The organism is Sphingobium aromaticiconvertens, assembly GCF_037154075.1.
In the GTDB taxonomy this organism is placed as follows: domain Bacteria; phylum Pseudomonadota; class Alphaproteobacteria; order Sphingomonadales; family Sphingomonadaceae; genus Sphingobium; species Sphingobium aromaticiconvertens.
Genome location: NZ_JBANRJ010000005.1, coordinates 1 through 47,451, shown reverse-complemented (window position 1 = coordinate 47,451; position 47,451 = coordinate 1). Strand labels below are relative to the sequence as shown.

At 63.4% G+C, this 47,451-nt stretch carries 43 protein-coding genes and 5 pseudogenes; 27 read left to right on the top strand and 21 right to left on the bottom strand.

All coding sequences use genetic code 11. From position 1 onward, the window contains the following. Positions 1–494: 494 nt before the first annotated feature. Positions 495–1,130: a TetR/AcrR family transcriptional regulator gene (locus WFR25_RS26200; RefSeq protein ID WP_257558866.1), complete on the bottom strand. Its 636-nt coding sequence runs from the start codon at positions 1,128–1,130 to the stop codon at positions 495–497. 109 nt (positions 1,131–1,239) lie between these two features. On the opposite strand from WFR25_RS26200, the gene WFR25_RS26195 reads away from it, so the two are divergent. The 16 genes and pseudogenes from WFR25_RS26195 to WFR25_RS26120 all read left to right on the top strand — a co-directional run bounded on the left by WFR25_RS26195 (position 1,240) and on the right by WFR25_RS26120 (position 17,442). Then, complete coding sequence (locus WFR25_RS26195; protein WP_336975250.1) at positions 1,240–2,412, top strand: efflux RND transporter periplasmic adaptor subunit; 1,173 nt, start codon at positions 1,240–1,242, stop codon at positions 2,410–2,412. 7 nt (positions 2,413–2,419) lie between these two features. Beyond that, entirely contained in the window at positions 2,420–5,584 is a 3,165-nt protein-coding gene (locus tag WFR25_RS26190; RefSeq protein WP_257558910.1) for an efflux RND transporter permease subunit, read from the top strand. Position 5,585: 1 nt separating this feature from the next. Beyond that, positions 5,586–7,023 (top strand): annotated as a pseudogene (locus WFR25_RS26185) (efflux transporter outer membrane subunit). Positions 7,024–7,492: 469 nt separating this feature from the next. Next, positions 7,493–7,708 (top strand): hypothetical protein, encoded by a 216-nt coding sequence (locus WFR25_RS26180; RefSeq protein ID WP_257558908.1) that lies wholly within the window; start codon positions 7,493–7,495, stop codon positions 7,706–7,708. 185 nt (positions 7,709–7,893) lie between these two features. Continuing rightward, positions 7,894–8,553, top strand: coding sequence for a universal stress protein (locus tag WFR25_RS26175; RefSeq protein ID WP_336975249.1), 660 nt, complete (start codon positions 7,894–7,896; stop codon positions 8,551–8,553). Between the two features lie 425 nt (positions 8,554–8,978). Continuing rightward, entirely contained in the window at positions 8,979–9,419 is a 441-nt protein-coding gene (locus tag WFR25_RS26170; protein WP_257558906.1) for a hypothetical protein, read from the top strand. Between the two features lie 879 nt (positions 9,420–10,298). Continuing rightward, a complete protein-coding gene (locus tag WFR25_RS26165) occupies positions 10,299–10,679 on the top strand; it encodes a hypothetical protein (RefSeq protein ID WP_017183401.1) in 381 nt (126 codons plus the stop codon). 14 nt (positions 10,680–10,693) lie between these two features. Beyond that, positions 10,694–11,611, top strand: coding sequence for a MipA/OmpV family protein (locus WFR25_RS26160; protein WP_232037503.1), 918 nt, complete (start codon positions 10,694–10,696; stop codon positions 11,609–11,611). Between the two features lie 132 nt (positions 11,612–11,743). Further along, positions 11,744–12,985 carry a phospholipase A gene (locus WFR25_RS26155; protein ID WP_026002429.1) on the top strand — a complete coding sequence of 414 codons (1,242 nt, stop codon included), beginning with the start codon at positions 11,744–11,746 and terminating at the stop codon, positions 12,983–12,985. Next, positions 12,982–13,620, top strand: a complete 639-nt coding sequence (locus WFR25_RS26150; RefSeq protein WP_017183397.1) for an RNA polymerase sigma factor — start codon at positions 12,982–12,984, stop codon at positions 13,618–13,620. The genes WFR25_RS26155 and WFR25_RS26150 overlap by 4 nt, the downstream gene beginning before the upstream one ends. A 364-nt stretch (positions 13,621–13,984) precedes the next feature. Beyond that, positions 13,985–14,233 (top strand): type II toxin-antitoxin system VapB family antitoxin, encoded by a 249-nt coding sequence (locus WFR25_RS26145; RefSeq protein ID WP_007682496.1) that lies wholly within the window; start codon positions 13,985–13,987, stop codon positions 14,231–14,233. Further along, entirely contained in the window at positions 14,230–14,619 is a 390-nt protein-coding gene (locus WFR25_RS26140) for a type II toxin-antitoxin system VapC family toxin (protein WP_007682494.1), read from the top strand. The genes WFR25_RS26145 and WFR25_RS26140 overlap by 4 nt, the downstream gene beginning before the upstream one ends. After that, entirely contained in the window at positions 14,619–14,924 is a 306-nt protein-coding gene (locus WFR25_RS26135) for a hypothetical protein (protein ID WP_007682492.1), read from the top strand. Before WFR25_RS26140 ends, WFR25_RS26135 begins: the two co-directional genes overlap by 1 nt. Beyond that, positions 14,921–15,319, top strand: coding sequence for a hypothetical protein (locus WFR25_RS26130; protein ID WP_007682491.1), 399 nt, complete (start codon positions 14,921–14,923; stop codon positions 15,317–15,319). The genes WFR25_RS26135 and WFR25_RS26130 overlap by 4 nt, the downstream gene beginning before the upstream one ends. Further along, positions 15,319–16,281 carry a tyrosine-type recombinase/integrase gene (locus WFR25_RS26125; RefSeq protein WP_007682488.1) on the top strand — a complete coding sequence of 321 codons (963 nt, stop codon included), beginning with the start codon at positions 15,319–15,321 and terminating at the stop codon, positions 16,279–16,281. The genes WFR25_RS26130 and WFR25_RS26125 overlap by 1 nt, the downstream gene beginning before the upstream one ends. A 63-nt stretch (positions 16,282–16,344) precedes the next feature. Further along, entirely contained in the window at positions 16,345–17,442 is a 1,098-nt protein-coding gene (locus WFR25_RS26120; protein WP_007683624.1) for an IS630 family transposase, read from the top strand. A gap of 45 nt (positions 17,443–17,487) precedes the next feature. On the opposite strand, the pseudogene WFR25_RS26115 reads toward WFR25_RS26120, so the two are convergent. From WFR25_RS26115 to WFR25_RS26105, 3 genes and pseudogenes are all read right to left on the bottom strand, one after another. Continuing rightward, a pseudogene (locus tag WFR25_RS26115) lies at positions 17,488–18,785 on the bottom strand (IS701 family transposase). Between the two features lie 284 nt (positions 18,786–19,069). Next, the gene (locus WFR25_RS26110) at positions 19,070–19,741 is read right to left on the bottom strand and encodes a TetR/AcrR family transcriptional regulator (RefSeq protein ID WP_336975248.1); all 672 of its coding nucleotides are present in this window, start codon (positions 19,739–19,741) and stop codon (positions 19,070–19,072) included. After that, the gene (locus tag WFR25_RS26105; protein WP_059153619.1) at positions 19,689–20,249 is read right to left on the bottom strand and encodes a recombinase family protein; all 561 of its coding nucleotides are present in this window, start codon (positions 20,247–20,249) and stop codon (positions 19,689–19,691) included. The genes WFR25_RS26110 and WFR25_RS26105 overlap by 53 nt, the downstream gene beginning before the upstream one ends. A 131-nt stretch (positions 20,250–20,380) precedes the next feature. On the opposite strand from WFR25_RS26105, the gene WFR25_RS26100 reads away from it, so the two are divergent. Continuing rightward, positions 20,381–23,395: a Tn3 family transposase gene (locus WFR25_RS26100; RefSeq protein ID WP_059153620.1), complete on the top strand. Its 3,015-nt coding sequence runs from the start codon at positions 20,381–20,383 to the stop codon at positions 23,393–23,395. A gap of 227 nt (positions 23,396–23,622) precedes the next feature. On the opposite strand, the gene WFR25_RS26095 is transcribed toward WFR25_RS26100, so the two are convergent. From WFR25_RS26095 to WFR25_RS26085, 3 genes are read right to left on the bottom strand one after another with little or no spacing between them, the layout of a single operon-like run. Continuing rightward, positions 23,623–25,092, bottom strand: coding sequence for an efflux transporter outer membrane subunit (locus WFR25_RS26095; RefSeq protein ID WP_017183071.1), 1,470 nt, complete (start codon positions 25,090–25,092; stop codon positions 23,623–23,625). Positions 25,093–25,094: 2 nt separating this feature from the next. Further along, positions 25,095–28,277: an efflux RND transporter permease subunit gene (locus WFR25_RS26090; RefSeq protein WP_336975247.1), complete on the bottom strand. Its 3,183-nt coding sequence runs from the start codon at positions 28,275–28,277 to the stop codon at positions 25,095–25,097. Between the two features lie 6 nt (positions 28,278–28,283). Beyond that, positions 28,284–29,435, bottom strand: coding sequence for an efflux RND transporter periplasmic adaptor subunit (locus WFR25_RS26085; RefSeq protein ID WP_026002373.1), 1,152 nt, complete (start codon positions 29,433–29,435; stop codon positions 28,284–28,286). A gap of 98 nt (positions 29,436–29,533) precedes the next feature. On the opposite strand from WFR25_RS26085, the gene WFR25_RS26080 reads away from it, so the two are divergent. Both WFR25_RS26080 and WFR25_RS26075 read left to right on the top strand, forming a co-directional pair. Beyond that, positions 29,534–30,151, top strand: a complete 618-nt coding sequence (locus tag WFR25_RS26080; protein WP_013041473.1) for a TetR/AcrR family transcriptional regulator — start codon at positions 29,534–29,536, stop codon at positions 30,149–30,151. Positions 30,152–30,303: 152 nt separating this feature from the next. Beyond that, complete coding sequence (locus WFR25_RS26075; protein ID WP_007684562.1) at positions 30,304–30,567, top strand: hypothetical protein; 264 nt, start codon at positions 30,304–30,306, stop codon at positions 30,565–30,567. 37 nt (positions 30,568–30,604) lie between these two features. Here WFR25_RS26075 and WFR25_RS26070 read toward each other — a convergent pair. The 3 genes and pseudogenes from WFR25_RS26070 to WFR25_RS26060 form a co-directional block, all read right to left on the bottom strand. Further along, positions 30,605–30,827 (bottom strand): annotated as a pseudogene (locus tag WFR25_RS26070) (histidine phosphatase family protein); the annotation flags it as partial. A 104-nt stretch (positions 30,828–30,931) separates the two neighbouring features. Then, positions 30,932–31,252 (bottom strand): type II toxin-antitoxin system YafQ family toxin, encoded by a 321-nt coding sequence (locus WFR25_RS26065; protein ID WP_021246202.1) that lies wholly within the window; start codon positions 31,250–31,252, stop codon positions 30,932–30,934. Continuing rightward, positions 31,221–31,502 (bottom strand): type II toxin-antitoxin system RelB/DinJ family antitoxin, encoded by a 282-nt coding sequence (locus tag WFR25_RS26060; protein WP_007684554.1) that lies wholly within the window; start codon positions 31,500–31,502, stop codon positions 31,221–31,223. The genes WFR25_RS26065 and WFR25_RS26060 overlap by 32 nt, the downstream gene beginning before the upstream one ends. 416 nt (positions 31,503–31,918) lie before the next feature. Here WFR25_RS26060 and WFR25_RS26055 point away from each other — a divergent pair, with 416 nt between their 5' ends. From WFR25_RS26055 to WFR25_RS26045, 3 genes are all read left to right on the top strand, one after another. Beyond that, positions 31,919–32,563 (top strand): transcription elongation protein SprT, encoded by a 645-nt coding sequence (locus WFR25_RS26055; RefSeq protein ID WP_017183075.1) that lies wholly within the window; start codon positions 31,919–31,921, stop codon positions 32,561–32,563. A 69-nt stretch (positions 32,564–32,632) separates the two neighbouring features. Next, positions 32,633–33,268: an AAA family ATPase gene (locus WFR25_RS26050; protein ID WP_017183076.1), complete on the top strand. Its 636-nt coding sequence runs from the start codon at positions 32,633–32,635 to the stop codon at positions 33,266–33,268. 25 nt (positions 33,269–33,293) lie between these two features. Beyond that, complete coding sequence (locus WFR25_RS26045; protein ID WP_017183077.1) at positions 33,294–33,560, top strand: hypothetical protein; 267 nt, start codon at positions 33,294–33,296, stop codon at positions 33,558–33,560. Between the two features lie 52 nt (positions 33,561–33,612). Here WFR25_RS26045 and WFR25_RS26040 read toward each other — a convergent pair whose 3' ends face one another. From WFR25_RS26040 to WFR25_RS26030, 3 genes are all read right to left on the bottom strand, one after another. Next, positions 33,613–34,524, bottom strand: a complete 912-nt coding sequence (locus tag WFR25_RS26040; protein WP_026002374.1) for a replication initiation protein — start codon at positions 34,522–34,524, stop codon at positions 33,613–33,615. A 962-nt stretch (positions 34,525–35,486) separates the two neighbouring features. Further along, on the bottom strand, positions 35,487–35,813 hold the full coding sequence (locus tag WFR25_RS26035) for a hypothetical protein (RefSeq protein WP_145206919.1): 327 nt from the start codon (positions 35,811–35,813) through the stop codon (positions 35,487–35,489). A gap of 41 nt (positions 35,814–35,854) precedes the next feature. Continuing rightward, complete coding sequence (locus WFR25_RS26030; RefSeq protein WP_037466936.1) at positions 35,855–36,316, bottom strand: hypothetical protein; 462 nt, start codon at positions 36,314–36,316, stop codon at positions 35,855–35,857. A 55-nt stretch (positions 36,317–36,371) separates the two neighbouring features. Here WFR25_RS26030 and WFR25_RS26025 point away from each other — a divergent pair, with 55 nt between their 5' ends. Then, positions 36,372–37,064 carry a plasmid pRiA4b ORF-3 family protein gene (locus WFR25_RS26025; protein WP_066969391.1) on the top strand — a complete coding sequence of 231 codons (693 nt, stop codon included), beginning with the start codon at positions 36,372–36,374 and terminating at the stop codon, positions 37,062–37,064. Between the two features lie 3 nt (positions 37,065–37,067). On the opposite strand, the gene WFR25_RS26020 is transcribed toward WFR25_RS26025, so the two are convergent. Continuing rightward, complete coding sequence (locus WFR25_RS26020; RefSeq protein ID WP_061772305.1) at positions 37,068–37,664, bottom strand: recombinase family protein; 597 nt, start codon at positions 37,662–37,664, stop codon at positions 37,068–37,070. Positions 37,665–37,836: 172 nt separating this feature from the next. On the opposite strand from WFR25_RS26020, the gene WFR25_RS26015 reads away from it, so the two are divergent. Further along, positions 37,837–39,261: an ISKra4 family transposase gene (locus tag WFR25_RS26015; protein ID WP_066488601.1), complete on the top strand. Its 1,425-nt coding sequence runs from the start codon at positions 37,837–37,839 to the stop codon at positions 39,259–39,261. Between the two features lie 89 nt (positions 39,262–39,350). Here WFR25_RS26015 and WFR25_RS26010 read toward each other — a convergent pair. From WFR25_RS26010 to WFR25_RS25980, 7 genes and pseudogenes are all read right to left on the bottom strand, one after another. Next, a pseudogene (locus WFR25_RS26010) lies at positions 39,351–41,010 on the bottom strand (type IV secretory system conjugative DNA transfer family protein). Positions 41,011–41,012: 2 nt separating this feature from the next. Beyond that, entirely contained in the window at positions 41,013–41,297 is a 285-nt protein-coding gene (locus WFR25_RS26005) for an antitoxin VbhA family protein (protein WP_037466934.1), read from the bottom strand. Then, positions 41,290–41,568, bottom strand: a complete 279-nt coding sequence (locus WFR25_RS26000; protein WP_037466931.1) for a hypothetical protein — start codon at positions 41,566–41,568, stop codon at positions 41,290–41,292. The genes WFR25_RS26005 and WFR25_RS26000 overlap by 8 nt, the downstream gene beginning before the upstream one ends. Next, positions 41,561–42,115: an AAA family ATPase gene (locus WFR25_RS25995; protein WP_037466930.1), complete on the bottom strand. Its 555-nt coding sequence runs from the start codon at positions 42,113–42,115 to the stop codon at positions 41,561–41,563. Before WFR25_RS25995 ends, WFR25_RS26000 begins: the two co-directional genes overlap by 8 nt. Next, positions 42,108–42,344, bottom strand: coding sequence for a conjugal transfer protein TraD (locus tag WFR25_RS25990; protein WP_037466988.1), 237 nt, complete (start codon positions 42,342–42,344; stop codon positions 42,108–42,110). Before WFR25_RS25990 ends, WFR25_RS25995 begins: the two co-directional genes overlap by 8 nt. Before the next feature lie 37 nt (positions 42,345–42,381). Beyond that, positions 42,382–42,690 carry a conjugal transfer protein TraD gene (locus WFR25_RS25985; protein WP_145206882.1) on the bottom strand — a complete coding sequence of 103 codons (309 nt, stop codon included), beginning with the start codon at positions 42,688–42,690 and terminating at the stop codon, positions 42,382–42,384. Then, positions 42,683–42,934 carry a DUF5808 domain-containing protein gene (locus tag WFR25_RS25980; RefSeq protein WP_037466924.1) on the bottom strand — a complete coding sequence of 84 codons (252 nt, stop codon included), beginning with the start codon at positions 42,932–42,934 and terminating at the stop codon, positions 42,683–42,685. The genes WFR25_RS25985 and WFR25_RS25980 overlap by 8 nt, the downstream gene beginning before the upstream one ends. A 173-nt stretch (positions 42,935–43,107) precedes the next feature. On the opposite strand from WFR25_RS25980, the gene traA reads away from it, so the two are divergent. From traA to WFR25_RS25965, 3 genes and pseudogenes are all read left to right on the top strand, one after another. Next, complete coding sequence (traA, locus tag WFR25_RS25975) at positions 43,108–46,212, top strand: Ti-type conjugative transfer relaxase TraA (protein WP_257558870.1); 3,105 nt, start codon at positions 43,108–43,110, stop codon at positions 46,210–46,212. 7 nt (positions 46,213–46,219) lie between these two features. Continuing rightward, the gene (locus tag WFR25_RS25970; protein WP_373886405.1) at positions 46,220–46,942 is read left to right on the top strand and encodes a DUF6118 family protein; all 723 of its coding nucleotides are present in this window, start codon (positions 46,220–46,222) and stop codon (positions 46,940–46,942) included. Between the two features lie 236 nt (positions 46,943–47,178). Then, positions 47,179–47,451, top strand: a pseudogene (locus WFR25_RS25965) (hypothetical protein); the annotation flags it as partial.

Genomic DNA, 47,451 nt, shown 5'->3' with positions numbered 1-47,451 from the left:
CGGTATCGAGCCTGGAAGTGCTGGATGTCGAGCGCACGCTTGCCAGCGCGGAAGCGGCGCTCGCCGCATCGAACACCAAACTCGCGTCGGATCGTGTACGCATCTTTCTGGCGCTGGGAGGAGGTTGGGGGGCCAGTGCGCCTTGATTCTCAGCAAGCCGCCGCCTTGCGATCGCCAAGTCCTCAACAAATGATCTTGAAACTGCCCACGGAATTGCTGTTCCAAAATGTGAGTGTCACGCTTTTTGGCCACATGGTGCCATAATAAATGGTCAGTGTGAACGATACGGACGTTATTCCTCGGGCCGTGTGGAGGCCGCGTGGGGAGCCTGGTGATGGGGCGAGCGTGACGTGGCTGAATAGCCTGGCAAAAACGGCGTCACCTCAAGGTTTGTGCGCCAAACAACGATTTCGCCGACATAGTGTGAACATCGACATCAAGCGGCCGCTCGAAGATATCCTCCGCGACATTGCGGGGACTCAGCGCGGACCGGCCTAGCGCGCCGGCAGGTGCTGGATTCCTTGACCCCGGGGCGAGGCCGGCTGATCCGGTGCGCCCAAGGCGCGCATCAGCAGACATGCCGTTTCGTGGCTTATCTGATCGACATCCGTCGCCGGCCCGATCATCGTGCGATGACCAAGGCCAAAAAAGCACGCCATCATGATCTCGACATAGGCTTCCAGTTCACCCGGCGCTGCATCGGGTCGGGTGAGTGCGGCGAGTCGGCGAACGCCGTCGCGATAGCAGACGACAAGCGCATTCAGTCGGTCTGCGACCGAAGGATTGCGACAGGCTTCCGCAAGAATCTCGAAGGAGAGGCCGCCGTCGCTCTTGACGATCGAGTCGTTCGCAATCGCCTTGATCGCGTCGAATACCGAATGCCCGTCCTGTTCGACCGTGCTGAAAATCGCGTGCATCTTCGCGATGCGCGCCTGCGTATTCTCCTCGACCAGGGCGAGGATAACATCGTCCTTGCCTTCGAACAGCCGATAGATCTGGCCGATGCTGACCGCCGCCTCGGTAGCAAGTTCGGCGGTCGTCGTGGCGTGAAACCCCTTGGCGTCGAACAGCTTGCGGGCCGCCTTGATGATCCTCTGTCGTGGCAATTGCTCCTGCGTCTTCTCAGCCATCCCCAAACGCCTCTCCAAATATTTTGCTTGTTCTCATATCCAACCTGCTGCACGGCGACATGCCGGAATGAGCGCTCAGTCCCATGTTAATGTTCAGATAAGGTGGTCCATGCGCCGTCCAAAGACAACCGGGATCTGGGTGATGGCTTTTGCTTTCGGACTTACGGGCTGTGGCCAGGCCCCAGCGCCTCCCTCCTCGCCGCCCGAGGTAGGCGTCGTCACGCTGAGGACAGAGCCTGCGACGCTGACGAGCGAACTTCCCGGCCGGATCGCGGCCGTCGAGACTTCGGAGGTGCGGCCGCAGATCAGCGGTGTGGTGCGCCGGCGGCTTTTCGAGGAGGGCTCTCGGGTGCGCGCCGGTCAAATCCTCTACGAAATCGAGGATGCTCCCTACCGTGCCGCGCTCGGCAGTGCCCGCGGCGCGCTTGCCCGGGCGGAGGCGGCTATCAAGGCCACGCGCTTGCAAGCCGAGCGCTACCGCGATCTGGTGGGAATCAACGCGGTCAGCCATCAGGAAGCCGACAATGCCGAGGCAGCGGCGCAACAGGCGCGCGCTGATGTGACCGCGCAGCGCGCCGCCGTCCAGGCAGCTGAAGTCAATCTGGGCTTCACCCGCATCCAGGCGCCAATCGGGGGGCGGATCGGGCGTTCGCTGTTCACCGCGGGCGCACTCGTCCAGGCGGGGCAGCCCAATCCGCTCGCCACGATCCAGCGGACCGATACCGTCTATGTCGACGTCACCCAGTCGGCGGCCGATGTCCTCGACCTCAAGGAGGCGATGCGCGCCGGCGACATGACCCGCAATGGCGACAGCGCTCGAGTCGAGCTGCTGCTTCCCAACGGCAGAACCTACCCTGTACAGGGAAACCTCCAGTTCTCCGAGGTGACGGTCGATCCCACGACCGGCGCGGTGACGCTGCGCGCGGTCTTCCCCAATCCCGAAGGGCTGCTGCTGCCCGGCATGTATGTCCGTGCGCGGCTGGTCGATGGCGTACGGCAGCAGGCGATCCTTGCGCCGCAGCAGGGCATCACGCGCGACGAACGCGGGCGGGCGACCGCCCTGGTCGTGAACGCGCACAACAAAGTCGAGCAGAGGATCCTGACGACGGACCGCGCGATTGGGGATCGCTGGGTCGTGACCGCCGGCCTGCGGGCTGGGGATCGCCTGATCGTGGAGGGCCTTGTCGATCTGAAGGCCGGCATGACGGTCCGCCCGGCCGCACCCCAGCAGGTGACGAGATCAGCGGCCCCGCGGCCTCCTGCCCGCGCTATCGGGAACTGACCGCACCATGGCACGCTATTTCATCGATCGGCCGATCTTCGCATGGGTGATCGCGATCGTCCTCATGCTGGCCGGCATCCTTGCGATCCGAACCCTCCCTATCGCCCAGTTCCCGGCGATCGCGCCTCCTGCGGTTGCGATCAACGTCATCTACCCGGGCGCCGACGCCCAGACGCTCGAGAATACGACCACGCAGATCATCGAACAGCAGATGAAGGGCATCGACAATCTGCGCTATTTCTCGTCGACCAGCGATTCGGCCGGCAATCTCGCGATCACGCTGACCTTCGAGCAGGGCACTGATCCCGACATCGCCCAGGTACAGGTCCAGAACAAGCTGGCCCAGGCAACGCCGCTCCTGCCGCAGGAGGTGCAGCAGCAGGGCATTCGCGTCACCAAGGCCGTCAAGAACTTCCTCCTCGTTGTCGCGCTCTATTCCGAGGATGGGAGCCACGATCAGGTCGATATCGGCGACTATGTCGCTTCCCGGATCCAGGATCCGTTGAGCCGCATCAAGGGCGTCGGCGACACGCAGGTGCTGGGCGCGCAATATGCGATGCGCATCTGGCGCGATCCCTTCAAGATGACCACCTATAACCTGGCGATCAGCGACGTGAAGGCCGCGATCCTGGCGCAGAATGCGCAGGTGTCTGCCGGCCAGGTCGGCAGCCTGCCAAGCGTCACTGGGCAGGCGCTCAACGCGACGATCACCGCGCAATCCCGCCTGCGGACCCCGGAGCAGTTCCGCAACATCCTCCTGCGCACCAATCCGGATGGTTCGACGGTTCATCTCTCCGATGTCGCGCGCGTCGAGCTGGGGTCAGAGAATTACAGCTTCCAGGCGCGCTTTAATGGCAAGCAGGCGGCAGGCTTTGCAATCAAGCTGGCGCCGGGGGCCAACGCACTGGATACAGTGGCGGCGGTCAAGGCGCGGATAGCGGAACTGTCCAGAGAGTTTCCGCCCGACATCAAAGTGGCCTATCCGCTCGACACGTCTCCCTTCGTCGAGCTGTCGATAGAGCAGGTCGTCCACACGCTTGTCGAAGCAGTCGTGCTGGTGTTTCTCGTCATGTTCCTGTTCCTCCAGAACTGGCGCGCCACGCTTATCCCGACAATCGCGGTGCCGGTCGTGCTGCTGGGATCGTTCGCGGTTCTCCAGATAGCCGGATTCTCGATCAACACCCTGACCCTGTTCGGCATGGTGCTCGCCATCGGACTGCTCGTCGACGACGCCATCGTCGTGGTCGAGAATGTCGAACGCCTGATCCATGACGAGCGCCTTTCGCCCAAGGAGGCTGCGCGCAAGTCGATGGACGAGATCAGCGGCGCGCTGATCGGCATCGGCCTGGTCCTGTCGGCGGTGTTCCTGCCGATGGCTTTCTTCGGCGGTTCGACCGGGGTGATCTACCGTCAGTTCTCGATCACCATCGTCTCATCGATGATTCTCTCGGTGCTGGTCGCGCTCATCCTCACCCCGGCGCTGTGCGCGACGATCCTTAAGCCCGCGAGCGCCCACGATCAGGAGAAAACCGGCTTCTTCGGCTGGTTCAACCGGACCTTCGATCGCGGCCTGGACCGCTACGACAAGGGCGTGGACAAAGTGCAGCGGCGCTGGGGCCGATCGCTGCTCGTCTATGCGCTCATCATCATCGGGATGTCTGTGATTTTCGCACGCCTGCCGTCCGGCTTCCTCCCGGGCGAGGATCAGGGCGTGATCTTCACGGAGATTAAATTGCCGACGGGTTCAACGATGGAAGAGACCGCCCGCACCATGGAACGGGTACGCCACCATTACCTCGATGATGAAAAGGACAATGTGGCGTCCATCTTCACGGTTTCAGGCTATGGCTTCGTGGGCCAGGGCCAGAATGTCGGCATCGCCTTTGCGCGGATGAAGGACTGGAGCGAACGCAAAGGTGTGGAGAATGCCGTCCCCGCGATCGTGGAAAGAGCGAACAAGGCATTCGCGAAAATCCGCTCCGCCCAGATCGTTGCAAAATTTCCGCCGGCCGCGTTGGAACTGGGCAATGCCAACGGTTTCGATCTCGAACTGAAGGATGTCGGCAACGTCGGGCACGATCGGCTGATCGCGGCGCGCGACCAGCTTTTGAAAGCGGCCGCCGCTGACAAGACGCTGAGATATGTGCATCCCAACGGCCTCGACGATACGCCGCAGCTCAAGCTCAACGTCGATCAGCCCCGCGCCGGTGCGCTTGGGCTGGCCCAAGCCGATATCAACGATACGATCAGCACTGCCTTCGGCGGCGCCTATATCAACGATTTCATCGACCGGGGGCGCGTCAAGCGCGTCTATATCCAGGCCGACGCTCCGTTCAGGACCAGCCCCGCGGCCATCGGCAACCTCTATGTCCGCGGCGTATCGGGCAGCATGGCGCCTTTCTCGGCCTTTGCCGACACTGGATGGCAATTCGGACCGGCGCGACTGGAGCGCTATAATGGGGAATCCGCAGTGGAAATCATGGGGTCGCCCGCACCGGGGTATAGTTCCGGCGCTGCCATGGCGCGGATGGAGGAGCTTGCCAGCAAACTCCCCGCCGGCATCGGCTACGAATGGACCGGCCTGTCTTATGAGGAACGGCTCTCTGGCGGCCAGGCGCCGGCGCTTTACGCGCTGTCGCTGCTGATCGTCTTCCTCTGCCTCGCCGCTCTTTACGAGAGCTGGTCGGTGCCGATCGCCGTCATCCTCGTGGTGCCGCTCGGCGTCTTGGGCACGGTGACGGCGGCAGCCCTCGCGGGGCTCAATAACGATATCTATCTGCAGGTGGGCCTAATTACCACGGTAGGCGTCGCCGCGAAGAACGCGATTCTGATCGTGGAGTTTGCCGAGGAGAAGATGGCCCAGGGCCTCGGCGCCGCCCAGGCCGCGATGGAGGCCGCGAGACTGCGGCTGCGCCCGATCCTGATGACCTCGTTCGCCTTCATCTTCGGCGTCCTGCCACTGGCCCTATCCCGGGGCGCGGGCGCGGGAGGGCAAAATGCGATCGGCTGGGCGGTGGTCGGTGGCATGCTCTCGGCGACCATCCTCGCGATCTTCTTCGTGCCCATGTTCTTCATCGTCGTGAAGAAGCTGTTCCGCCAGGATCGCCCCCGCGCACCCGATCCGGAAGCCGCCAGGGCGCCGCTTGGCGACCCGCAAGCGCGGGAGATTTGAGATGACCGGTCGCGCGTTTGGTCTTGTCATCGCGGCGGGGATCGCCCTGACGGGATGCGACATGGCCCCGAAATATATCCGTCCGGCGATGCCCGTCCCCCAGGCGTTGCCCGCGCAGCCCGCCGAGACGACGGACGCGGCTGGGGGGGGGGCAGCCGGCCGATCTCGTCTGGCGCAACTTCTTCGCCGATCAACGTCTGCGCGCCGTCGTCGCGCTCGCGCTCGATAACAATCGCGATCTCAGGGTGGCACTGGCCAATGTCGAACAGGCGCGCGCGCTTTACCGGGTCCAGCGCGCCGACTTGTTCCCGACGCTCGGAGTCGACGCGAGCGCCACTTACCAGAAGACGCCCGCCGGGGTCGTCAATCCGGGCGGCGGTCCGGATGGCGGGGGGGCTTCCGCAAGCGGAAGGACCGACATCTATTCCGCCAGTGCCGGGGTCTCGGCCTGGGAGATCGACCTGTTCGGCCGGATTCGCAACCTCGACAAGGCGGCGCTGGAGCAGTATTTCGCCTCAGCCGAGAACCGGAATGCGGCACAGACAGCGCTGATCGCCGAAGTCGCGACCACCTGGCTTGTGCTTGCGGCGGACCAGGACCGGCTGCGGATCGCGCGCGATACCGAAAAGGCATTCGGGCAGACGCTCGACCTCACACGGGCGCGGTTCACCAAGGGCATCGCTTCGGAACTCGATGTCCGGCAGGCGCAGACGAGCTACGATCAGGCGCGTTCCGACATCGCCGAGACGACGACGCTCGTGGCGCAGGACCGGAACGCGCTCAATCTGCTTGCCGGAACGACGATCGCCACGGACCTGCTACCGGAACGGCTGAACGGCGATGGGGTGACGCTCGCGCAGCTTCCGGCGAACCTGCCTTCGTCCGTGCTGCTGCAGCGCCCCGATATCGCCGCAGCCGAGCACCGTCTGCGCGCCGCCAACGCCGATATCGGGGCGGCGCGCGCCGCCTTCTTTCCGAGGATCTCGCTCACGGCCGCGTTCGGAACGCTCAGCTCCGGGCTGTCCAACCTGTTCGGCAACGGCAGTGACTTCTGGTCGGTCACGCCCGCCGCCTCGCTGCCGATCTTCGATTCCGGGCGCAATCGCGGCAATCTGCGCTACGCCCAAGCGACACGTGACGCGATGATTGCGCAATATGAACGGACGATCCAGAGCGGCTTTCGCGAGGTTGCCGATGCGCTGGCGCGCCGCGGGACCATCACCGCCCAACTGGAAGCGCAGGCGTCGCTGCGCGATGCTGCGGCCGGAGCATACCAGCTATCCGAAGCGCGCTTCCGGGCCGGGATCGACCCGTTCCTGGCCACACTCGATTCGCAGCGAACGCTCTACGGCGCGGAGCGGAGCCTGCTGGCCACGCGCCTTGTCCGGGAAACCAACGCCGTCGAGCTCTATCGGGCGCTCGGCGGCGGATTGCGGTGAGACAGTCTTGACTGGCGTTCCAATAGAGCCTAGCCCACCACAAACGGAGTGAGGGCTCATTCCGATATGGATGAGAGAGGATCGCGCATTGGAGAAAGGCCTTCTTCTGCCATTCTCCAATGCGGATGCGCGGCACGAAGCCGCTCCGGACCGCTTCTACACCGTTCCCCCCTTGGGAGGCGGAGAGCCCGGCGAACCCTGCGCTCGGTTCCCGCCTGCCGACCCGCCAGTCAATAGCTCCCGAAACGCGCCCGAGCTCCCAGGAGCGCTGCGATCGGCTGGCGGGATTTCTGCAATCGCTGTATCAAAGGACATCCGGCCCGATGGGCAGCCGGGATGTAGTGCAGCAGGAGTAGCTCGCCTCGTCGAATGCCATCAGCACATAACTTGGCCAACGCAATTATGTGTCGCGGAGGGGTATGACGGTGCTTCGCTCACTTGGTTGGAACGGAGCGCGATCTGGATCGGCATGAAAGATGCGGCCGCCGGCCATGCGCCGCTCCGGCCCGGATCAACTTGGGCAGCGCGACTCTATCAGAGCTGTCGCCGATGGACTGCTCTATCAAGCCCGCTGCCGCTTGCCGATCCATATCTTGAAACGCTGCGCTGCTTTGGTCTGCAAATCAGTCAGCATGCCGCTGTCCTGATCGAGGACAACCGTGAACCGGAGGGCCGTAACCCTTGATGCCGGTCTGGAGAGATATCGCGGTTTTCCTCGATGCCACGCCGGTGGGCGAACATATAGGTCGTCATGCGGCTATGCTCGCGCAACGCCATAAAGCGCATCTGGTAGGCGTCTATGGCGTGTCCCACGAAAGTCTGCACCCGGCCGAAACCCATGCGAGAGGCTCGAGGGCGATGGGAGAGGTCATGGCGCGGCAACGTCATGTAGATGAAGAGAAGGTGCTCGCTGCCGCCCGCCACTTTGGCGACCTGGTCCGCGAGCATCAAATCGGCTCGGAATTTCGCATCGTGTGGAGAAATGCTCTTGGCGACGACGGCATTTTACGAGCGCTGCATTGCGATCTCATTGTCGCGGCACATCCCAAACCGGCAGACCTTCCGGCAGGCTGGTCGGCCGAGCGACTGCTGCTAACCACCGGCATTCCGGTGTTGCTGGTCCCCAATGGGTGGCACGGGGAGACGATCGGCGAGAATGTGCTGATCGCATGGAATCGCAGCCGCGAGGCGCGGCGGGCGGTCAATGATGCGATGCCTTTCATCAACGCGGCTGGCCGTGTGACGATCCTGACCGTCGACAGCGACCGACATCCCGATCATTTCGGTCCTGAACCCGGCTCCAACCTTCTTGAGCACCTTTCCAGGCACGGTGCGCATGTCGATATCGCGAACATCTCCTCCGGGGGGGCGCCAGTCGCGGAAGTCATTCTTGGCGAGGCGGCCACGCGCAATGCCGATCTGGTGGTGATTGGGGCGTATAGCCATCCGCGCACCGCCGAAATCCTCTTTGGCGGCGTTACCCGGTCCTTGCTGTCCGGCGCTCACCTTCCGTTGCTGATCTCGCGATGAAATCCGGGGCACGGAAGCGCCAGCCTCCGATAAAAGGACGGGCGCGCGCATCCGGTGGCCGCGGGGCACTGCTAACCGGGATTTGAGATGGTCGGCCCGGTGACCTACTTGCAAAGGCTCTTAGCGTGCAGCGGCCAACCACCGCCTTCCTTGGCAGCCCGTCTGGCTAGAAACTGGCGACTTCGCGACCGCCGGAGTGACTGGTCGCTGACGGGGATTCGTGCCTCTTCGATGGCGGGGTCGGGGACCGCCTGCGACCCTATCGCGAGGTCGCGCGGCGTCATATCGCTATGTTATGCGCTGCAAATGTGGCCCGGCCGGGATACCGCCAGCGATAGGGGTTGCCAGCGGCCGGATGATACCAGCCGTTCTGCCCGGGCCAGAGTTCTACTCATCGGACATCCAATCACCTGCACCCGCTCAACATGGCGCTGCTTTCCGGCGTGGCCACGTGTGATGGAACGATGAACACTCAGCCGGCCGATCTCCTCATTCCCGTCACGCTCCAGGACGGAACCCGTATTCGGCTTCGGGCCGACGAGATCGCATATGTCGAGCCTGTCGGCCGAGGCGCCTTGATCCACCGCGATTCGGGCGAACCATTGATGGTGGTGCATGACGCACGGACCGTGGAACTCCGCGTGATCGTCGCGCTGGCCGGCCGCGCTGACACCCAGGAATACCCTGCAGGCGAGACGTCCGAGCCTGAGGATCCGATACGGCGTGAGGCTGATCGGGCAAGCATCGCCCCGCCTCCTGAACGCGAATCGCTGAACCGGCGTGCGAAACGCCTCTTGCGCGCGCGCGTCAGCCTCCCTTCGCTCATGATCGGAGGCGCGCGCCGGCGGCCTGGTGATAAGCTCTAGCGTTGGTCATGCGATAACCACCAGGGTGGAAACCCGGTATGCGCCGGCCGCCGCCACGAATATTTACTGGCCGAAATCAGAGGACGAAAAACTCACGCGACGCGCTCGGAATTGGGAAAAGGCCGCTCCAACCTCAAAGAACATTTCGCTCCTTGGTTGACGAGGTGACGCAGGAGGGTTACTCCCTTAATGGTAGTGAGCGCTCACTCCACTGGAAAGGATAATGTACGTGGAGGGAAGCCGATCAATCACGATATGCTTCTCGATCCCAAGAGATCGTGCGCGCCCTTTTGCAGTCGCGCGAGCGCGAGGGGACGTCCTCTCTGTCTCCAACGCTTGCCGCTGTCTTGTCAGCCCTTACCGGTTGGCGGGCATGCGTTCACCGGATCCCCCCTCCGGTATGGCTTTGCCTGCCGTCCTGCCAGCCGATTATCCCGAAGCCGCGTGGCGTGTCTCCCTGGGTCACAGGCGTCGGCTGGCAGGACCCCTTTCAGATCGGACCCGCGCGACCCTTGTCCGTCTCCTGCGATGCGATCGCCTGGCTTTCGGCCGAGCGGCGGAAGGGATCTCGAATGAGCCATGATACGACCGGACCGGACCGTCACAGACCGATCCTGCATCTGCGCCGAGCCATCGGCTCGACCAGTATAGCCGGGCCCGATTCAACGTGCTTATCCCCTGTCGATCGGGCAACGAAGCAAGGCACTGGCCGCAATCGGCCTGATGCCGCACGGCGCAAGCGTCAAGGCGGCAGGCGTGAAGAATGAATCGCCGCATCATCAATTGCGGTGCGCTGCGGCACCTAGTCGCGATCATGCCCGCTGTCGCGCGAGAATCAGGCTTTTCCAACCTCAAGAGTCATGAGGAAGCGCAGCGCATATGAGGCTATTTCATCATCCCAGGATATCGACGGCCGCTATTCTTGTCCTGTTGGCGTCCACCACGGTCACATTGACAGGGTGCGGACAGGACACCGGCACGGATGGCGCGGAGAACACCATCGTCGAGAACGTGCAGGTGACGCTGCCGCCATCGATCAAAGCGAGCCACCCCTATCGCTGCGAGGACAATAGCGTCGTCACGATCGATTTCCTCTCCGACGACGTGACAATCAATCTGCGCAGCGAAGGCACGATATCGCAGCTTAAGGCGCCCGCACCCGGCGAAGCGTTCACCGATGGCAAGCACACGGTAGCCGGCGACGAGGCCGCCATAGAACTCACCAGGCCGGGCAAGAAACCCCAGACCTGCAAGATGTGATGTTGGCGATGCCGATGGCGCTGTTCGAGCTCTCGGCGGGAGAGCGGCGCGCCGCGCCCGCTGGACAGGAAATCCGCGAGCACGGCCTGGCATGGCGCCACGATGTCCGGCCTACCCCTTTCAAGGGCGAGGCGCGCCATTTTCCGAAACGATGCGAGTATCTGTGCATGACGTTATCCAGCCGTATAGGGCGTCTCGCATGGCCAACTCTGCTGCTGGCGGCGCTGGCATTGCCGGCAGCGGCCAGTGCCCAGTCCGGCGATCATGTGACGCTCGGCGCCGGCGCCGGCGTCGTTCCCGACTATCAGGGCTCCGATGACTATCGGTTCCTGCCGATCCCCGTGATCGATGCGCAGTTCGGGCAGTTCTTCGTCAGCCTGCGCAATGGCATCGGCGTAAACGTCATCGAGATCGGCCCATTGACGGCGGGTGCGAGCGTAGCGCTGGTCGGCGGCTACAGGCGGCGTGATGTGCCCGACGGCATCCGGCGCGTCTCGACCACGGCCGGTGGCCGGCTCTTCGCGAACCTCAAGCTCGACAATCTGTCCTTCACGGTGGGCGCCACCAAGGCGGTGGAAGGCGGCACCCGGGGCGTGGTAGCGGATGCCAGCCTCTCTTATGCGCTCCCCGTCTCGGACCGGATGACGGTTATCCCGACGATCGGCACGAGCTGGGCGAACGGCAAGCATATGAATCGCTATTTCGGCATCGACGCGAGCGAAGCCATCGCCTCGGGCCTGCCCTTCTATCGTGCCGGAAGCGGCTTCAAGGACGTGTCGGGCCTCATCACCGCCAGCTATCGCCTTGATTCCCACTGGAGCCTTGGCGCGACAGGCGGCGTCACCCGGCTGCTCGGGGACGCCGCGGACAGCCCGCTGAACGAGCGCCGCTGGCAGCCGAGCGGCTTCATGTCCGTTGCCTACACCTTCTAAGTGCGCAGCCCGGTGCCCGCTGCGTTGAGATCGAAGGGGTTGCTCCAATGAAGCTCTCGATCGTCGATCTCGCCACCATAGCACCGGAACGACAGCCAATTCCCGAATGTCATGCTGCGCAGGGTTCGACCGATGATTAGATATGGCGGCGCTGTGTGCATCGCTCTCGGGTTGGCGGCGGGACCGACCCGCGCGGAAGCGGGTACGACAGCATCGCAGATTGAGCTTGTAATCAGCGCCGTTGCAGACGGGGATGCCTACGGCGCCGCCTCCGTCGAGCTTCGCCTGCTGAACAGCGGCTCCGCCCCCGAAGCCATGGCCCTGCCGCCGCAGATCGGAGCCGAACTGACGGTCAACCGCAGCACTAGCAATATCAGCCTTGAGCGGGCGCCGCAGACGCCGGCCGCCGTGAGTGTGCCTGCCGGTGGCTTCACTAGGGCACGTTACATCCTGCACCTGCCACCGCATACAGCCGCTGGAGAGGCAGTGCTGGCCGTACCCGGATGGAGCGCACAGCGCCTTGCGTTTGCGGTAGGAGGGAGCGTGTCCGCTCCGCCGCCGGCGCCGGCGGGTGGAGGCGCCGGTCCCGCGACCCCCCGTTGGGATACGTCTGTCCCGCAGACACACCTCGCGACCAATGACGTTGCGGCCGGCAATGCCTTCCTGTCCAATCTTTCCGCCTATGCGCCGATCTATGCCGCCTACGGTCCCGGCACGAATAGTGATGCCCGGCTGCAGATCAGTTTCAAATATCAGCTATTCGGCCCGTCGGCCGCGCCGGACCGGCGGCAATCATGGGAGCAGGGACTCCACTTCGCCTACACCCAGCGCATGTTCTGGGACCTCGGGGCCAAGTCGTCTCCCTTTCGCAACATCGACTTCGTGCCCGAGCTGTTCTACCTCGCTCCAACCATTGGCATCGGGAGCGGCGTCTCGCTCGGCGGCCAAGGCGGCTTCCGACATGAGTCCAACGGGCGATCGGGTGCGGGGTCCCGAAGCCTTAACACGCTCTATGTGCAGCCGGTGGCCTCGGTTGCCTTGGGGAGCTACCGCCTCAGCGTCGGTCCTCGTCTCTGGCTCTACGCCGGGAGCCTCAGCGACAATCCGGACATCAAGCGCTACCGTGGCAATACGGGCTTGTTTGCAGAGATCGGTGAGGACGACGGGCTTCGAATCACGACCAATACCCGGCTCAATTTCGGATCTGGCAAAGGCGCGATCGATGCCGACATATCCTACCCGATCGATCGACTGATCGGCGGAAACCTGAATTTCTATCTCTTCGGCCAAGCCTTCACGGGATATGGCGAGAACCTGCTCGACTATAACCGCCGCATGACCCGCCTCCGGGTCGGACTGGCGATCGTCCGGTGAACGCATTCAAACACCGTCGAACGGGCTTCCGCCCGCTCGCCCAACAGTCGGAGCGCATCGACGGCTTGTTCGATGACAACTTTGGGGCTGGGCTGATCGAGCAGGCTGCGTCGCTCAGTGCCTATGCCCGCCGCCTTACCGGCAGCGGCGGTGCTGACGCCGACGATCTGTTGCAAGAGACCATGCTCCGGTGCTGGGTGGCCCGCCGTTCGTTCGTGCCCGACACGAATCTGGGAGCGTGGATGCGGACCGTGATGCGGAACAGCTTTCTTTCGGGGCGTCGCCGCGCCCCCTTCCATGCCGACCTTCCCGAAGATGCGTTTGACCGGCTGCTAGGCGTCGCCGGGGGGCAAGGCGCCGCGGTGGATTTGCGCGACGTGAATTGGGCGCTTGGCGAGCTGATCCCCGACCAGCGGGCGGCGATCCTGTTAGCCGCCGAAGGGCTATCTATCGAGGAAGCGGCGGCCAGCTTGGCCATTCCGGCGGGCACCTTCAAAAGCCGCCTGTGGCGCGGCCGGCTTCGATTAAAGCGATTAATAGAGCACAGGGACACCCCATTGTTGGATCGGCGCGTGGTGGAGAAGCATTCGAAGCCCCGTCCTCGGCGGAACTGGAAAGGCGTGGTGATCGGCTAGGCTGCGCTCCTCAGCGGCGTCGGTCCGCAAAACAGGTTAGTTTGCAGCACGATCCGTCGCGCAGCCGATTCAACTCGACTCATCGGGCTCACGCGCGCTCGCGCGCGGTGGCAGGATCAGCTTAGGGGTACCAAGCCTCGCTTCATGCCCAGCCTCCACTCTTTCCGCATGGCACCAACTGTCTCGACAGGCCGGCGGGGGATTATTCACCCGTTGAACGGGCGATCGTGGACGCCATTGCCTGATGCTGACACACGCGGGATTCACGCTCCCTCCTATGTGTGATAATGTCCTTTATCATACACTCTTCCCCTTAGGCGCGCTGCATGGTAGAAAGGTGGCTAATTTTCTAGAAAGGCGGACCATGAGCCTCAATGTTAAAGACCCTGAAGCCCATCGGCTTGCGCAGGCCATCGCCCAAGCGACCGGCCAGAGCATGACCCGCGTGGTGACGGAGGCGCTGCGCGAGCGCTTCGCCAGGATCGAGCGTCAGAAAAGCAAGGCGAGCGTCGCGGAACTGCTAACGATCGCCGATCGCGCCGCCACGCATGTGAAGCGCCCCTATGTCGATCATGCCGAACTGTTTTATGACGATAATGGCCTGCCGAAATGATCCTCGACACCTCGGCCCTGGTCGCGATCCTCTATCGCGAACCCGAAGCGGCGACCTTCGCACAAGCCATCCATGATGCCGATGCCTGCCGCATCAGCGTCGCCAGCTATGTCGAGCTGTCGATGGTCATCGAACGCCAGCTCGGTCCCGAAGGGATGCGCCAGACCGAAGCCTTCTTTCGCCGCGCCGGCATCACGATCGAACCGGTGACGCTCGATCATGGCGAACTGGCGCGACAGGCGTTTCTCGATTTCGGCAAGGGCCGCCACAAAGCGGGCCTGAACTTTGGCGACTGCTTTTCCTATGCGCTGGCCAAGGCGACCGACGAGCCGCTGTTGTTCAAGGGCAATGATTTTGCCCTGACGGACATAGAGGCGGCGGCATAATGCGCGCGGTGCACGACAAGATCGAAGGCCCCTTCGCCATCGAGGAGAATATCGCCCTCTATGGCATGGTCGCTGGCGATGCGACGCTGCATCGGGGCATCCGTTTCATCCTCCACGGCACAATTACGGGCAACCTGACGATCGAGACCGGCGCGCGCGCAATCATCCATGGCACGGTGGCGGGACGCATCTACAACGAAGGCGGTCGCGTCGAGATCTTCGGGATCGCCGATGCCGTCGCCAACGGCTCGCGCGACGCCATCACGATCATCGATCCCGCCGCCCATGTCCGGGGCCGGCCATGACCCAGATCGGCGGTGTCCCCGACATGCACGACGAGGATGATTACCCGTATGACAATCCCGTGTCCCGCGCCCAGGCCGAGAGCTTGCGGGAGCAGGCCCGCGCGGGCGGGTTGCGGTTTGAGGCCTATCTGCCCCCGGCGCTGGCCGACTGGCTGTTGGAACCGATCGAGCGCGGCATGTTCGCCGATCCTTCGGAGGCGGTGTTCGCGATCGTCGGCAACTTCCGCGATCTGGAGCCGCATCGTGATCTGCGCGACGCGTTGCTGCGCCGGTTGTTGCAGGCGGCGGTCGATGATCCGAGGCCGGGCACTCCCCATGAACAGGTGCAAGCGGAGATGGCGCGCCGTCGCGTCGAACCGCGCGCCGCGCCCGCACGCTGGCGGAGAGAGGGGTAATGGCTCAGCTCGCCCCCCTTCCCTCGCCCACGCTGGCCTTGCCGGCGCTGATCGCGTCGGCCGACGACCGCGCGCGGTTGCGGTTCCTGGAGTTTTTCGCCGTCACCATCCGCAACGCGCATACGCGCCGCGCCTATGCGCGCGCGGCTGGCGACTTCCTGACCTGGGTAGCGGCGCGCGGGGTCACGTCCCTTGGGGCCGTGCAGCCGCTCCACGTCGGCGCGTGGATCGAGGCGCTGGGAGGCGAGATGAGCGCGCCCAGCGTCAAGCAGCAGCTCGCCGGCGTGCGTCGGCTGTTCGACTGGCTGGTGATAGGCCAGGTCATGCCGGTGAACCCCGCCGCATCGGTGCGCGGGCCGGCGCATAGTCAGCGGCGCGGCAAGACGCCGGTGCTGGCCCCCGACGAGGCGCGGCGGCTGCTTGATACGATCGACGTGGGTGGGCCGGCGGGTCTGCGCGACCGCGCGCTAATCGGGCTGATGGTCTATTCGTTCGCGCGGATCGGCGCGGCGCTCTCCATGCGTGTCGAGGACGTTTTCATGCAGAACCGCCGTCTCTGGGTGCGGCTGCACGAAAAGGGCGGCAAGCAGCACGAAATGCCCTGCCACCATAATCTTGAGGACTATCTGACCGCCTATATCGACGGGTGTGAGCTGCGCGCGCAAGCCAAGGGGCCGTTGTTCCGCACGATCGCGCGCGGGACCAAGCGGCTAAGCGACACTCCCCTGCCCCAGGCCAATGCGTTCGCGATGGTGCGCCGACGCGCGGTGGCGGCCGAGATCGGCACGGCGATCGGCAACCATTCGTTCCGCGCGACCGGGATTACCACTTACCTGAAGAACGGCGGCACGCTGGAGACGGCCGCGACGATGGCGAACCATAGCTCCACGCGCACGACCCAGCTCTACGATCGGAGGCCCGATGACGTGACGCTCGATGAGGTGGAACGGGTGTTGATCTAGTCACCTGGAACTGAAGTAAGCTTCATTGTATAAGCCCTTGTAGATCAGACGGAGGTTAATGTGATGGCGGGCAGACGGGCGGATTTGGTTGTCTTGAGCGGAGATGACCGGCGTTTTCTCGAAGCTCAGGTCCGCCGCCACAAAGCGCCGCGTTCACTCTCTGATCGATGCCGGATGGTCCTGCTTTGTGCAGAAGGGCTGCAGAGCAAGGAAGTCGCCGAACGCCTGGGCGTTCACGAGCACACGGTTGGCAAATGGCGCCGCCGGTTCGTGCAGGCTGGCATTGAAGGACTGACTGACGAATATCGTGCGGGTCGGCCACGAACAGTATCTGACACGCAAGTAGCTCAGGTGATCGAGCGTACGCTGAACACGACCCCCAAGGACGCCACGCATTGGTCGATCCGTTCCATGGCCGCCAAGTCCGGGCTGTCACACACCACCATCCGCCGGATCTGGGGCGCGTTCGGCCTGCAGCCGCACCGGTCCGAGACATTCAAGCTGTCCACCGATCCGCTATTTGTCGACAAGGTGCAGGACATAGTCGGGCTCTACATGTCGCCGCCGAACCGGGCGATCGTGCTGTGCGTGGATGAAAAATCGCAAATCCAGGCGCTGGATCGCGAGCAGCCGGTCTTGCCCATGGCGCCGGGGGTTCCTGAGCGGCGCACCCATACCTACGTCCGCAATGGCACGACATCCCTGTTCGCCGCGCTCGACATTGCCACCGGCGCCGTGATCGGGAAATGCTACAAGCGCCATCGGGCAACCGAGTTCCTCGACTTCCTCAAGCGGATCGACGCCGCGATCCCCAAGGGGCCAGACGTCCACCTCGTGATGGACAACTATGCGACCCACAAGACGCCAAAGATCAAGGCCTGGCTCGCACGCCGCCCGCATTGGCATGCTCACTTCACACCGACTTCGGCGTCCTGGATCAATCAGGTCGAACGATGGTTTGCAGAACTGACCCGCAAGCAGTTGCAGCGCGGTGTCCACCGATCAACCGCTGAACTTGAGACCGACATCACCGCATTCATCGCGGCGCACAACGAAAACCCCAAGCCCTACAAATGGGTCAAATCCGCCGACGAAATCCTCGCCGCCGTCAAACGATTCTGCCAAAAAACAATGAGCCGAACTTCAGATTCAGGTGACTAGCACTACTTTGGCAGTTTTTGTTCAGGCCTGTCTACGAGGAGCTTTTCACAATGGGGGCACCGAAGTGGCGGAGGCCTTATGAAGATGTTCAAGATCGCCTGTCGGATAGCTGGCATGCTCGGTTGTGGCGGCGGCCCCCCGACTCTTTTTTTTCCGCCCCGCTGCTTTGAGACGGCGGGCTTGAAGGAAAGCGTATGCGATCATTGTCATCAATGCATGTCGATGTAATCCAACCCAGGAGCGGCCTTCGAAATGATCGAGGCCCAGTTCTTCCTTGAGCTGCTGATGTGCTTGCTCGCAGATCCATCTCGCCTTGATCGTCGCGGCGAGCATTTTGAGGGTGGCGTCGGCAGGTAAATTTGAGACGTAGTATTTTGCTCACCGGTCAAACGGCGCTCTCCAACAAGCCAGACCTCATCGCCTGGCATGGCCTGGACGCGGTTATCGAGCATGCGATGGCGATGTCCATCAGCAACCCTTACACGACGAGCGGCGAACAAGCATGTCAGTCTTCCCTTAGTACCGCGTCGCCAGCTAACCTTTTTCCATTTTTCCTTAGCCAACATGGTCTCGGCTGAGACCGGCTGTTGATCAGGGATGTGGTACTTGCGCTTGTTCCCCATGCTAGCGACCGGAAATATCAGCGCCACGTCAGACGGATATACATTCTGACGCCGCGACAAGCCCACTGCCCAGAGCAGGCCGCGGTCAGTCAATGCCTGGCGAAAGGACCCGCTGGATCCATAACCAGCATCGGCCAACGCGCAGCCGAAGCGGGCACCTGTAGCGATGACGCGATCGATCTCCTCCATCGCAATCTCTGGTTTTGTCCGGGCGATCTGACACTCTTTGGGAACCTGCGCGCGCGTCATCTTATCAACATCGCTTGTCCAGCTGTCAGGCAGAAAAAGGCGTAGCCCCACCATGACCGGCACTTCCCGGGAAGCCAGCGTCACCGAGACTAGGGACTGACAGTTGGCGGTCTTTCCCAGCGATGAAGCATATTGCGGAGCTACCCCGACGGAATGGGTTCCCTTCTTCGGCAAGGCGGTGTCATCGATGACGAGAAATCCCGCTGCATCGCCCACCAGCCGATCTGCTTCTTGCACCAGCACTTTCTCGAGAGGAGCGCTGCCCCAAACCCCCGCAGCGACAAAATGATGAAGCTGATCATAGCCGATCTCGCTCGCTCGCGATGCCATCGGCTGAACGCTCTTACGGTCTCCTGGGCCTATCAGACCTGCTATGTAGGCGGGGCACATCCGACGGCGCGTCTTGTGCCCAAGAGCGATGAGAAACGGCTCAAGCCAGCCCTCCAGATCCTCTTTCCATTCCGTATCCATCACCAGCCCTTTCGATAGCTGGCTCTCCATGAATCAGGGTTTTTGCCTTTTGGGAATCGCAAAAATACAAAACTGCCAAAGTAGTGCTAGGCGATGTTGACCCTTCTCAAAAAGAGGCCGACGTCACGCCGGCTAGAGTTGGGAGAGGATGCCTAAAAGGCATAAGAATGCTGCACCTGCGAAGACGGTTTTACAAGTGCAAATTTGCGGGAGCCATCCTGACGATGGTTTCCAGAACCATCGCAGACAACGAGTGCGATCGTCGATCGCCATGCGAGTCCATTTCAAACTGAGGGAGCTGTCTTGGAGGGGCTGAAAAGGCCCGTTTTTGCGCGGGAGCAGTTCGGTTCCCCCGAGAGGTTCGTTAGTGTCGCAAGGTGTCGGGTGATCCATCTCCCACGCTCTTGCGCAAGCTGATCATCGGCCGTGCCGGTAAGGAAGGCCATTTGCGTGTCGGCGACGACGATCGCAAAAAACATCTCGGCGAGAAAATCCTGTGCTTCCCCGGTGACACAGCGCAGATGCGGTCGGACGATCCGACGCGCCGCTTCCTTGACCCGCGATACGACCATTTGATAGATGTTGCCTATCTGGGGGTACTTTTGCCGCTCGGCGATGACCATACGCAATAGGCCGATTGCATCTTCGCTTTGGGCCAGATCGAGAAGCTTTTGCGTCGCCTCCTCGAGTGCCATGTCATCGGCACCCATCGCAAATGCATCGTCGAGGGTTTTCGAGAAGCGATCGGCTTCCTCTCTGACGATGGTTTCGAACAGTTCGAGCTTGCTGCCGAAGTAGATATAGAGAGTGCCTCGGGAGCCACCGATGCGCTCTATGATGTCGTCGATGGTGGTAGCGGCAAAGCCCTTCTCGGGTCGTGCGGCTGAGCGGAACAGAAAAGTGTCATAAGGAGCCGTTTGGCTCAATGCAGCGATAGATAGTGGCCGGGTGAACATTGAAGGTCCTGGCGACGGAGCTGATTGATTTGCCCTCCAGAACAAGTTGGCGAGCAAGCTCGGCCTGATCGGGTCGCATTTTCTTTGGGCGTCCGAAGGTCACGCCGCGCACCATAGCCGCCTTTCGACCCTCGTCGGTTCGGCTCAATATTAGAGACCGCTCGAACTGGGCGATCCCGGCGAATACGGTCATGATCATCACGCCAGACGGGGACGTGGTATCGGCCCAAGGTTCATCAAGCGATTGTAATCCTGCCTGCTTTTCCCTGATACGTTCCGCGATGTGCAAGAGTTCGATGGTGGATCGCGCCAAACGATCGAGGCGGGTGACGACGAGAACATCGTCTTTGCGCAGGTGGCCCATCAGCTTTTCAAGCTCGAGCCGGCCACGAGCGGCCCCTGATATTTTCTCGTCGAACATCATTTCACAGCCAGCCTCCGAGAGCCGAGCGCACTGGATGTCCAGGTTCTGATCCTCGGTGGAGACGCGCGCGTAGCCGAGCTTCATGCGGAGGCTCCCGCCATTGTGCGAAAGTTGCTGCAAAACGACTTTATTTCGCACATATATTTTGCGAAGAAATTCGCCTTGTTTATCGGCATCGGCCGTCCCCTTCGCAAAAGTTGGAAGTTTCGCACGGTATGCCCACCCGTCACCTCACTGATGCCCAGCGTCAGGGCTTTTCTCGCTTCGACGGCGAACCGTCGGCCGACCAACTCGCGCGATATTTCCATCTGGACCAAACTGATCGCGACCTCATTGGAACTCTGCGCGGAGACCATAATCGGCTCGGCTTCACCGTGATGCTGACGAGCGCCCGGTTTCTGGGCGCATTTCCAGTCTCTCCTTCCGAGATCCCCGCGTCGGTCCTGGCGACCGTGATCGAACAACTCGCTCTTGAGCCCGCCACGGACGTGGACGCCTATTTTGCGGGAAGCCGGCGCATCCGGCACCTCGCGCTCATCCGGACGCACTGCGGCTTCACGGACTTTGGCGACAACGCGGTGGCGCGTTTCCGATTGACCAGATGGCTCTACGCCCTTTGTTGGAGCGGCGACGAGCGGCCCGGCCCCTTGATTGATCGAGCGGCGGCCTGGCTGATCGCCAACAAGGTGCTGCTGCCAGGCGTCACGGTCGTCGAGCGATTGGTCGGCAGAATCCGCGATCGTGCGCGGACCAGGCTTTGGCGCCATCTGGTCGCCAGCTTGAGCGATGACCAACGCGCGCGCATCGCCGCCCTGTTTGACGATGGCGACACATCCACGTTCGCCGCCTTGGACGCGCTGCGGACAGTGCCCTCCAAGCGCATGCCGACCGAGCTCTTCCGTCACCTTGATCGGCTCGATGCGGTCCGGGCGTTCAATCTGCGGCCGGCGCCACCAAGGGGTGTTCCCGCGACAACCCTTGAGCGGCTCGCGCGGGTAGCGCGTGTCAGCAAGCCTTCGGCCATTGCGGCCCTTCAGGAGCCTCGTCGAACCGCGACTGTAGCCGCGCTCTTCCATACGCTCGAAGCGGCGGCCCAGGACGATGCCGCCGAGCTGGCCGAGGTTCTGCTTGCCGATTTGGTGAAGGGGGCCGAAGCCGCCGACAAACAGGACCGTCTGCGCAGTCTGCGCGATCTCGATGGCGCCGCGATGCTGCTCCACGCGATGGGTCTGTTGGTTTTGACCGACGATGTCCTGCCCCTCAATGAATGGAGAGATGTGCTCTTCGAGCGGTTGCCCCGTCCCGACATCGAGGCCGCCATGTCCAAGGTGGAGGCGATCGCCAAGCCCGCAGAGAGCAAGCCCTACGACCAACTGCGGAGAAAGTGGCGGGGTGCCCGGAAATTGTTCTTCGAAATCACCAACCGCATCGAGACCGACGCCGCCCCGGGCGGCAAAAACGTCAAGGCCGCGATCAGCTACCTCAAGGGCGTAGACGACTGGTCGTCTCTCGCCAAGATGCGCGGCGCACCGACCGCTGCGATCCCAAAGGCGTGGAGGCAACATGTCCTGGATCATGAAGGCAGTGTGCGGGACCCGAAAGCCTATGTCTTCGCGATCATCGATGCATGGCGTCTCGCGATCAAGCATCGCGATGTGTTCGCCAAGCCCGGCATCCGATACGGAGATCCTCGGCGCGGGATGCTCGAGGGCGAGTCCTGGCACAATTCCAGGTTGATGGTGGCACGCGCCCTGGGCCGATCTCTGGAAGCCGACACTGAGATTGACGGTCTCTCCCGCCTTCTCGACGAGGCATATCGACATGTCGTCGCGCGCGCCGGCCACAATCCTGACCTGCGTTTCGAGACGGTCGCCGACAAGACCGGGATTGTGGTCACGCCCCTCGACAAGCTTGATGAATCCGAGAGCCTTCGTGCGCTGCGCGGCGCCGTCCAAACGCGCATGCCGAAGGCGGGGATGCCCGACATCTTTCTTGAAGTCATGGCGCGAACCGGATTCGCCAAGTCCTTTACCCATCTGAGCGAGCGTCAGGCCACCGTCGAGCACTTCGAGATAAGCCTGTGCGCAACCCTGGTCGGCGGCGCCTGCAACATCGGTCTTGAGCCAGTTGTGCGCCCGGAAATTGCGGCTCTGCGTCGCGACCGGCTGTCTTGGGTCAATCAGAATTTCATTCGGCCTGAGACCATAGCTGCGGCGAACGCCGCGATCGTTGCCGCCCACAATCGCCTGGATATCGTTCGCCACTGGGGCGCCGGAGAGGTGGCCAGCGCGGACGGAATGCGGTTTGTCGCTCCGTCGAGCGCCATACATGCCGGCCCCAATCCCAAATACTATGGCCAGGAGCGCGGCGTCACTTGGTACAACATGATTTCCAATCAGTTCAGCGGGCTGGCCGGAGCGGTCATCCCCGGCACCTTGCGCGACAGTTTGGTCGTCCTGGCTCTCCTGCTGGAGCAGGAAACCGAGCTCGATCCTCTGGAGATTATGACCGACACCGCTGCCTATTCCGACGCAATTTTCGGCCTGTTCTGGCTCCTGGGCTACCGATTCAGCCCCCGTCTGGCGGACATCGGCGGCGCGAAGCTGTGGCGCATCGACCGCCAGGCGAGCTACGGACAATTCGATGAGATTGCCTGGGGCAGGATCAAAATCAATCTGATTAGGGAAAACTGGTCCGACCTGATCCGTTTGGCCGGGTCGATCAAGCTCGGCCACCTCAAGGCCGCAGGCGTCATGCGCATGCTGCAGGTCAAAGACCGCCCAACGACCCTGGCCAAGGCCCTGTCTGAACTGGGGCGCATCATCAAGACGCTGCACATCCTGCGATACATCGACGACCGACCGTTCCGCCGACGGATCTTGTTTCAGCTCAACCGGCAGGAATTGCGCCACAAGCTCGGTCGGCGCGTCCATCACGGCGATCGGGGCGAAATCAGAAGCCCTTTGCGTCAAGGCCAAGAGGAGCAGCTCGGGGTCCTCGGTCTCGCCCTCAACTCCATCGTCCACTGGAACGCTGTCTACATGCAGGAAACCGTGCGCCAACTCAGCGAGGCCGGGGCGCCACCGCTGCCCGCCGATATCGCTCGACTCTCGCCGATATTCTGGCGTCACATCAATTTCCTCGGGAGCTACGACTTCTCCGTGCCCGACGCCGTCGCAAACGGCGGCCTCAGACCGCTACGCCAACCTAATTCCGAATGGGACTTTTGAAAAGAAATAATGCCCCTTACGACACTTTCTTGTTCCGCTCAGCCGCACGACCCTTCTCGTGGAAGAGGCCTCGGGCGGCATCGATCAGCCGGCTTCGACGAAATGTCCGATCCTTGGATCTGGGGGCGGCTTTGGGAAGTTCGCGCCGATGGCGACGTGTGTTGATTTCACTCGTCGATACTTGCTGTTCCTTCACCGGACTGCACTCCCAGTTGGTCAGCTGCGCGTCAAGGCGCACCGCTCGTGTCGATCTCTCCGTTCCTTGCCTCCCCATGCAGAGGCTCGTCCGCCAGTCCGCCGCCGAGTGAGCGGTATAGTTCCACCAGGTTGCTCGCCTGGGTCAGCCGGGTGGTGACCAGCGCCTGCTCGGCGCCATAGGCGGTGCGCTGGGCGTCGAGGGTGACGAGGAACGAATCCACCCCCGAACGGAACCGCGCGTCGGACAGCCTGGCGGCGACGCCGGCTGCCTCGGCGCGGGTGGTCTGGGCGCGGATCTGGTCGCCGATGCGGCCGCGCTGGGCAAGCGCGTCGGAGACTTCGCGAAAGGCGGTCTGCACGGCTTTTTCGTAAGTCGCGACGGCCACCTTCTGCGAAGCCCTGGCATATTCGAGATTGCCCGAACGGCGGCCGAAGTCGAACAGCGGCAGCGAGGCGCCGGGCGAGCCGGTGTAGGTATAGCTGCCGTCCTTGAACAGGCCCGACAGCGCGGTGCTCAGGGTGCCGAGCGTGCCCGTCAAAGAGATCGTGGGGAAGAACGCCGCGCGCGCCGCGCCGATGTTGGCGTTCTCGGCGATGAGCAGGTGCTCGGCCTGCAGCACGTCCGGACGGCGCAGAAGCACTTCGGACGATACGTCGCCGGGCAGCGCGTCGCGCGTCGTCGGCTCCTTGCCGAAGGCGTTGGGCAGCTGTTCGGCCGGGACCGTGGTGCCGACCAGCAGGTTGAGCGCGTTCTGGTCGCGCGCCACGCTCGTCTCCAGCGCGGCGATGTCGTTGACCGCGCCCTGGTAGCTGGTCTCGGCCTGGCGCACTTCCAGTTCCGAGCCGACGCCGACGCGGAATTGCTCGCGCGTCAGGCGCAGGGTTTCCTCGAAAGCCTTCGCCGTCTCGCGTGAGAGGCGCAGCTGCTCGGAGTCCGAGGCCATCGTCAGCCAGGCATTGGCGATCTCGGCGATGAGACTGATGCGCGCGGAACGCTGCGCCTCCTCGCTGGCGAAGTACTGCTCCTGCGCGGCGCGCGACAAGTTGCGCACGCGGCCGAACAGGTCCAGCTCGAAAGCCGAAAGGCCCACGGTCGCCTGGTAGACCTCGATGTCGGAACTACTCGAGCCGGCGCCGCCGCCCATGCTCGCGAGGTTATTGGTGTACGTCGCGGTGCCGGTGGCGTTGACGGTGGGCAGCCGGTCGGCGCGCTGGACGCGGTACTGCGCGCGCGCTTGCTGGACGTTGGCGGCGGCGATGCGCAAGTCGCGGTTGTTGGCGATGCCCGTCTCGATGACCTGCCGCAGGCGGTCGTCGAGGAAGAAGTCCCGCCAGCCGATGCGCGAGACGTCCTGCGCATCGGTGGGTGCGGCCGGGTAGACGCCGCCCTGGGGTAGCGCCACCGGCACCGCGCCGGCCGGCCGCTCGTACTTCGGGGCGAGGTTGCACCCGGCCAGCAGCGTGGTTCCGGCAAGCAGGATGAGGATCGACTTTTTCATGTTCAGCTTTCCTGCGGCTGCACGCGGCCAGCGTGAGGCTCTTCTGCGTCGGGATCGTGCGGCTTGCTGTCGGTCTGTCCGTGCTTGAACAGGCGGGCGACGATCACGAAGAACATCGGCACGAAGAAGATTGCGAAGATCGTGGCAGAGAGCATGCCGCCCACCACCGCGCGGCCGATCGCGTTCTGGCCGCCCGCGCCCGCGCCGGTCGAGACCGCCAGTGGCAGCACGCCGAACACGAAGGCGAGCGAGGTCATCAGGATCGGGCGGAGACGCAGCCGGGCCGCCTCCATCGCCGCGTCGAAGGCGTTCATCCCCGACTGTACCCGCTCCTCGGCGAATTCGACGATCAGGATCGCGTTCTTGGCCGAGACGCCGATCGTGGTGATCAGGCTGACTTGCAGGTAGATGTCGTTGTTGAGGCCCGTCAGCATCGCGGCGAGGACCGCGCCGATCACGCCGAGCGGCACGACCAGCATGACCGCGATCGGCACCGACCAGCTCTCATAGAGCGCCGCGAGGCACAGAAAGACGATGACCAGCGACAGGGCATAGACCATTGGTGCCTGGCCGCCGCTCAGGCGTTCCTCGTAAGACAGGCCGGTCCATTCCAGGCCAGTGCCCGGCGGCAGCTTGCCGTGCATCTCGGTGATGGCGTTCATCGCGTCGCCAGTGCTCAGGCCTTGGCCCGGCGCACCCTGCAGCTGCATGGCGGGCTTGCCGTTGTAGCGGCTCAGGATGACGGGCGCGGTCTTCCACGACAGGGTGGAGAAGGCCCTGAACGGCGCCATCTCGCCGCTCGTGCCGCGCACGTAGAGATTCTCGATGCCTTCGGGTGAGGAGCGATAGGCCTCGTCTGCCTGGATGTACACGCGCTTGGTGCGGCCGCGGTCGAGGAAATCGTTGACGTAGGCGCTGCCCCAGGCGCTGGAAATCTCGCTGTTGATCGCGCCCAGGTCGAGGCCGAGGGCGCCGGCCTTGTCCTGATCGATGTCCACCGCGAGCTGCGGAGCGTCGTCGAGAGTGACCGGGCGGACCTGCGCGACGCGCTTGTCGCCCGCCGCCATGCCCAGGAGCTGGTTGCGCGCGCCGAGCAGCTTTTCGTGCCCCATGTTGGTGTTGTCCACCAGCCACAAGTCGAAGCCGGTCGCATTGCCGAGTTCCCGCACTGCGGGCGGCATGAGGGCGAAGATCGTGGCGTCGCGATACTTGGAGAACACGCCCATTGCGCGACCCACGAGGGCCTGGGCCTTGTTCTCGGAGCTGCTGCGGTCCTTCCAGTCCTTGAGCTTGATGAAGGCCAGGCCGGCGTTCTGGCCCTGGCCGTTGAAGGAGAAGCCGCTGACCGTGAAGACCGAATCGACGGCTGCCTTCTCGTCTTTGAGGAAGTGGTCGCGCACCACGTCCAGCGCCTTTTGCGTGCGCGGCAAGGTGCCGCCCGGAGGAGCCTGGACCAACGCGAACATTGTACCCTGGTCTTCCTCGGGGAGGAAGCCGCCGGGCAGACGCATGAAGATCAGACCCATGGCCGCCACGATCATCAGATAGACGAAGCCCGAGCGCTTCCAACTGTTGGCGGTGCGACGCACGCCGCCCTCGTACTTGCGGGTACCACGATCGAACTTGTCGTTGAACCAGCGGAAGAAGCGGGCGAGCGGGCCGTCCCCTTCGCTCTTGCCGGGATCGTGGGGCTTGAGGATCGTGGCGCACAGCGCCGGGGTGAGGATCAGCGCGACCAGTACCGAAAGCGCCATCGACGAGACGATGGTGATCGAGAACTGGCGATAGATGACGCCGGTCGATCCGCCGAAGAAGGCCATCGGCAGGAACACGGCCGACAGCACCATGCCGATACCGATCAGTGCGCCGCTGATCTCGTCCATCGATTTTCGCGCCGCTTCCTTTGGCGACAGATGTTCTTCCTGGATCAGGCGTTCGACATTTTCGACGACCACGATCGCGTCATCGACGAGCAAGCCGATCGCCAGGACCATGCCGAACAGGGTCAGCGTGTTGATCGAGTACCCCAGCATCGACATCATGCCGAAGGTGCCGAGCAGCACGACCGGGACCGCGATGGTGGGAATGATCGTGGCGCGCCAGTTCTGCAGGAACAGGAACATGACGAGGAACACGAGCACGACCGCCTCGACCAGCGTGTGGATCACCTGCTCGACCGAAAGGCGGACGAACGGGGTCGTGTCGTAAGGGAAGGCGACCTTGACGTCCGAGGGGAAGCCCGTGGCGATTTTCTGCACTTCGGCTTTCACCGCGTCCACGGTGTCAAGCGCGTTGGCGCCTGATGCCAGCTTCACGCCGAAGCCCGATGCGGGCTTGCCGTTATACTGCGTATCGAAGCCGTAGATTTCGGCGCCGAGTTCCACCCGAGCCACGTCGCGCAGGCGCACGACGGCCCCGCCTTCGGTGGTGCGCAGGCGGATGTTGCCGAACTGCTCAGGCGTCTGCAGGCGCGACTGGACCGAGACGGTTGCGTTGAGCTGCTGTTCCTTGGACGCCGGCAACTGACCGATCTGACCGGCTGAAACCTGCGCGTTCTGCGCGGAGACGGCAGTGCTGACGTCGGCGATGGTGAGATTGTAGCTGCGCAGCTTGAGCGGATCGACCCAGATACGCATCGAGTACTGGGTGCCGAATATCTGTAGTTCGCCCACGCCGTTGATGCGACTGACCGGATCCTGGATCTGGCTGACGATGTAGTCCGAAAGGTCGTTGGCGGTGTGAGTGCCGTCCTCGGAATAGATCGCGGTGATGAGCAGGAAGCTGGCCGCCGACTTGGCGACGGTCACGCCCTGGCGCTGGACTTCCTGCGGGAGCAGGGCGGTCGCGGCCTGGAGCTTGTTCTGGACCTGGACCTGGGCGATGTCGGGATCGGTGCCCTGCTCGAAGGTAAGGGTGATCGTCACGCGCCCGGCAGACGAGGACTGCGCCGAGAAGTAGCGCAGGTTGTCGATGCCCTTGAGCTGCTGCTCGATGATCTGCGTGGTCGTGCGTTCGAGCGTCTCGGCGTCGGCGCCCGGATAAGTGGCGCTGATGGTGACGGTCGGTGGCGCGATCTCGGGGAACTGCGAGATCGGCAGGCTGCGGATGGCAATCGCGCCGGCCATCATCAGGACGATGGCGATGACCCATGCGAAGATGGGCCTGTCGATGAAATAGCGGGACATGGTCGGTTACTGCCCCCGCTGCGCAGGTCGCTGACCGGATTGGTCACTTCCCTGCTGGGCCGGCACCGCCTTGACTGCGATGCCGGGCCGCAACATTTGCGCACCATCCACGATTATCTTCTCCCCCGGCTTCAGCCCGCTGGTGACGAGCCAGCTGGTTCCGATCGTGCGCGGCGCGGTGATCTTGCGCATCTCCACCTTGTTTTCCGGACCGACGATGAGGACGGTAGGATTGCCCTTCTCGTCACGCGACACGGCGACCTGGGGCACGAGCAAACCGTTGCTCTTCGTGCCATCGACCAATTCGGCCCGTACGTACATTCCCGGAAGAAGCAGACCGCGCGGATTAGGGAACTGAGCGCGGATGATCTGGCTGCCAGTTGTGGGATCGACGGTGACGTCAGTGAACTTGAGCACGCCCTTTTCCGGATAAGTGCTGCCGTCCTCCAGCTTGAGCTTCACCTGCGCCGCGCCACTACCGCGCGATATGTCACCGGAAAGCAATTGCTGGCGCAGGCGCAGCACATCGGCGCTCGACTGCTGGATGTCCACGAAGATCGGATCCAACCGCTGGATCGTGGTGAGCGGGTCGGTTTGCGAAGCGGAGACGAGCGCGCCGATGGTGTATGTCGAGCGACCGATGCGGCCGGAGATCGGTGCGCGGATCGTGGTGCGCGCCAGGTCGATTTGCGCCGAGCGCAGCATCGCCTGCTGCGCTGACACGTCAGCCTCGGCCTGCTGCGCGCTGGTGACTGCGTTCTCCGCCTCCTGGCGCGAGATCGCGTTTATCTTGACCAGATCATTGTAGCGGCGGGCCAGAGCGGCTGTGGATGCGATTGAGGATCTGGCCCGCACGAGTGCGGCGCGCGCGTTCGCGACCTGTGCCTCGTAGGGAGCGGGATCGATCTGGTAAAGTGCCTGTCCCGCGCGCACCTGATCGCCTTCGGTGAACAGACGCTTGAGAATCAGGCCGTTGACCTGCGGGCGCACGTCGGAAGCTTCGAAAGCGCTGGTTCTCCCCGGAAGCTCGCTGCTGAGCGTCACGGTCTGCTCGCGGACGGTAACCACCCCCACCTCCGGCGGGCCGGCGACCCCCTGCTGCCCTCCTCCACCGCATGCAGTAATAAGTAGCGCGATGAATGGAGTGCATTTTTTCATAGAGCTTGCCCGTTGACCAAGTTATCACGAGAGCGAATGATCACTCACGATCAGCGGCTCTTTATTGCGCCGCCGCATCGAATGCAAGCTAGGGAGGTATGGTGGCAAAAAACAATTCGGTCGCAAGAGTGCGGGGACCCCGCTCTGCGGCGCGGCGGCAGCATATATTGGCCACGACCCGCGATCTCTTCGTCAAACGCGGATTCCATCAGACCGGGATGGCCCAAATCGCCAGTTCATCCGGCATCGCGGTGGGGCAGATCTATCGGGACTTTGCCAACAAGGAGGCGATCATTGCCGCCATCTGCGAAGCCGACCTTGCTGAATGGCTCGAGGAAGAGACGCTGGAGACGGCGGTCGCGGTGGGGGATCGCGAAGGTATCCTCGCCTGGATCGAGCGAATCGCCATCGATGAGCCATCGCATGAAAATCGCCGCATGATGTGCGAATTCGTGGCCACAGTGGGGTGTAACCCGATCATCGCCGAGATCAATCGCAAGGCGGATGTCCGGCTGCGCACCAGCCTGGGAGCGGCGCTGGCCTCTTTGGCGCCGGGCGCATCTCCACAGGACAGATCAACGGTGGTGGACTTCATCATCACCATGTCCTGGGGAATGGTAGCGGGGGCCGAGCTGTTTCCTTACCGAGACCACAAAATCTTGCGCCACTACATGGCGTCGCTGTTCCGCCGGGAACTCGCCGCAATGTGCAATTGAGGACCTGCTCAGTGCGCGCGGACCAAGGCTGGCGCAGCTCGATTGGCATTTTGGTGAGCTGAAGGTCCCCGGGCACTGGACAATTGTTCAGCATCATATCATCTTCTCATTACAGGCCGAGGAATACGGTCGCTCCAGAGGATACCGGAAAGATGATGAACAACGATAATGTGGCCCCCGGCGACAAGGCAATGATCCTGTTGCAAAGCCTGATCTGCTATTTGCGAGAAAAGAACGTCCTGTCGCGCGCCGACATCGAGGAACTGCGAAATCGCGTGGAGGCCCGGATGGCTACACCGGACAGCGGTCTGTCCTGCGCCACCGCGCTGGTCGCCGCCGCCGTGAACGAGATGCGGGAACTGGATGACTATTGCGGCAAGAAGTATGGTGGCAAGCACCGGCGTCAGGTGAACTGAGGCGTCCATCGCTGCATCGCAGGATTGTTTTAAAGCTCTCTCCTATGGGCCACGTCTCGACCCGCACGGCGGGGAAACGCGATCAGCAGCGCGGCGCTCTGCCGGGTGCGGGTATAGGTGACGTGATACTGCGGGGTCGGCTTCGGGCAAGCTCGCGGTAACCTGGCGCGTCTGTTCGTGGCCTCGATCGTCGCCAGATCGTGACAGGGCATGCCGGCATTGCCGGTGCTTTCGCCGTGGCGGATGAATATGGCCTTCATGGCTTCCCCTTCATTGCTGGCGAGCGCTATCCAAGCGATATACAAAAGATAGCCAAACAGTAGCGCTTCGCTTGCTTTTCTTGTGTTCGCCAGGAAGCGGCAGGCTATTCGAACAGTTCCGAATGCGTGCCGGCGCGCACGAAGTTCACCAGATTTCCCTCGATCGTGTAGATGAGCAGGAAGTCGCCGCCGATATGGCACTCGCGATGATCGCTCCAATCGCCTTTGAGGGCGTGGTCCAGCCATTCCGGGCCAAGCGGCGCGTCGTTGGCGATGAGGAGCATCATCGCTTCCTTGAGCTGCTTCATGTTGTAGCGCCCGCTGCGCGACAACCGCTCCCAATCCTTCGCGAACCGCTTTTCATAAGACGCCTCTCGGGGGAGCGAGGCGCGCTTACTGCTGGCGGGCTTCTTGGTCGAGGGCATCAAAGACTTCCTGAGGATCGGTGAAACGGGCGCGGCGGGCCTTCATCGTGGCGCGAGAGGCTTCGATGGCTGCCCGTGTTTCGGCGTTCGGCACTTTCAGCTCGAACGGCAAGGCATGATCCTTCGCGACCCGGGTGAGCGTCATGCGGACCACATCGGATACGGTCAGCCCCAGTTCGGCCAGGACGGCGGCGGCTTCATCCTTCAATGTTTCGTCGATGCGCGCACGCACGAAAGCGGTAGCGGCCATAAGAACCTCCTGTGATCCGTGTTCGATGTAGCTCAACTGAGCTACAATTACAACCATTGTGCGCCTGCCGCTTGCGCGGCACCGTGGCTCTAGTCGCTGCGCTCCCCAAGCCCGCACGCGGTCTTGGCCATTCGGTGACGATCCACATGGCGGGCGAGATCGCGTGCGCGGATCTCGGGGACAAGGTGCCGGCGCTGGCCGGCATGTCGTTTGTTCAGTGGGGAGAGGACGTTCCGCCCCCCCTCTCCCCAGCAACGGGAATAGACGGGCCGTGGCTCGCTCGGCTGGGCCTCGCTGCGCCCGCTCCACCCCGTCGATTCCCGCTGCCCCCCTCTCTCGCCGGCGTTCTTGGGCGTCCGTGTTCCGGCCGATGGCATGGCCATCGCCGGACAGGCGATCTGAAGGGAATAGAGACGATGACCCACGACAACCGGGAAAGCTGGCTCAATCGGGTGGCGGCGGGCATGGCCCCGCTCTTTGAGGCGCTGGAAGCTCCCCTGCCCGACCGGGTGCGCGTGGCGATCGGCTTCACCAGCGCGGGAGCCAAGGGCAAGGCGATCGGCGAGTGCTGGGATAACCGGCTGAGCGCGGACGGCCATTTTGAAATCTTCATCCGTCCGGACCTTGCCCATGCGCCCGACGCCATGCCGGCACAGATCGCGGCCATCCTCGCGCATGAACTGGTCCATGCCGCTGTCGGCATCCCGGCAGGGCATGGGAAGGCGTTTAAACGGGTCGCGCTTGGGCTGGGGTTGGTCGGGCCGATGCGTGCCACCACGCCCGGCGATGCCTTCCTTGCCGCCATCGTGCCGATCCTCGATGTTGCTGGCCCCCTCCCCCATGCCCGTCTCGATACGGACGGCGAGTCCACCGCGCCGAAGAAGCAGAAACCCCGGATGCTCAAATGCGAGTGCGTGACGTGCGGCTATACCGTCAGGACCGCGCGCAAATGGCTGGAAGAGGCTGGAGCGCCGCTTTGCCCGATCGAGGACCATGGGGCCATGCGGCACGATCCGCTTGACGAGGATGACGATCCAGCGCCGGAGAGTGAGCGGCCTTAGAAATGTATATCACTGTGATGGACAGATCATGCTGGTTCGATTAACGATAGCAGGCAGAGTGAGGGCACTATGATATTGGTAGTCGGGAACACAAAGGGCGGCGTTGGCAAGACCACGCTCGCGGTCAACCTCGCGGTGGCCCGCGCGCTTGCCGGCCGCGACCTGTTGCTGGTGGACGGCGACGAGCAGGGAACCGCCCTCACCTTCACCCAGCTTCGCACCGAAGGTCTTGGCGAAGCCGGTTATACCGCCGTCGCCCTTACCGGCGCTGCGCTGCGCAGCCAGGTCCGCCAGCTCGCGCCCAAATATGACGATATTATCATCGACGTGGGTGGGCGCGACACCGGCTCGCTGCGCGCCGCGCTCACCGTGGCCGACACGTTGCTGGTGCCGGTGCAGCCACGCAGCTTCGATGTATGGGCGCTCGATCAGGTCGCGACGCTGGTGGCCGAGGCGCGCGAGATCAACGAGGGGCTGCGCGCCGTTGCGATCCTCAATGGCGCGGACCCGCAGGGCGGCGACAATGAGGCGGCATTGCAGATGATCGGCGACATCGAGGGGATCGAGGTGCTGCCCACATCGATCGTGCGCCGCAAGGCGTTCCCGAACGCGGCGGCCGAGGGCAGGGGGGTGCTGGAGCAATCCCCGCGCGACGCCAAGGCAGTCGATGAGCTGACCGCGCTGATAGGTGCGGTGTTTGTATAGCATGATGATAGCGGAGTGAAGTGCGATGGCTATCGCTCGTAAACCGAACAGCAATCCGAAGCCGCCCATTGATGACGATGCGGCGGACGCCTTCATTGCCGGGGCCGCGAAGCCGGCGACGCCGCCGATCGCAGCGGCGGACGAGGATGGGCCGCGCAAGGCGCCGGTCATGCTGCGCTTCGACCGCGCCTTGCTGGCGAAGGTCGATAGCGCCGCGAAGCGGCGCGGCATCAGCCGCAGCGCATGGATTCAGTTCACCGTCAGCCGTGCGCTCGACGCCGGCGAAGGGTGAAGCGCAGCGGATCGTAGCACGGCGCGCCAAAGGTGAGTTTTGGGGTAGGGGCTCACCGTTCGGCGGCGGGCAGGTTGAAATCCACCAGTACCGGCATTTCGGGGATGCCGCCACGCATCTTCGCCCGTCGCACGATACTGTGCTGATCGATCAGGTTTTGCGCGTCGCGGCGGCCGCTCGATGTTTTGGACATCCACAGCATCGCGACCTTTTCGACCTTGCGGCCCTTCTTGATCGGCGTGAAATCGACATAGAAGGGGCAGAGCTTGTTGATTTCCTCCTGGGCGACCTTGAGGCAATATTTGTTGAGATCGGCGAAGCGTTCGAGCTTGCCTTCGGGCACGTTGAGCAGCCCGCGCAGCTCCGCGATCGTGAATTCTTCGCTTTGCTTGTATTCGAGGCCGATCCGGCGCTCGATCATCTCATAGAGGCACAGCGCGTATTTCGACTCGAAACAATACATCACTTGCGTCTTGAGGCGTGCATAGACCTCGCTGTTGCGCAGTATCTCGATCAGCTCCTCGGGGATACGATAGTGCAGGAAGCCGTCTTTTTCGAGGCTTTCGTCGCTGGGGCCGAGGAGCTGGACGCGGCGCTTGTAGCTCTTGCCGGCCTTGCGGATGGTGACGATCGCGATGGTGCCCATCAGGCGCAGCAGCGAGCTTTCGATGCGCTCATTGCCCTGGTGCGTGCCCTTGAGCGCCGTCTTGGCGATGCGATGGATGACCGGCTCGCCGATGCGCTCCCAAGCGTTGGCGATCAACAGATTGTAGATTCGGCGATCGGCGAGGGTGAGGGGGGTCAACTCGACAATATCGACCAGTTCGCCGGGTTTGACGATTTCCCCATAATTGGCCGGATCGAACGGATTTCCGCGCCCTTTTTGCGCGAGGGTGCGGGCCGGGGTATCGACCAGGGCAAGCTGTGCCTTCGCGCCGTTCAAAGGTGAGGTTGCGTGGGACATGCACTCACCTTAGCAGCAATGGTGAGCCAGGCAATTCCTAAAACTCGCCGTTCGCTGAACGGTGAGGAGATACCCCAAAACTCACCGTCGATCAGGCGGCTACCCGAAAGCTCACCGGACTCGACCCCAACACTCACTTTTACCGGCCCCAAAACTCACCAAAGGCCACCCCAAAACTCACGCGACTCGACCCCAACACTCACTTTTCACGGGCACTTTCTTAGGTTTTCTGCGGGTTTGCAGACCCCTGAATCTTGAATCTAAGAAGAATTATTGAATCAGAAGGCGAACGGTGAGTTTTGGGGTAGCCTTGCCTGTGGGTAACTTGGCGCTCAACGCACCCACAGCTCCGGAAAAGAAGAAAAGCGCCGCCTCTTGGGGCTTCGCCCCGCCGGCTCGCGGCCTACGGCCGCCCCGGATCGCTAAAGCGATCCTCGCACCCGGCATCCCCATGATGAGCCGGCTTCGCCGACACGCTATTTGTTTTTTGATTGATGACTGTTCAAACGCTGCTCCCTTCGCCCAATCATAGCGCCCAACGGAAACGTCGCAGATTGGCTTTCCAGAAAAGCCAGGCGGATAGGAGGCGATCCAATCGAGAGGACAGGGGAGGCCGAAACGTCGCTATAGGGACGATTTCCGGGCCGCTCAGCCTTGTTACGGACTTCTGGGAGGGGTTTGAAGGGTCAAGCTCCAAGCAGCGCTTCACGGCCTCCCTGGGCGACAAACTTCGCGGGTGAATATCCTCGTGGTATCACCCGCCGCGTCAATGCCTGGGCGTCGATCGCCAACGGTGAGTCCATACCCCAAAACTCACCTTTCATGCGCCAGACGCCGATTTTCCGCGCTTGGGCGCGATTCTCCCAGCGAGGGATATGCCTTCATGCTATAGCGATACGCAATCGTACTGCTATACATACGATAGCATTGTGATTGTAATTTGGCAGAGAGCGACCATCTTTCTAGGTTTGAAGCCAGAGATGGAGCGTCATCGCCAGATCAAAACTGGCCCACACCGCCGCAACGGTGAGGCCGCCCAGCAGCCAGGCCGTGGCGTGCAGACCTATCCGATCGTCCAGAAAGCGGCGAGCGGACCCAGCGCCGGCACATAAGAGGGTGGAGAAAAGCGCGATGATCGGCATCGCCGACAGGATTCCCCGCCCTATGACGGCAGCGTCGTTGTCATGACATCCGGGACCAGGATCGCAGTCACCGATCACGCTGCCGATGAAGATCACGAAGCTCATCGAAAGCCCGAGCACGACGGCGTAAAGCGCGCCGAACTTCATGCCGCGCCGGAAAATCCCAGCGCCCATCGCGGTCACATTCATCATTTCCAGCAGGGCGCAAGCGTCTGTTCGACGCGCTGTGCCCATGCCGCAAGTGGCGTGCCGACATTTGCCTCCATTTTGAACTTGCCCACATGGCTATCCTGGAATCTTCCGGGGCCTTCGAGCGCATATGATGTGCCGTCCATCGTGAGCAGAATATCTCCGTCCTGAAAGCCAGGAGGATCAGGTTGCAGGGGTTCGATCCGCTTCATCTCGCCGATCACGGCGCGCATGGCGGGACAGCTATTGCTGTCGGCCCGCTGCACGATCCCATTTTGCTCGCGGCGCATCCAGTAATCGAGCTTGCGCGTATCGGGGTTGAGCCACGTCGTACCGAACTCGATACGGGTCTGCTGCTGCCATGACGGCTTGATCGTCAACGTCGCCCAGGGCGGAGAAGTCGGTGCCGATGCGAGGGCCGCGCTTGCGGCGAGAAACAGGGCTGTGCCCGTCATTGCCATGAGGGGGGCATAAAAAAGCTGGGGGTGACGGTGCTGATCCGGTAGCTTTAGGAGCATGTCGAAACCGGCTCCGCTTGTCGCTTACCGTCTGAAGGTCGGCCTCCGGGATATATCGCCGATGATTTGGCGACGCTTGCTGGTTCGCAGCGATCTGACGCTTTTTGGTCTGCACCGGGTAATCCAGATCGCGTTTGGTTGGGAAGATTATCATCTCCATGCTTTCAAGGTGCATGGGCGCCGTTTCGGCACGCAAAGGACGGGTGAGCGTCACCACCTTGTCGAGGACGGGAAAATTCTGAGGGAACTGACACTTGCCGACCTGTCGCTGCGAGTGCGGCAACGCATGATGTACGAATACGACTTCGGCGATTTCTGGGAGCACGAGATCCGCGTCGAAGCGCGTGAACAACCGAGCGCAGACAAGCCCTGGCCGGTCTGCACCGATGGTGCTCGCGCCGGTCCGCCTGAGGATATCGGCGGACCGGGTGGATATGAGCGATTGCTCGAACGTCTCGATGAATTGCGCTTCGATCAGGGAAATGGCCTGGATGACTTTCTGGATGAAAACGATACCAGCGACGGCGAGGAAGATGACGGCGAAGAGTGGACGCCAGCTGACCGCGCCGGGTTCGACGGTCCAGATGATCCGCTGCTGCGCTACGATCCAGATTCCATCGATCGCCGCGCCATCAATCTCGCGTTGAAGGCTGAGTTTGTCGGCAAGGACCGGCCAATGTCTGTGGACTGATGCTCAGGCAAGCTCGGCTTGAGCGCGTCTGTCATCGCGTACCCGCATGATCGTCTGCCGGCTTGTCGAGAACGCCTTGCTGAGCGCGGACACGGTTTCGCCGCTTTCAAGGCGGCGCTCGACCTCGGCGCGCTCGTCTGTTGTAAGGCTCGCAGGCCGTCCGATGGCCTTGCCCTCCGCCCGCGCGCGGCGTAGCCCGGCCTGGGTGCGTTCGATCAGCAGGTCGCGCTCGAATTCGGCGACCGCGTTGATAACGCCCATCGTGAGCTTGCCTGTCGACGAGGTGAGATCGACGCCGCCCAGCGCCAGGCAGTGGACGCGAACGCCCATGCGATCGAGATCGGCGACGGTGCTCGCCACATCCATCGCGTTGCGGCCGAGCCGGTCGAGCTTGGTGACGACGAGGACGTCGCCATCCTCTAGCCGGTCAAGCAACCGGGCAAAACCCTTGCGTTCTTTCGCCGCAACCGACCCGGAGATGGTTTCGGCGACGATCCGCCGCGGCTGCGCTGCAAAGCCAGCGGCCTCAATCTCGTGCAACTGGTTGTCGGTCGTCTGGTCGACGGTCGAAACGCGCAGATAGGCAAAGGTGCGTGACATGGATCCGGCCTCGATTGTCCGGAAGGGGTGTCCAGTAAAATTGGTGTGTCCGCAAGATGGTAAGGCTATTTTATGGACAGGGTTAGCTGTAGGTGACCGTAACCGGTCGGTTTCGGACGGCGGCACCGATGTGCCGGCCAATGAGTTCCCTTCTTCATGGAGGAATGAGCTCATGCGCTTCACCATCACCCTCACCGCAGCAACGGACGACAGGCCAACCAGCGGCATATCCATCGCCGTCATCGAACGCGACGACGACACGCTTACGATCGATGATCTCGGTCTCAGGATCGCGGAGAGCAAGCGACTGCTGGCCGCGCTGCAGCTCGCTGTGGTTCAGACCCAGGCGCTCGACTGGTGTCGCCGCCAGCGCGCTTGTCCGTGCTGCGGATCAGCAAGGCAAATCAAGGATCATCGTTCGATCATGGTGCGCACGCCGTTCGGAAAGATCGCCGTGCCAAGTACCAGGTTCCGGCGATGTACATGTAAACCCACAGCGGGTATCGCGGCGCCGATCGTGGCGGCGCTGCCCGAACGCGTCACGCCGGACCTTCTCGAGCTAGAGGCGCGCTGGGCTTCGCTCGCGTCCTACGGCATCACCGCGGAACGCCTTGCCGACGTCCTTCCGATCGGTGACGCGATCAACGCGACGACGATCCGGCAGGACACCCTACGCGTCGCGGAGCGTTTGGAAGCCGAGCTTGGCACCGAGCGACGCTGTTTCATCGAAGGCTGCGAGGCGGACTGGACCGATGGTCCGCTGCCAGGACCGCCTGTCACTGTCGGGATCGATGGAGGCTATGTACGATCATGGTACGATCGGCCGAACAATTTCGAGGTGATCGTGGGTAAGTCCGTCGTCGATCCGGGCGAGGATGGCGAAATTAGCGAGCCAACGCGCCGGTTCGGCTTCGTGGTCGGACATGACGACAGGCCGCGTCGTCGCCTTCATGAATTGCTGCTGGAGCAAGGCGTCGGGATGGACCGTGAGATCACCTTCATGTCCGATGGTGGCAGGAACGTCCGCAATCTTCAATGGGACATGCGGCCGAACGCCGAGCATGTCCTCGACTATTTCCACATCGCCATGCGGGTGACGGTCATGCAGCAGATCGCGCGCGGATTGCCGCCCCCATCCGAGACGGATAAAGACGTGGCCGTCGCCACTCTCGAGCGAGTTCGGCACTTCCTCTGGCACGGCAACTGGCGCCGTGCTCTCGACCTAATCGGCGACGTCGAGACCAGAATGCTTGGTGCGACAGATCCGGATGTCACCGACGAGCCGATGAGCCACCCACAGGTCTCGCCGCAAGCTCGCAATCTCCTCAAGCATTTGCGGGAGTTCGAAAGCTATATCAGCGCCAATGCCAGCATGATCCCGAACTATGGCGAGCGACGACGATATGGCGAAGCAGTCTCGACCGCCTTCGTGGAATCGACCGTCAACCAGGTCGTCGCAAAGCGCTTCGCAAAGAAGCAACAGATGCAGTGGACGCCCAGAGGGGTGCATCTGCTTGTGCAACTCCGCGTCCGTACCCTTGATGGCACGTTGGCCAATGACTTTCAGAGGTGGAGGGACGAACGGAAGGCGGCATGACCCCCAACTTTCTCATGCTCCCCATGAGGACGATGCCGCTCCTCTCAACCCCGTATCTCATCACCATATTTCCCCTCTCATAGTCGGGTTTATGCCCTGTCGAACCGTCCCGCGAATTCGCGATCGGCATAGTAGCGCAGTTTGGTCGCAACGATCGGGCGCTGCCCGGCGAGAAACAGGAGTTGGAGATCCTCGCGCATCGTGCGGACCTCATCAGGGGTGAGCAGGGGGCGGCCGACATGCTGCGATCCGAAGGATATGCCGGTTTCCTCGGCGTCTATGGCGCGGCTCATCGTCTCGAACACAACCGTTTCCTGGCCGAGCAGATCGGAGACCAGCCTGGCGCTGTCGTGATCGTTGACCCCGAATATCTGCAACACGCCGGCGTTGGACAGGAAGGTGCCGGCGCGGCGCTCGTAGAGCGCGCGGAGCTGGTGCACATCCTGCAGGATCGGCCAGAGCTGGATGCCATAGCCGGCCATCAGGCCCATAGCGCGCTCGACGGGTTCGAGGCGGCCAAGCGCGGCGAACTCATCGAGCAGGAACAGCACGGGGCTTATCGCAGACGCCGGCGCGCGGGCCAGCTCGGTGAGCGATTGGGCGAGCATCAGGCGCAGCCAGCGGGCATAGGTGGCGAGCCGGTCGGGCGGCAGCACCAGGTAGACCGTCGTCGCCTGCGCCTTCACATCGGCGAAGGTAAAATCCGAATGACCCAGCACCGCCGTCATGCGCGGGCTATCGAGAAAATGGGTATGGCGCTGCGCGGATGACAGCACGCCGGCGGCTTCACGATCGGATTTGCCGAGATGACGGTTGGCGGCGCGCGCGGCGAGGCCGCCCTGCGCCTGCATCGCTTCGAGCTGGGCGGTGAAGGCGGCAGGGGCAAGGGTGAGACGGTCGCGCAAGGTGGCGAGATTCCGCGTCGAAGCCGGCTCGCTGGTGACAATCGACAGGATGAGGCCCGAGATCAGCGCCCTGGCTTCGTCGTTCCAATGTGCGTCGCCGGCCTCGCCGGGAGCATCATAGACCAGTGCGTCGGCGAGCGTCATGCAGTCGTCGGCAAGATCGAGGCCGGTGGGGTCTATGCGATCGAGCGGATTGAACGCGGCGGAGGGCAGGCCGGTGACGCCGAACGGATCGAGGACATGAACCGCGCCAAAGCGGCCGCGCTGGCGGGCGGTGATGCGGGCGTTCTCGCCCTTGGGGTCGATGCAGACGACCGGGCCGGCATAGGTCGAGCAGGTTGGGAATGATCGTTCCCACACCCTTGCCGGTGCGTGTCGGCGCGATCGTGAGCAGATGGGCGGGACCGGCATAGCGCAGCAGCCTGCCCGATTTTCGGTCGCGGCCGATCAGCAGGCCCTCATTTTGGGCGAGAGGACGAGCCTCACGATCGGTGGCGAAGCGGGCCGAGCCGTGGGTGTCGTCAGCGGTGGGACCGTCATATTTCAGGATCAGGGGCTGGAAGAGGGCGCGCAAGCCGATGAGGACGACGGCGAGCATCATCAGCATCATGCCGATCTGGTAGAGGTTGGAATCGCGCGGCAGGCCGAACAGCGAATGCAGGACGAACTGTCCGCCACCCAGCAGCACGACGGCGGTGATGAGGAACAGGATGAGGACGCCGAACAGATGGCGGATGAGTGCGATCGGGCTGAGCGTCAGCGCCGTGATCGCCCAGATCGGATTCTGGCGCGATATGCGGGCGAGGTTGCGGATCGCCCGGCCAAGCTGGCGCAGCCACTCCATCGTCAGGATGCCCCTTTGCCGTCGTCAGCGCGCCTTGCGGCTTCGAGTTCATCGAAACTGGTGAAATATTCCTGCACCGGCGGGCCGGCGGGGGGCAGGGTGTCGGCGTGGTCCCGCACGGCGGCGATATAGTCGCTCATGGACAGTTCCCCGGAAACGAAACGGACGTTCAGCGCCTCCATGTCCCGGGAGAGGGAGCCGCCTGACAGCTCGGTACTGATCCGCGCGAAATCGATTGCTCGTTGGCGCTGGGCGCGTTCTTCATCCGGGATGGGGTGGTCATTCATCGGTTGAGTCTCCCTTGTCGGGCACGGAGATATGGATGATGCCTGGCGCGGCGGCGATGGCGTCCACCAGGCTGTCGACGGTTTCCATGCGGTGGCTGGGCCAGTCGCGCGAGACGGTGACATAGCCGGCGTCGGTCTGGACATTGATGGTCGCGGTGGCGGGCAGCAGGTCGAGCAGGGTGGCGAGCTTGTCCTGAATGTCGGGGGTGATGCGATCAATCCCCGGCCCCACCATCAGAAGCTGCCAGGAAAGGCGTGAGGTGTCAGCCATCTTGTTCTCCCATCCGTGCGCGGACGAAGCGCGCCCGTTCCGAAACCGGAGCGAGGGGGAGCTTCACCAGTTCGTAGCCGAGGCTGGCATAGACCGTGACCATTGCCTCATAGGTCGCCTGCGCCTCTGCCCAATCCTGTTTCCGCTCCGCGTCCTGCCCAAATATCTCGCGCCAGGGCGGAGCGATGAAGACGCGGCGCTGATAGCGAAACAGGTCCGCTGCCTGGCTGACATGGGCCGACACCGGGAGGCTGCACAGATGCAGATAGCCAATGACATCGGGGACGCCGCGATCGAAGATGACTGGCCCCGCGCGATCATGGGCCTCATGCCAGGACCGCAATTCCCATCCCAGCATCAATTCCGCATAGGCGGCGTGATTAGCCCAGGGGAGGGCGGCGCCGCCAATCGCGACCTGATCGCGAATGATGGCGCGACCGGCCTCTGGCATGTGGTGGACGCCTTGCGCCGCCAGTGCTTCGATCAGGGAGGTTTTGCCCGAGCCGGGACCGCCGGTGATGATATGGAAATCGGGCCGATCAACCATCGTCCGGTTGCTCCTCGCCGGCTTCCGCTTCCGCGTCGAACGCACGCTTGCCGCGCCGCTTCCACAGCGCCAGCACGTCGCCGGTATTTTCGTCCCGGGCTTTCGCCGCCAGTTCGAGCATCGCGCCGTAGAGGGTGGCGCGATCGTCGTCGGCGAGATCGACGAGGCCGGCTTTCTGGACGAGGCCGCCCAGCTCGATCAGGTGGCGGGTGCGTTCGCGTCGTTGCACGACCCATCCTCTCGTATCGGTGCGGCGCTGTGCGGCCTCAGCCCTGCGCACCGCCTGCTGAAGTTTCGCCTGCGCCACCGTCGTTGCCTGCATTGCCCTTGCCAGACTTGCGCCCGCGCCGCTGAAAGAAGGCCGCGCCATCAGAGCGCCACGCCTCCCGATTGTCCGCGACCTGCGCCTCGCCGATGACATGCAGCAGCGCACCGGCCAGCACTTCGGCGTCGAGCGCGTCGGCTCCGGTGGCCATCACGAGTTCACCGAGCTGCTGGACCTTCTTCGCCTTCAGCGCCCTGGCCTTGTCGCCGAGCGCTTTTAGCTCCGCATCATAGTCGCGTACCTTACGCATGGGAGATCGCTCCGACAGTGAGGATGAGGGCGACGGGAAAGAGGGCGGCGAACAGGACCGTGCCGATCATCCACCACCCCGCGCGAGGGTGGGCCATGTTGAGCGTCCAGCCCAATGCGGGATTGCGCTTGGGCACCCACAGGCGCGGATCGGCCTTGGCGAAATAGCAGCCAAACAGGCCGTCCGACCAATGGGCGGGATCGCGCCAGAGCGCATCGAGTTGCGGACTGTGGTTGGCCGTCATCACGTTCCTTTCCTCGCACGTCGATGAAGCAGGATCGTAGCACAGCGCACACATGAGAAAACGGGCGACACCCGAAAATGCGGCCAAGTCAATCACAGGAACGGCAGAGAGTGTGAGTGCGCGCTTATACGTCGTTGCCGACGTGCGCTTGAGAAGGCAGTATAGCGGCCGTCATGGCGATCTACCATTTCTCGGCCAAGGTCATCAGTCGCGCCAACGGATCAAGTGCCGTTGCCAGCGCGGCCTATCGTGCGGCGGAACGGCTGCACGATGATCGACTCGGGCGCGACCATGATTTCTCGAATAAGGCCGGCGTCGTCTATTCGGAAATCATGCTGCCCCAAGGTGCGCCGGAGCGTTTAAACGATCGCGCGACCTTGTGGAACGAGGTTGAGGCCGGCGAGAAACGCAAGGACGCGCAGCTTGCCCGCGAGATGGAGTTCTCGATTCCGCGCGAGCTGAACCAGCAACAGGGCATCCAGCTCGCCCGCGATTTTGTCGAAAGGCAGTTCGTCGAATGCGGCATGGTCGCGGACATGAATGTGCATTGGGACATGGGGAAGGACGGGCAACCGAAGCCGCACGCGCATGTCATGCTGTCGATGCGCGAGGTAGGGCCGGAGGGGTTCGGCCAGAAGGTGCGCGAGTGGAACAGCAATGCGCTCCTGAAGGAGTGGCGCGAGGCGTGGGCCGATCATGTCAACGAGCGCCTGGCCGAGCTGGATATAGACGCGCGCATCGACCACCGCAGTTTGCAGGATCAGGGCATCGACCTTGAGCCGCAGCACAAGATCGGGCCGGCGGCGTCGCGTATGCCCGAACAGGGGCTTGAGGCCGAGCGGGTCGAGGACCATGCCCGGATCGCGCGGGAGAATGGCGAGAAGATCATCGCCAATCCCGAAATCGCTCTGGACGCGATCACGCGCCAACAGGCGACGTTCACGCGGCGCGACCTGGCGCAGTTCGCATTCCGGCACAGCGACGGCAAGGATCAGTTCGATCAGGTGATGAGCGCGGTGCGGACCTCGCCCGAGCTGGTGGCGCTGGGGAAGGACGGGCGCGGCGAGGACCGCTTTACCTCCCGCGACATGATCGACACCGAGCAGCGGTTGAGCCAGGCCGGGGACCGGCTTGCCGAGCGTGCGGGGCATGGTCTCCCGGCGACGTCGCTATCAAGGGGGGCGGACGTCGCCGGGAGTGGTGGCCTGGTGCTGGGGGACCAGCAACGGGACGCGCTGGCGCATATCACCGGCCAGAACGACCTTGCAATCGTGGTCGGCTATGCCGGCACCGGCAAATCGGCCATGTTGGGAGTTGCCCGCGACGAATGGGAGCGCGCCGGCTATCAGGTGCGCGGCGCGGCCTTGTCGGGGATCGCTGCCGAGGGGCTCGAAGGCGGTTCCGGCATCGCCTCGCGCACGATCGCGAGCATGGAATATCAGTGGGGCCAGGGCCGCGAGCTGCTGGGGCCGCGCGACGTGCTTGTCATCGACGAGGCTGGCATGATCGGCACGCGCCAGATGGAGCGTGTGCTGTCGGAGGCCGAGCGGGCAGGGGCGAAGGTGGTTCTTGTCGGCGACGCCGAGCAGTTGCAGGCGATCGAGGCCGGCGCGGCGTTCCGGTCCCTTGCCGAGCGCCACGGCGCGGCCGAGATCAACGAGGTTCGCCGGCAGCATGAGGACTGGCAGAAGGAGGCGACGCGGGCGCTGGCGACGGGCAGGACCGGCGAGGCGATCCATGCCTATGAGCAGCATGGCATGGTCCACGCGGCCGAGATGCGCGAGGCTGCGCGGGCCGAGCTGATCGACACATGGGACGCGCAGCGGCTTGCCGATCCCGACAAGACGCGGATCATCCTCACCCATACCAATGCCGAGGTGCGGGATTTGAACCTGGCCGCGCGCGATCGGCTGCGCGACGCCGGCGAGCTGGGGCAGAACGTGCGAATTTCGGCCGAGCGGGGCGCGCGCGACTTCGCTAGCGGCGACCGCATCATGTTCCTGAAAAACGAGCGCGGGCTTGGGGTGAAGAACGGCACGCTGGGGAAGGTCGAGCGCGTGTCGCCCGACAGCATGGCCGTTCGCCTTGACGATGGCCGGAGCGTCGCGTTCGACCTGAAAGATTATGCCCATGTCGATCATGGCTATGCGGCGACCATCCACAAATCGCAGGGGGTGACGGTCGATCAGGGGCATGTGCTGGCGACGCCGGGGATGGACCGCCATTCGGCCTATGTGGCGCTGTCGCGGCACCGTGACGGGGTGCAGCTCCATTACGGCCGCGACGATTTCGCCGACGATCGCCGGCTTGTCCGCACGCTGTCGCGCGAGCGGGCGAAGGATATGGCGTCCGACTATCCGATGTTCCGCGACCGCGACGCCGAGGCGCAATCGTTCGCCGATCGGCGCGGGCTGTCGGGCGAGATCCGCGTTGCGGATGCGCCCGAGCGGAAGGGCGTGGAGATCCTCGCGCCGAGCGCGGGAACTTCACGCCAGATGGGCGACGCCCGCGGCGCTGGCGAGGCGAAGGCCGCGGGCGAGGGGCGGCCGCGGCGGGGTATGTTCGACAATTTCCGCCCCGCACCCGAGCGGCCAGCGCCGGCGACCGATCGCGGCCAGGGCGAGGGGCCCAAGCGCGGCATGTTCGACGGCTTGAAACTGTCGGCCGAGCCGGCGAGGGGCGCGGAGCGCACGCCGGCGTTGCCGGATCGCGGCGAGGACCGCGCCTTTACGCGCGCGGTCGAGCGGGCCTCGCGTTCGGCCGAGGCGGTGTTGCAGGCGCGAGCATCGGGCGCTCCGGTCCTTGAGCATCAGAAGGTCGCGCTCGAGCGCGCGACACAGGCGCTTGAGCAGATCAGGCCGGGAGCCTCGCGCGACCTGTCGGCGGCGATGCAGCGCGACCCCGCCTTGCTGCGCGAGGCGGCGGCGGGGCGTAGCGGGCCGATGCTCGACGCGATGGCCCAGGAGGCGCGCGTGCGGGCCGATCCGAACTTGCGGGCCGATCGGTTCGTGGAACGCTGGCAGGGGCTGAAACAGGAGCGCGACCGCCTCTATCGCGCCGGCGACATGGCGGGCCGGGAGCGCACGGGCAAGGAAATGGCGGGCATGGCGAAAAGCCTTGAGCGCGATCCCCAGGTGGAATCGGTCCTGCGTAATCGCACCCGCGAGCTGGGGCTTGAGATCGGCATGGGCCGAGGACGCGGCGTGGACAGCGGCGACCTTGGCCGCGAGCTGGCGCGGGATTTGGGGATAGGCATAGGGCGCGGAATAAGCCGGTAAGGAGAGGATGATGGACGAGGATAATTATCGCGACAACGGCGAGGCCGGCGACGATCCGCAAGCGGCGTTCGAGCAGTTGCGCGGCGAGGTGGCGCTGGTGCGCCTTGCGGTCGAGGGGTTGGCCCGCGCGCGCGAGTCCATCGACATTCCCGATTATCAGCCGACGCTCGCCAACACCGAAAAGATATTGCTGGCGCTCACCCAGCGGGTCGATGCGATAGCGAAAAGCCCCGCGATGAAACTCACCCCGGAGACGATGGGAGAGCGTGTAAACGCTTCGGTGGCGAGCGCGGCGGGCGAGCTGCGCAACCTGGTGCATAGCGCCAAATCGACGCTGGACGGGGCGGCGCGCGACCTGTCCGGCCTGGTGGCGTCGGCGCGGTGCGGCGACGAGCAGAACCGATGGCTGATTTGGACCGGCTTTGGTGGCGTGGTGTTCGGGATACTGCTTTATGCGTTGATCGCCGGCCTGATCGCGCGCGCCATGCCCGATAGCTGGCAGTTACCGGAGCGCATGGCGACGCGGGCGCTTGCCGAACCGACGCTATGGGATGCCGGCACGCATTTGATGCAGCGCGCATCGCCGGCGAGCTGGGAGGGGATCGTCGCGGCCGTCAATCTGGCGCGGGACAATCGCGAGACGATCGAGGCGTGCCGCACGTCCGCCGTCAAGGCCAAGAAGCCGGTGCGCTGCACGATCGCGGTGAAGCCGGCGAACAATGGCCGCTGATCCCCATATCGTTGCCGTTTGGGTCAAGGGGTGGACCCTCGCCCGCGAAACGGCCCCACCCATCCCCTATGAAGATGGTTTTCGGGTCGATGTAGGCTGGCCGCAGCAGAAAACCCGCTATGTCTTTGCCACCATGTCGCCGGCGATCGGAGAGTTGGTGCGGGTGATTGAGGAACCTTGGGTGTTTCTTAAGGCGTGCGTCGGCGGGCACAACATCCCGTACGATCGAGGGTTTGGTGAGCGATTCCGCGCTGCATTTCAGCATCGGCCCGCTCATTTCCTGGAGCTTTCCCAACCGGGACGTCGCGCGGGCGCGGATCGATCAAGCAAGCGCGACGGCCAAGGCGACGCTCGCCGAGTTCGACGGCCCGGTGTTACGGGCGCTTCAGGAGGCCGAGAGCGCGCTCACGCAATATGCCCATGACCTCGACGAGAATGCGCGGCTGCGCACTGCACGAGATAGAAGCCGCGAGGCTGCGGGGCTGCAAACGAGACTTGCCCGGGGCGGC

Bases quoted from the DNA above. Each gene is read 5' to 3' on its own strand.
- WFR25_RS26050 (WP_017183076.1), top strand. From the start codon at position 32,633: ATGATATTGGTAGTCGGGAACACAAAGGGCGGCGTTGGCAAGACCACG.
- WFR25_RS26095 (WP_017183071.1), bottom strand. From the start codon at position 25,092: ATGAAAAAGTCGATCCTCATCCTGCTTGCCGGAACCACGCTGCTGGCC.
- WFR25_RS26200 (WP_257558866.1), bottom strand. From the start codon at position 1,130: ATGGCTGAGAAGACGCAGGAGCAATTGCCACGACAGAGGATCATCAAG.
- WFR25_RS26055 (WP_017183075.1), top strand. From the start codon at position 31,919: ATGACCCACGACAACCGGGAAAGCTGGCTCAATCGGGTGGCGGCGGGC.
- traA (WP_257558870.1), top strand. From the start codon at position 43,108: ATGGCGATCTACCATTTCTCGGCCAAGGTCATCAGTCGCGCCAACGGA.
- WFR25_RS25995 (WP_037466930.1), bottom strand. From the start codon at position 42,115: ATGGTTGATCGGCCCGATTTCCATATCATCACCGGCGGTCCCGGCTCG.
- WFR25_RS26155 (WP_026002429.1), top strand. From the start codon at position 11,744: ATGATTAGATATGGCGGCGCTGTGTGCATCGCTCTCGGGTTGGCGGCG.
- WFR25_RS26195 (WP_336975250.1), top strand. From the start codon at position 1,240: ATGCGCCGTCCAAAGACAACCGGGATCTGGGTGATGGCTTTTGCTTTC.
- WFR25_RS26145 (WP_007682496.1), top strand. From the start codon at position 13,985: ATGAGCCTCAATGTTAAAGACCCTGAAGCCCATCGGCTTGCGCAGGCC.
- WFR25_RS26180 (WP_257558908.1), top strand. From the start codon at position 7,493: ATGAAAGATGCGGCCGCCGGCCATGCGCCGCTCCGGCCCGGATCAACT.
- WFR25_RS26015 (WP_066488601.1), top strand. From the start codon at position 37,837: ATGCGCTTCACCATCACCCTCACCGCAGCAACGGACGACAGGCCAACC.
- WFR25_RS26135 (WP_007682492.1), top strand. From the start codon at position 14,619: ATGCGCGCGGTGCACGACAAGATCGAAGGCCCCTTCGCCATCGAGGAG.
- WFR25_RS26160 (WP_232037503.1), top strand. From the start codon at position 10,694: ATGGCGCTGTTCGAGCTCTCGGCGGGAGAGCGGCGCGCCGCGCCCGCT.
- WFR25_RS26125 (WP_007682488.1), top strand. From the start codon at position 15,319: ATGGCTCAGCTCGCCCCCCTTCCCTCGCCCACGCTGGCCTTGCCGGCG.
- WFR25_RS26005 (WP_037466934.1), bottom strand. From the start codon at position 41,297: ATGAATGACCACCCCATCCCGGATGAAGAACGCGCCCAGCGCCAACGA.
- WFR25_RS25970 (WP_373886405.1), top strand. From the start codon at position 46,220: ATGATGGACGAGGATAATTATCGCGACAACGGCGAGGCCGGCGACGAT.
- WFR25_RS26165 (WP_017183401.1), top strand. From the start codon at position 10,299: ATGAGGCTATTTCATCATCCCAGGATATCGACGGCCGCTATTCTTGTC.
- WFR25_RS26090 (WP_336975247.1), bottom strand. From the start codon at position 28,277: ATGTCCCGCTATTTCATCGACAGGCCCATCTTCGCATGGGTCATCGCC.
- WFR25_RS26060 (WP_007684554.1), bottom strand. From the start codon at position 31,502: ATGGCCGCTACCGCTTTCGTGCGTGCGCGCATCGACGAAACATTGAAG.
- WFR25_RS25980 (WP_037466924.1), bottom strand. From the start codon at position 42,934: ATGACGGCCAACCACAGTCCGCAACTCGATGCGCTCTGGCGCGATCCC.
- WFR25_RS26130 (WP_007682491.1), top strand. From the start codon at position 14,921: ATGACCCAGATCGGCGGTGTCCCCGACATGCACGACGAGGATGATTAC.
- WFR25_RS26045 (WP_017183077.1), top strand. From the start codon at position 33,294: ATGGCTATCGCTCGTAAACCGAACAGCAATCCGAAGCCGCCCATTGAT.
- WFR25_RS26035 (WP_145206919.1), bottom strand. From the start codon at position 35,813: ATGAAGTTCGGCGCGCTTTACGCCGTCGTGCTCGGGCTTTCGATGAGC.
- WFR25_RS26075 (WP_007684562.1), top strand. From the start codon at position 30,304: ATGATGAACAACGATAATGTGGCCCCCGGCGACAAGGCAATGATCCTG.
- WFR25_RS26190 (WP_257558910.1), top strand. From the start codon at position 2,420: ATGGCACGCTATTTCATCGATCGGCCGATCTTCGCATGGGTGATCGCG.
- WFR25_RS26105 (WP_059153619.1), bottom strand. From the start codon at position 20,249: ATGAAGCTCGGCTACGCGCGCGTCTCCACCGAGGATCAGAACCTGGAC.
- WFR25_RS26175 (WP_336975249.1), top strand. From the start codon at position 7,894: ATGGCGCGGCAACGTCATGTAGATGAAGAGAAGGTGCTCGCTGCCGCC.
- WFR25_RS26065 (WP_021246202.1), bottom strand. From the start codon at position 31,252: ATGCCCTCGACCAAGAAGCCCGCCAGCAGTAAGCGCGCCTCGCTCCCC.
- WFR25_RS25985 (WP_145206882.1), bottom strand. From the start codon at position 42,690: ATGCGTAAGGTACGCGACTATGATGCGGAGCTAAAAGCGCTCGGCGAC.
- WFR25_RS26170 (WP_257558906.1), top strand. From the start codon at position 8,979: ATGGCGCTGCTTTCCGGCGTGGCCACGTGTGATGGAACGATGAACACT.
- WFR25_RS26040 (WP_026002374.1), bottom strand. From the start codon at position 34,524: ATGTCCCACGCAACCTCACCTTTGAACGGCGCGAAGGCACAGCTTGCC.
- WFR25_RS26110 (WP_336975248.1), bottom strand. From the start codon at position 19,741: ATGTTCACCCGGCCACTATCTATCGCTGCATTGAGCCAAACGGCTCCT.
- WFR25_RS26000 (WP_037466931.1), bottom strand. From the start codon at position 41,568: ATGGCTGACACCTCACGCCTTTCCTGGCAGCTTCTGATGGTGGGGCCG.
- WFR25_RS26100 (WP_059153620.1), top strand. From the start codon at position 20,381: ATGCCCACCCGTCACCTCACTGATGCCCAGCGTCAGGGCTTTTCTCGC.
- WFR25_RS26085 (WP_026002373.1), bottom strand. From the start codon at position 29,435: ATGAAAAAATGCACTCCATTCATCGCGCTACTTATTACTGCATGCGGT.
- WFR25_RS26080 (WP_013041473.1), top strand. From the start codon at position 29,534: ATGGTGGCAAAAAACAATTCGGTCGCAAGAGTGCGGGGACCCCGCTCT.
- WFR25_RS26030 (WP_037466936.1), bottom strand. From the start codon at position 36,316: ATGGCAATGACGGGCACAGCCCTGTTTCTCGCCGCAAGCGCGGCCCTC.
- WFR25_RS26120 (WP_007683624.1), top strand. From the start codon at position 16,345: ATGGCGGGCAGACGGGCGGATTTGGTTGTCTTGAGCGGAGATGACCGG.
- WFR25_RS26020 (WP_061772305.1), bottom strand. From the start codon at position 37,664: ATGTCACGCACCTTTGCCTATCTGCGCGTTTCGACCGTCGACCAGACG.
- WFR25_RS26025 (WP_066969391.1), top strand. From the start codon at position 36,372: ATGTCGAAACCGGCTCCGCTTGTCGCTTACCGTCTGAAGGTCGGCCTC.
- WFR25_RS26140 (WP_007682494.1), top strand. From the start codon at position 14,230: ATGATCCTCGACACCTCGGCCCTGGTCGCGATCCTCTATCGCGAACCC.